This window comes from Halovivax ruber XH-70 (assembly GCF_000328525.1).
Taxonomy (GTDB): Archaea; Halobacteriota; Halobacteria; order Halobacteriales; family Natrialbaceae; genus Halovivax; species Halovivax ruber.
The window spans coordinates 2,657,446-2,713,476 of sequence record NC_019964.1; the positions used below are offsets into that span (position 1 = coordinate 2,657,446).

Annotated in this window: 52 protein-coding genes, 2 tRNA genes and 1 pseudogene (2 of these 55 cut by a window edge); 22 read left to right on the forward strand and 33 right to left on the reverse strand. The window is 63.4% G+C overall.

Features of this window, described 5'->3' with window-relative positions:
- Positions 1–611, forward strand: the 3' portion of a protein-coding gene (locus HALRU_RS12770; protein ID WP_015301803.1) for an acyltransferase. 502 nt of this gene lie to the left of the window's left edge; the window shows 611 of its 1,113 coding nt (coding positions 503–1,113); its start codon lies beyond the left edge, outside the window; its stop codon occupies positions 609–611.
- 49 nt (positions 612–660) lie between these two features.
- Here the strand turns inward: HALRU_RS12770 and HALRU_RS12775 are convergent, their stop codons facing one another.
- Together HALRU_RS12775 and HALRU_RS12780 are read right to left on the reverse strand one after the other, a co-directional pair.
- Complete coding sequence (locus tag HALRU_RS12775; protein ID WP_015301804.1) at positions 661–1,716, reverse strand: Glu/Leu/Phe/Val dehydrogenase family protein; 1,056 nt, start codon at positions 1,714–1,716, stop codon at positions 661–663.
- Positions 1,717–1,852: 136 nt separating this feature from the next.
- Positions 1,853–2,785, reverse strand: coding sequence for a hypothetical protein (locus HALRU_RS12780; protein ID WP_015301805.1), 933 nt, complete (start codon positions 2,783–2,785; stop codon positions 1,853–1,855).
- 98 nt (positions 2,786–2,883) lie between these two features.
- On the opposite strand from HALRU_RS12780, the gene HALRU_RS12785 reads away from it, so the two are divergent.
- A complete protein-coding gene (locus HALRU_RS12785; RefSeq protein ID WP_015301806.1) occupies positions 2,884–3,162 on the forward strand; it encodes a hypothetical protein in 279 nt (92 codons plus the stop codon).
- Positions 3,159–3,590, forward strand: a complete 432-nt coding sequence (locus tag HALRU_RS12790) for a type II toxin-antitoxin system VapC family toxin (RefSeq protein WP_015301807.1) — start codon at positions 3,159–3,161, stop codon at positions 3,588–3,590. Before HALRU_RS12785 ends, HALRU_RS12790 begins: the two co-directional genes overlap by 4 nt.
- Before the next feature lie 5 nt (positions 3,591–3,595).
- On the opposite strand, the gene HALRU_RS12795 is transcribed toward HALRU_RS12790, so the two are convergent.
- Positions 3,596–5,812, reverse strand: coding sequence for a (Fe-S)-binding protein (locus HALRU_RS12795; protein ID WP_015301808.1), 2,217 nt, complete (start codon positions 5,810–5,812; stop codon positions 3,596–3,598).
- A 268-nt stretch (positions 5,813–6,080) separates the two neighbouring features.
- Here HALRU_RS12795 and HALRU_RS12800 point away from each other — a divergent pair, with 268 nt between their 5' ends.
- Together HALRU_RS12800 and HALRU_RS12805 are read left to right on the forward strand one after the other, a co-directional pair.
- Positions 6,081–8,042, forward strand: a complete 1,962-nt coding sequence (locus HALRU_RS12800) for a rhomboid family intramembrane serine protease (RefSeq protein WP_015301809.1) — start codon at positions 6,081–6,083, stop codon at positions 8,040–8,042.
- 135 nt (positions 8,043–8,177) lie between these two features.
- The gene (locus HALRU_RS12805; protein WP_015301810.1) at positions 8,178–8,459 is read left to right on the forward strand and encodes a HalOD1 output domain-containing protein; all 282 of its coding nucleotides are present in this window, start codon (positions 8,178–8,180) and stop codon (positions 8,457–8,459) included.
- A 469-nt stretch (positions 8,460–8,928) separates the two neighbouring features.
- Here the strand turns inward: HALRU_RS12805 and HALRU_RS12810 are convergent.
- The 3 genes from HALRU_RS12810 to HALRU_RS12820 all read right to left on the reverse strand — a co-directional run bounded on the left by HALRU_RS12810 (position 8,929) and on the right by HALRU_RS12820 (position 12,030).
- Positions 8,929–9,001, reverse strand: a tRNA-Pro gene (locus HALRU_RS12810).
- Positions 9,002–9,054: 53 nt separating this feature from the next.
- Positions 9,055–9,753: a DUF7504 family protein gene (locus tag HALRU_RS12815; RefSeq protein WP_015301811.1), complete on the reverse strand. Its 699-nt coding sequence runs from the start codon at positions 9,751–9,753 to the stop codon at positions 9,055–9,057.
- Between the two features lie 162 nt (positions 9,754–9,915).
- Positions 9,916–12,030 (reverse strand): DEAD/DEAH box helicase, encoded by a 2,115-nt coding sequence (locus tag HALRU_RS12820; RefSeq protein ID WP_148680694.1) that lies wholly within the window; start codon positions 12,028–12,030, stop codon positions 9,916–9,918.
- A 207-nt stretch (positions 12,031–12,237) separates the two neighbouring features.
- Here HALRU_RS12820 and HALRU_RS12825 point away from each other — a divergent pair, with 207 nt between their 5' ends.
- Complete coding sequence (locus tag HALRU_RS12825) at positions 12,238–13,239, forward strand: FAD-dependent oxidoreductase (RefSeq protein WP_015301814.1); 1,002 nt, start codon at positions 12,238–12,240, stop codon at positions 13,237–13,239.
- 37 nt (positions 13,240–13,276) lie between these two features.
- On the opposite strand, the gene HALRU_RS12830 is transcribed toward HALRU_RS12825, so the two are convergent.
- Entirely contained in the window at positions 13,277–15,367 is a 2,091-nt protein-coding gene (locus HALRU_RS12830) for a prolyl oligopeptidase family serine peptidase (protein ID WP_015301815.1), read from the reverse strand.
- Between the two features lie 299 nt (positions 15,368–15,666).
- Between HALRU_RS12830 and HALRU_RS12835 the strand changes: the two genes are divergently transcribed.
- Positions 15,667–16,380 carry a helix-turn-helix domain-containing protein gene (locus tag HALRU_RS12835; protein ID WP_015301816.1) on the forward strand — a complete coding sequence of 238 codons (714 nt, stop codon included), beginning with the start codon at positions 15,667–15,669 and terminating at the stop codon, positions 16,378–16,380.
- Here the strand turns inward: HALRU_RS12835 and HALRU_RS12840 are convergent.
- Positions 16,374–16,715, reverse strand: a complete 342-nt coding sequence (locus HALRU_RS12840) for a HalOD1 output domain-containing protein (protein WP_015301817.1) — start codon at positions 16,713–16,715, stop codon at positions 16,374–16,376. The genes HALRU_RS12835 and HALRU_RS12840 overlap by 7 nt on opposite strands.
- Before the next feature lie 218 nt (positions 16,716–16,933).
- Between HALRU_RS12840 and HALRU_RS12845 the strand changes: the two genes are divergently transcribed.
- Positions 16,934–17,911 (forward strand): aldo/keto reductase, encoded by a 978-nt coding sequence (locus HALRU_RS12845; protein WP_015301818.1) that lies wholly within the window; start codon positions 16,934–16,936, stop codon positions 17,909–17,911.
- Between the two features lie 180 nt (positions 17,912–18,091).
- Here the strand turns inward: HALRU_RS12845 and HALRU_RS12850 are convergent, their stop codons facing one another.
- The 4 genes from HALRU_RS12850 to HALRU_RS12865 all read right to left on the reverse strand — a co-directional run bounded on the left by HALRU_RS12850 (position 18,092) and on the right by HALRU_RS12865 (position 20,009).
- Positions 18,092–18,457 carry a cupin domain-containing protein gene (locus HALRU_RS12850; RefSeq protein WP_015301819.1) on the reverse strand — a complete coding sequence of 122 codons (366 nt, stop codon included), beginning with the start codon at positions 18,455–18,457 and terminating at the stop codon, positions 18,092–18,094.
- 199 nt (positions 18,458–18,656) lie between these two features.
- Positions 18,657–18,851, reverse strand: a complete 195-nt coding sequence (locus tag HALRU_RS12855) for a cold-shock protein (protein ID WP_004267330.1) — start codon at positions 18,849–18,851, stop codon at positions 18,657–18,659.
- 115 nt (positions 18,852–18,966) lie between these two features.
- Positions 18,967–19,191: a hypothetical protein gene (locus tag HALRU_RS12860; protein ID WP_015301820.1), complete on the reverse strand. Its 225-nt coding sequence runs from the start codon at positions 19,189–19,191 to the stop codon at positions 18,967–18,969.
- 104 nt (positions 19,192–19,295) lie between these two features.
- Positions 19,296–20,009, reverse strand: a complete 714-nt coding sequence (locus HALRU_RS12865; RefSeq protein WP_015301821.1) for a carbonic anhydrase — start codon at positions 20,007–20,009, stop codon at positions 19,296–19,298.
- Between the two features lie 182 nt (positions 20,010–20,191).
- On the opposite strand from HALRU_RS12865, the gene serS reads away from it, so the two are divergent.
- On the forward strand, positions 20,192–21,568 hold the full coding sequence (serS, locus tag HALRU_RS12870; protein WP_015301822.1) for a serine--tRNA ligase: 1,377 nt from the start codon (positions 20,192–20,194) through the stop codon (positions 21,566–21,568).
- A 471-nt stretch (positions 21,569–22,039) separates the two neighbouring features.
- Here the strand turns inward: serS and HALRU_RS12875 are convergent, their stop codons facing one another.
- The 3 genes from HALRU_RS12875 to HALRU_RS12885 all read right to left on the reverse strand — a co-directional run bounded on the left by HALRU_RS12875 (position 22,040) and on the right by HALRU_RS12885 (position 23,298).
- A complete protein-coding gene (locus tag HALRU_RS12875; RefSeq protein ID WP_015301823.1) occupies positions 22,040–22,222 on the reverse strand; it encodes a hypothetical protein in 183 nt (60 codons plus the stop codon).
- On the reverse strand, positions 22,215–22,571 hold the full coding sequence (locus tag HALRU_RS12880; protein WP_015301824.1) for a HalOD1 output domain-containing protein: 357 nt from the start codon (positions 22,569–22,571) through the stop codon (positions 22,215–22,217). Before HALRU_RS12880 ends, HALRU_RS12875 begins: the two co-directional genes overlap by 8 nt.
- A gap of 82 nt (positions 22,572–22,653) precedes the next feature.
- Positions 22,654–23,298, reverse strand: coding sequence for a helix-turn-helix domain-containing protein (locus tag HALRU_RS12885; protein ID WP_015301825.1), 645 nt, complete (start codon positions 23,296–23,298; stop codon positions 22,654–22,656).
- A 191-nt stretch (positions 23,299–23,489) separates the two neighbouring features.
- Between HALRU_RS12885 and HALRU_RS12890 the strand changes: the two genes are divergently transcribed.
- The 3 genes from HALRU_RS12890 to HALRU_RS12900 all read left to right on the forward strand — a co-directional run bounded on the left by HALRU_RS12890 (position 23,490) and on the right by HALRU_RS12900 (position 25,336).
- Positions 23,490–24,146, forward strand: coding sequence for a helix-turn-helix domain-containing protein (locus HALRU_RS12890; RefSeq protein ID WP_015301826.1), 657 nt, complete (start codon positions 23,490–23,492; stop codon positions 24,144–24,146).
- 67 nt (positions 24,147–24,213) lie between these two features.
- Complete coding sequence (locus HALRU_RS16010; RefSeq protein WP_015301827.1) at positions 24,214–24,621, forward strand: DUF7344 domain-containing protein; 408 nt, start codon at positions 24,214–24,216, stop codon at positions 24,619–24,621.
- Between the two features lie 280 nt (positions 24,622–24,901).
- Positions 24,902–25,336, forward strand: coding sequence for a cytidine deaminase (locus HALRU_RS12900; RefSeq protein ID WP_015301828.1), 435 nt, complete (start codon positions 24,902–24,904; stop codon positions 25,334–25,336).
- A 144-nt stretch (positions 25,337–25,480) separates the two neighbouring features.
- On the opposite strand, the gene HALRU_RS12905 is transcribed toward HALRU_RS12900, so the two are convergent.
- On the reverse strand, positions 25,481–26,380 hold the full coding sequence (locus tag HALRU_RS12905; protein WP_015301829.1) for a CPBP family intramembrane glutamic endopeptidase: 900 nt from the start codon (positions 26,378–26,380) through the stop codon (positions 25,481–25,483).
- Positions 26,381–26,642: 262 nt separating this feature from the next.
- Between HALRU_RS12905 and HALRU_RS12910 the strand changes: the two genes are divergently transcribed.
- Entirely contained in the window at positions 26,643–27,785 is a 1,143-nt protein-coding gene (locus tag HALRU_RS12910) for an MBL fold metallo-hydrolase (RefSeq protein ID WP_015301830.1), read from the forward strand.
- A 15-nt stretch (positions 27,786–27,800) separates the two neighbouring features.
- Here HALRU_RS12910 and HALRU_RS12915 read toward each other — a convergent pair whose 3' ends face one another.
- The 3 genes from HALRU_RS12915 to HALRU_RS12925 form a co-directional block, all read right to left on the reverse strand.
- Positions 27,801–28,133: a nuclear transport factor 2 family protein gene (locus HALRU_RS12915; RefSeq protein ID WP_015301831.1), complete on the reverse strand. Its 333-nt coding sequence runs from the start codon at positions 28,131–28,133 to the stop codon at positions 27,801–27,803.
- Positions 28,134–28,181: 48 nt separating this feature from the next.
- Positions 28,182–30,095, reverse strand: coding sequence for an ABC transporter ATP-binding protein (locus HALRU_RS12920; protein ID WP_015301832.1), 1,914 nt, complete (start codon positions 30,093–30,095; stop codon positions 28,182–28,184).
- Between the two features lie 685 nt (positions 30,096–30,780).
- Positions 30,781–31,008: a hypothetical protein gene (locus tag HALRU_RS12925; protein ID WP_148680534.1), complete on the reverse strand. Its 228-nt coding sequence runs from the start codon at positions 31,006–31,008 to the stop codon at positions 30,781–30,783.
- A gap of 373 nt (positions 31,009–31,381) precedes the next feature.
- Between HALRU_RS12925 and HALRU_RS12930 the strand changes: the two genes are divergently transcribed.
- Positions 31,382–32,311: a hypothetical protein gene (locus HALRU_RS12930; RefSeq protein ID WP_148680535.1), complete on the forward strand. Its 930-nt coding sequence runs from the start codon at positions 31,382–31,384 to the stop codon at positions 32,309–32,311.
- 1,569 nt (positions 32,312–33,880) lie between these two features.
- Here the strand turns inward: HALRU_RS12930 and HALRU_RS12935 are convergent.
- The 3 genes from HALRU_RS12935 to thsB form a co-directional block, all read right to left on the reverse strand.
- The gene (locus tag HALRU_RS12935) at positions 33,881–34,639 is read right to left on the reverse strand and encodes a hypothetical protein (RefSeq protein WP_015301835.1); all 759 of its coding nucleotides are present in this window, start codon (positions 34,637–34,639) and stop codon (positions 33,881–33,883) included.
- Positions 34,640–34,842: 203 nt separating this feature from the next.
- Complete coding sequence (locus tag HALRU_RS12940) at positions 34,843–35,205, reverse strand: hypothetical protein (RefSeq protein ID WP_015301836.1); 363 nt, start codon at positions 35,203–35,205, stop codon at positions 34,843–34,845.
- 443 nt (positions 35,206–35,648) lie between these two features.
- The gene (thsB, locus tag HALRU_RS12945) at positions 35,649–37,301 is read right to left on the reverse strand and encodes a thermosome subunit beta (protein WP_171815013.1); all 1,653 of its coding nucleotides are present in this window, start codon (positions 37,299–37,301) and stop codon (positions 35,649–35,651) included.
- 286 nt (positions 37,302–37,587) lie between these two features.
- On the opposite strand from thsB, the gene HALRU_RS12950 reads away from it, so the two are divergent.
- The 5 genes from HALRU_RS12950 to HALRU_RS12970 all read left to right on the forward strand — a co-directional run bounded on the left by HALRU_RS12950 (position 37,588) and on the right by HALRU_RS12970 (position 44,408).
- On the forward strand, positions 37,588–38,517 hold the full coding sequence (locus HALRU_RS12950) for an NAD-dependent epimerase/dehydratase family protein (RefSeq protein WP_015301838.1): 930 nt from the start codon (positions 37,588–37,590) through the stop codon (positions 38,515–38,517).
- Positions 38,518–38,649: 132 nt separating this feature from the next.
- Positions 38,650–39,786 carry a lysylphosphatidylglycerol synthase transmembrane domain-containing protein gene (locus tag HALRU_RS12955; protein ID WP_015301839.1) on the forward strand — a complete coding sequence of 379 codons (1,137 nt, stop codon included), beginning with the start codon at positions 38,650–38,652 and terminating at the stop codon, positions 39,784–39,786.
- A gap of 23 nt (positions 39,787–39,809) precedes the next feature.
- Positions 39,810–40,976 (forward strand): Reversibly glycosylated polypeptide, encoded by a 1,167-nt coding sequence (locus HALRU_RS12960; protein WP_015301840.1) that lies wholly within the window; start codon positions 39,810–39,812, stop codon positions 40,974–40,976.
- Between the two features lie 24 nt (positions 40,977–41,000).
- Positions 41,001–42,128, forward strand: coding sequence for an extracellular solute-binding protein (locus HALRU_RS12965; RefSeq protein ID WP_015301841.1), 1,128 nt, complete (start codon positions 41,001–41,003; stop codon positions 42,126–42,128).
- Between the two features lie 24 nt (positions 42,129–42,152).
- The gene (locus tag HALRU_RS12970; RefSeq protein ID WP_015301842.1) at positions 42,153–44,408 is read left to right on the forward strand and encodes a DUF7846 domain-containing protein; all 2,256 of its coding nucleotides are present in this window, start codon (positions 42,153–42,155) and stop codon (positions 44,406–44,408) included.
- 98 nt (positions 44,409–44,506) lie between these two features.
- Here HALRU_RS12970 and HALRU_RS12975 read toward each other — a convergent pair whose 3' ends face one another.
- The 3 genes from HALRU_RS12975 to HALRU_RS12985 all read right to left on the reverse strand — a co-directional run bounded on the left by HALRU_RS12975 (position 44,507) and on the right by HALRU_RS12985 (position 47,614).
- Positions 44,507–45,184: a dolichyl-phosphate hexose transferase gene (locus HALRU_RS12975; protein ID WP_148680697.1), complete on the reverse strand. Its 678-nt coding sequence runs from the start codon at positions 45,182–45,184 to the stop codon at positions 44,507–44,509.
- Positions 45,185–45,464: 280 nt separating this feature from the next.
- Entirely contained in the window at positions 45,465–47,096 is a 1,632-nt protein-coding gene (locus tag HALRU_RS12980) for a GMC family oxidoreductase (RefSeq protein ID WP_015301844.1), read from the reverse strand.
- A complete protein-coding gene (locus HALRU_RS12985) occupies positions 47,093–47,614 on the reverse strand; it encodes a gluconate 2-dehydrogenase subunit 3 family protein (RefSeq protein ID WP_015301845.1) in 522 nt (173 codons plus the stop codon). Before HALRU_RS12985 ends, HALRU_RS12980 begins: the two co-directional genes overlap by 4 nt.
- A 208-nt stretch (positions 47,615–47,822) precedes the next feature.
- Between HALRU_RS12985 and HALRU_RS12990 the strand changes: the two genes are divergently transcribed.
- Positions 47,823–49,463, forward strand: a complete 1,641-nt coding sequence (locus HALRU_RS12990; protein WP_015301846.1) for an ABC transporter permease — start codon at positions 47,823–47,825, stop codon at positions 49,461–49,463.
- Here the strand turns inward: HALRU_RS12990 and HALRU_RS12995 are convergent.
- Positions 49,460–50,239 carry an SOS response-associated peptidase gene (locus tag HALRU_RS12995; protein WP_015301847.1) on the reverse strand — a complete coding sequence of 260 codons (780 nt, stop codon included), beginning with the start codon at positions 50,237–50,239 and terminating at the stop codon, positions 49,460–49,462. The genes HALRU_RS12990 and HALRU_RS12995 overlap by 4 nt on opposite strands.
- 188 nt (positions 50,240–50,427) lie before the next feature.
- Between HALRU_RS12995 and HALRU_RS16140 the strand changes: the two genes are divergently transcribed.
- Complete coding sequence (locus tag HALRU_RS16140; RefSeq protein ID WP_015301848.1) at positions 50,428–50,562, forward strand: hypothetical protein; 135 nt, start codon at positions 50,428–50,430, stop codon at positions 50,560–50,562.
- A gap of 50 nt (positions 50,563–50,612) precedes the next feature.
- Here the strand turns inward: HALRU_RS16140 and HALRU_RS13000 are convergent, their stop codons facing one another.
- The 5 genes from HALRU_RS13000 to lrp all read right to left on the reverse strand — a co-directional run bounded on the left by HALRU_RS13000 (position 50,613) and on the right by lrp (position 53,050).
- On the reverse strand, positions 50,613–51,071 hold the full coding sequence (locus HALRU_RS13000; protein ID WP_015301849.1) for a DUF302 domain-containing protein: 459 nt from the start codon (positions 51,069–51,071) through the stop codon (positions 50,613–50,615).
- A 588-nt stretch (positions 51,072–51,659) separates the two neighbouring features.
- Positions 51,660–51,741: transfer RNA gene (locus HALRU_RS13005), tRNA-Ser, on the reverse strand.
- Between the two features lie 96 nt (positions 51,742–51,837).
- The gene (locus HALRU_RS13010) at positions 51,838–52,050 is read right to left on the reverse strand and encodes a hypothetical protein (RefSeq protein WP_015301850.1); all 213 of its coding nucleotides are present in this window, start codon (positions 52,048–52,050) and stop codon (positions 51,838–51,840) included.
- Between the two features lie 2 nt (positions 52,051–52,052).
- Entirely contained in the window at positions 52,053–52,433 is a 381-nt protein-coding gene (locus HALRU_RS13015) for a Rid family detoxifying hydrolase (RefSeq protein WP_015301851.1), read from the reverse strand.
- A 152-nt stretch (positions 52,434–52,585) separates the two neighbouring features.
- Positions 52,586–53,050: an HTH-type transcriptional regulator Lrp gene (gene lrp / locus HALRU_RS13020; RefSeq protein ID WP_015301852.1), complete on the reverse strand. Its 465-nt coding sequence runs from the start codon at positions 53,048–53,050 to the stop codon at positions 52,586–52,588.
- 125 nt (positions 53,051–53,175) lie between these two features.
- Here lrp and glnA point away from each other — a divergent pair, with 125 nt between their 5' ends.
- The gene (glnA, locus tag HALRU_RS13025; RefSeq protein ID WP_015301853.1) at positions 53,176–54,531 is read left to right on the forward strand and encodes a type I glutamate--ammonia ligase; all 1,356 of its coding nucleotides are present in this window, start codon (positions 53,176–53,178) and stop codon (positions 54,529–54,531) included.
- Positions 54,532–54,630: 99 nt separating this feature from the next.
- On the opposite strand, the pseudogene HALRU_RS13030 reads toward glnA, so the two are convergent.
- Both HALRU_RS13030 and HALRU_RS13035 read right to left on the reverse strand, forming a co-directional pair.
- Positions 54,631–55,137, reverse strand: a pseudogene (locus tag HALRU_RS13030) (hypothetical protein); the annotation flags it as partial.
- A gap of 250 nt (positions 55,138–55,387) precedes the next feature.
- On the reverse strand, positions 55,388–56,031 hold the 3' portion of the coding sequence (locus HALRU_RS13035; RefSeq protein ID WP_015301855.1) for a tRNA (guanine(26)-N(2))-dimethyltransferase. The gene runs 502 nt beyond the window's last position; 644 of the gene's 1,146 nt are visible here — the last part of the coding sequence; its start codon lies off the right edge, out of view — the gene reads right to left on this strand; the stop codon is at positions 55,388–55,390.

The window sequence follows — 56,031 nt, forward strand, 5'->3', positions numbered from 1 at the left end:
CGTGTCTGCACGTGATCGGCCTGCTCGCCGAGAGCTACACGATGGGACCGACACTTTCGATCCAGGCCAGGGACGCCCTGTTCTTCGGGGCGTTCTACACGACGCTCGGCTACAGCATGCACACGTGGTCGTGGCAACCGGATCCGGACCGCCGCAACCGATATCTGGGACTGGCAGCGCTCGGGGCGGTCGGACACTTCGCCGAACACTACGTCCTCGGATACGTTCTCACCGACGAAACGCTGCGAACGACGGCCTACACGCCGGAATTCAGTCTTCTCACAATATTTTATTCGACGGCGCTGTTCTGCTACGTCCTCGCCACGCCGTCACTCGGTCGCGAGACGCCCGTGCCGACGATCGGCCGATACGCCGTCGGGGTCTACGTCTATCACCCGATCGTGCTCTTTGCCCTCGACGGGATCGCCGCGTTCTTCGGCGTGGCGAACGCCGGAATACTCCCCGTAATCGGCTGGGAGTTACTGGTCCCGGTCGTCGCGTACGCCGTCTCGCTCGCGGGGTATCGACGCATGAAAGAACGAGATGCAAGTGATCGTCTCCGCCGAGCCATCGTCGCAGCGATATCAACAAGAACGACCAGCGAGCGGTAAGGCAGCCAATTTTCGGTCCGGGAACGCAATCGGTGCCGCCGACCGTCGATCAGTCGAACCGGGCGGGCGTCGTCCGGTCGGCGTTCTCGATTCGCTCACGGGCGAACGCGTCCGCCGCGTCCAGAACCGTCGTTCCTTCGTCCTCCGCTCGTTCCATCATCCGGGAGAGTCGGTCACCGATGGCGGTAGCCTTCTCGAATGCGGCGTCGCGCGTCCCGCCGCGGTACTCCTCGGCGACCGTGATGAGGCCGCCGGCGTTGATGACGTAGTCGGGCGCGTACCAGATGCCGCGATCCGCCAGCTCGTCGGCGTGTCGGCGTTCGGCGAGCGGATTGTTCGCTCCGCCCGCGACGATGTCGCAGTCGAGGCGCGGAACCGTCTCGTCGTTGATGACGCCGCCGATCGCACACGGCGCGAAGACGTCACAGGGTTCGTCGTAAATGTCGTCGGGGGCGACCAGTTCGGCGTCGTGGTCCGCGAGGAACCGTTCGATGTTGTCCTCGCTCACGTCCGAGACGGTGACGGACGCGCCGCGCTCGATGAGGCCGCTCGCGAGGGCCGAGCCGACCTTGCCGAGCCCCTGGACGACGACGTCGATCCCCTCGAACGAGTCGGTGCCGTACTCGTACTCGACGGCCGCTTCGAGGCCGGAGAGCACGCCCGTCGCGGTGATCGGCGACGGATCGCCGAGGCCGTCCTCGCGACCGACGACGTGGTCGGTCTCGGTCGCGATGACCTCCATGTCCGCGACCGAGGAGTTGACGTCGACGGACGTGATGTAGCGCCCGCCCATGCAGTCGACGGCGCGGCCGTAGGCTTCCAGCAACTCCGTCGTCTTCAGCGATTCGTGGTCGCCGACGATAACCGCCTTCGCCCCGCCGAGATCGAGATCCGCCGCGGCGGCCTTCTTCGTCATCGCCTTCGAGAGCCTGAGCACGTCGTCTAACGCGTCGGCTTCGGTCTCGTAATCGAGCATCCGGGTGCCACCGAGACCCGGCCCGAGTGTCGTGTCGTGGACCGCGATGATCGCCTCCAGCCCCGTCTCCGGGTCGGAGAAGTACGATACCTGCTCGTGTTCCCCTTCGGCGAGCGAGTCGAATACCATACCGAACGGTTCGGGTTCTACGTGAAAACACTACTGACATGCGCCTCGCTCAAGCACGACTCACGCCCGTTATGTGCCGTTGGCAATTGTTGCGTGTCGGATCGAACGAGGTCCGACCAGTCTAGATCGACCTGACTCACCGATCACCGTCGTCGATGGAAACGAGTTCCTCGACGCTGGGAACGTCCGCAGCGGCATCGGCGATCTGGGTGAGGCGCTGTCCGTGCTTTTCCATCGCGTATGTGGCGAGTTCGCCCGGCTTGAGCCCGACGGGTTCCTCGTCGGGGGCAAAGCGGTCGTCTTCGGTGATTCCCTGGACCAGTGGAAGGAGTTCGGCGACGGTGTCTTCGATCAGCGACGGCGCGATCTCGCCCGCTTCGACGAGGGCTTCGAGCTGATTCATCCCGAAGCCGACGTGGCGGCCCTCGTCGCTTCGGATCCGGTCGAACCCTTCCACGAGGCCGGGGAGGTGGGGCAGGTCGTCGAACTCGCCGCCGAACGACCGACTCATGCCGTAGTAACCGGTCTGGGCGAGGATGCCCTCGACCGTGAGATGGTAGTGACAGTACGCGAGCGCCCGGTTCTCGGGCGTGTCGTCCTCGAGAAGCCGGTGCATGGCCCGTCGATTCCGCTCGAACAGTTCGAGGTAGGCGTCGTCGAACCACCGATCGGCCCGCGGACTCGTCCGCTCCCAGCCCAGATAGTCCTCGACGCCCCAGACCACCGTCCGCCAGTAACGGTCGAAGAAGTCGGCGTGCTTGGCCTCCTCGTAGAGCTGCGTGGTGAGGAACAACTGGTCGTCGATATCGTCGAGGACGACGGCGAGCGGCGCCAGATCCTCGGTCACGGCGTCCTCGCCGGCGCCGAACTTGGCGATGCCGGTGACGATCGCGTCCAGTTCCGCCCGATCGAAGTCGTCAGCGTCGTCGGCGTAGGCACGGAGGTTCTCGAGATCCGTCTCCAGCTCGATCTCGGCGGGATCCCAGTGGCGCTCGACTGCGTTTCGGTAGTAGCGGTTCGGCCGCGAGCCTCGATCCATCAACTCGGTGGGACTGTACTCGCTTTCCATGAGCGAGCTTCGCCGGGCACACCATTAATCGTGGTGACGAATATGCCGACCCCAGCCTGAGGAGAAAAGTTTTCTCAGTAGAAAGCCCAACTAGAGATATGAGCACCTCGGTCAAGGTAACGGACGAGACGAAGTCCCGACTCGAAGAACTTCAGGCTGAAATACGTCTGGAGACGGGTCGTACGGTCACACAACAGGAGTTGCTCGAACGGATAGTGACGAGCACGCACACCTCCAAGAGTGAACTTGTCGAGGCGTTTCGTGACGAATTCGAGGGACTCTCCGAACAACAGATCGAACGGTGGCTGTCCGGTACGATCAATTCCGGCGTTGAAACGCGAGAAGACGACATTGACGACATCGTATACGGCGGATGAGTGTCTTTATCGACACGGGTGTCTTTTTCGCCCAGCATGACGAAGCAGCCCCGCGACACCCAAAAGCGACCGAAGCGATGAGTAGCGTTCTCGGCGGTACATTCGGACAGCCCTACACGAGCGACTACGTAATCGACGAGACCATTACGCTGACGCGGAAACGGAGTGGAAGCTACGAGGCTGCGTTGACCGCCGGCCAACGAATTCTCGGACTCGAGGGCTACCCGGATCACATCCAGACGATTCAGATAACCACGGAACTCTTCGAACACTCACTGAAGACGTTCCGGCAGTACAGCGATCATGAACTGAGTTTCACCGACGCTTGTACCATCGCGGTGGTCGAGAAGTACGATATCGATTCCGTTCTTAGTTTCGACGACGACTTCGACGGAATCGTCGAGCGAATCGACCCGAGTACAGTATAGCTGTCTCAGTCCGCGGCCGCAATCTCGACGTTGGCCTCGTCGGCTTTTCCGATCGCCTCGACCAGCAGTTCCGCGACGTCGACGATCTCGATGTCGTCCTCGAAGCCACCGGTCTTGCGGCCGTCCTCGTACATCGTCATGCACATCGGGCAGGCGACGACGAACTTCTCGACGGCGGCACCGGCGTCGGTATCCTCCAGGGCCTCCCGCAGGCGCTCTTCGCTCGGTTTCGGCTCTTCCTCGAAGTCCATCCAGAGACCGCCGCCACCGCCGCCACAGCAGAACGAGTCGGCGCGGTTGCGCGGCATCTCGTACAGGTCGGCGCCGGTCGCGCGAATGAGTTCGCGCGGGGCCTCGTACTCGTCGTTGTACCGGCCGAGGTGACACGGATCGTGGTAGGTGACGGTGTAGTCGAGTTCGGTTCCGGTGAGGTCGAGTTTGCCCTCGGTGACGAGTTCCTCGATGGCCTGCGTCCAGTGGTAGACGTCGATCTCGCCGTCGGCGTTCCACTCGTCGGTGTACTCGAACGGCATCATCGGGTCGTCGGCGAACTCCTCGAAGTCGAGTTCCGGATACTCGTTCTCGAACGTGTTGTAGGAGTGTGGGTCGGTGCAGACGATCTTGTCGAAGTCGCAGTCCTCCCAGGTCTCGACGTGGTGACCTGCGAGTTCGACGTAGAGGAACTCCTCGCCGACACGGCGGATGTCGTTGCCGTCGTACTTCTCGTCCTCGAAGAGGATGCCGAAGCTGACGTCGGCTTCCTGCAGGATCGTCGCGAGCGAGCGGGCGACCTGCTTGTTTCGCTCGTCGTAGCTCGGGTAGTCGCCGACGTACCAGAGGTAGTCGACCGACTCTTCGCGGGCGTCGGTCAGGTCGAACTCGAGTTCCTCGGCCCAGGCGGCCCGGTCGCGCGGGCTGTCGCCGAAGGTGTTGCCGTCTTGCATGACGTTCTGGAAGACGTCTTGCATCGACGAGCGGACGTCGCCCTGGTCGGTCAGCTGGCGGTTGAGCTTGGTGAAGCTCTTCAAGTGCTCGATCTCGACCGGGCAGGCATCCATACAGGCCATGCAGGCCATGCACGACTCCATCGTCTCGCTATCGATGACTGACGTGCCGCCGTCGGCGATGATCGGTTGCTCCTCCGTCTCGCCGGCGTCGAGTGACTCCCGGTACTTCTTCAGGTCCAAAATGACGTTTCGGGGGTCGAGTGGGCGATCGGACGCCTTCGCCGGGCAGGCGGCCGAACACCGGCCGCACTTCGTACAGGCGTCTTGATCGAGCATCTCCTTCCAGGTGAAGTCCTCGATGGTCTCGGCGTTCGTCGCGTCGAGGTCGGCGGGGACGTTCGGCAGTCGCTTGCCAGCCTGCTCGTCGCGCGTGATGACGTTCGCGAACGACGAAAGCATGTGGAACGGCTTGGCGTAGGGAATCCACGCGATGAAGAAGAACGCGTTCAGCGAGTGGAGCCACCAGATTGCCCAGTGGAGGTTCTCGACGTTGAAGCCGCTCGTGTTGAAGCCAGCCGCCTCAGGTCCGAGTGACGCCAGGCCCATTCCGTCGAACGCGAGCGCGAGTGCATAGCCGACGAAACTGACGCGCTCGAACTCGGGAATACCCATCGAGTAGATACGCAGCCCTTCGAGCAGAAAGCCGCCGACCCCGAGAGCGAACAGCGACCAGATGAAGAGGTCGTCCTCGAACGACGTGTGGCGGTCGAGCAAGCGATGGTTGCCGACCCAGTAGCGGCGGTAGAGCGCCATGCCGATGCCGACGACGAACAGCAGCCCCATCGCGTCCACGACGAACTGGTAGGAGAGATAGAAGTCGCCGATCCAGACCGACGGCTGGTGCAAGATCTTCTGGACGGCGTACTCGTCCACCGCGATGATCGTCGTCGCGATGAGCAGCGTCAGAAAGCCCCACATGATAAAGGAGTGCATCAACCCGCCGTAGAGGTCGCGGTTGAACTGCTTCTCGTTCGAGAGCACGGTCTTCGTCCCACTGACGACCCGACTTGCGAGTTCGTCCACGCGCGGGAACGGGTCATCCGAGGCTCGCGCGTAGCGGGCGACCCGGCTGAAAGCGCCGTAGGCGAAGACGAGAATGGCGATCGTCGCGAAGAGGTAGAAGGTTGCGTACTCGGTACTCGTGAGACCCCAGTACGTCTCGCGTGTCGCCTCGCTCGTCGCGAGGGGAACGGCACCGTCGAGAGGCCTGAACATGCCCTAGTGCCCGGAGTAAACCACCTTAACTCTTGTCACACTCGATCGACCCACCCGACTCACGTCCCGCACGAATTCACACCTGGTTTAGAATTGTCGAGCAGTATCGCGTGGCTACTCTGGGGGCGTTCGCAGGACGGCGCGGGTGTGTGGTGGCATCCAATGAGAGCGGCGATCGATCGCCACCGGCATCCAGCAACTCTCGTCCGTCATGTCGTCGGCGTCAGCGAACCGAACAATTAGGGTCGCTGGCTCGGAAGGGACGACAATGGCCGTCTCGAAAACGCTCGTCGGCATCGGTCTCGCCGTCGCGCTCGGACTCGGGTATCTGCTACGCAGTGTCGATCTCGGGCGCTGGAGACGGCGACTGTCCAGCCGCCTGATCTTCGGCGTTCCGTGGGGGACGGCAGTCACGGTGAGCGTCCTCGTCGCCTTCTACCTCTTCGCCCAGCACGGATTCGCACACTGGGAGCGACCGGTTACCTACCCCTACATCTCGTGGTCGTACTTCTACCCGACCGGCTGGCTCACCGCCGGGATCGCACACGGATCGCCGGCACACCTCGTCTCGAACACGACGGCGACGGTCGTCTTCGGCGTCATCGCGGAGTACACCTGGGGGCACTACCCGCCGTCGGAGCGCGAGCGGACCGACGAGCCCGATCGGGCACCCGACCACCAGGACGGTGGATCAGCCGGACCAGGGAGACGGGTCGGACCAGCCGACGCAGAGAGACGAGCTGGACCAGCCGAACGGGTCGGACCATCGCCCCGATCGGGCGGATGGCTGTCGAATCCGTGGGTTCGCGCACTGGTGGCCTTCCCCGGTACGCTCTTCGCCATCGCCCTGCTCACGTCCGCCTTCTCGCTCGGCCCGGGACTCGGCTTCTCCGGTGCCGTCTACGCCATCGTCGCGTTCACGCTCCTCGTCGCACCCCGCCTCGCCGTCGGCGGCGTCGTCGCGAGTGCAGCACTCGGCGTCCTCTACGACGCCCTCGCGAATCCGATCGTCACCGCGGGGATCGAATCGGGTGCCCCCTCGCCGCCGGGCTGGGCCGGCGTCGGTTTCCAGGCGCACTTGCTCGGGTTCCTCGTTGGCGCCATCGTCGCGATCGCCGTCCTCCGCACACGCGAACGGACACCCGCCACTGGTGCGATATTCGGGGCGCTCGTCCTCGTCGGACTCGCCCAGTCTGTCTGGTTGCTCGTCTGGCCCGGCGGAAGCGATACCTACACCCTCTATCGTGGAGTCGGCGTCACGTTCCTGCTCGTCCTCGCCGTCGTCGTCTCCGTCGCCGCGACCGGACCGACCCGGCGACTGCCACGTCCGTTCGCCACGGTCCCGCGAATGCCGAGTCGGAAACGCCTCGCCATCGTCTGGGTCGGCCTCCTCACCGTCGTGCTCGGCCTCTTCGTGGCCGCGCCCCTCGCGATGGGGGAGGCCTCCGGATTCGTCGTCGGGATCTTCCTCGTCGCGTACGCCTTGCTCGTCATCCCGGCCATCCCGCCGCTGCTTCCCGACCGACTCACCGACGGCCCCATCGACTATCGGCAGGCCGCGCTCGTCACGCTCTGTGTCCTGGCCGCCGTCGTCGCCGTCGTCGGCGTTCCGTACGGCTTCACCCTGATCGACGGAGAGCCGACCGGAAGCGGCGCCGTCGATGTCGGTGAGTACACCGTCACGTACGAGGAGAACGCGAGTATCGATCGGACGATGCTCGGATTCCCCGAGGAGGCCCAGTCGAACGCCACCTACGACGGGTTGCTCGTCGCCAGTGACGACCACGAGGTGTTTACGATCGGCGAACGAGCGGACGTCATCGCCTACGACGGCGAAGCGACCGTCGCCGTCGGCGGCCCGGGCGAGTACGAAACGGTTCACGCGGAGCGCACCGGCTGGGAGGTGCTCGGAAACGAGACCGTCTACGCGGTCGATCTCGTCGTCGACAGCGAGCGGACCCGCTCGTACGTCACCGAGCCGGTCGAGACCGGTGTGCAGTTCGACGAGACGCAGGTTCTCCTCGCGCCGACGGCCGACGGATTCGAGGTCCGCTTCGAACAGGACGGTGAGACGACGGCGGTACCCGTCCCCGAGGTGAATCAGACGCAGTCTGTCGGCCCCTTCGTCGTGCGGAAAGAATCCGGCGAGGACACCGATCGGATTACCGTCTCCCGCGACGGTGTGACGACACCAATCGCCGAACGGGAGACGTATCCGGGATCGAAGTAGTCCGATATTACCCGTCATCTGCCACCGATTGAGCGAGTCAACGAGGGATTTCGGAAATGACTATCGGTACCAGTTATGCTGTTACTCACCGACGAACCGGAGCCGTTTTAGGACCGCTTCCAGTGCGTGAGTGCAATGACGGGGGACCTTGGGGTCGAGATTGTCAGCGAAATCGCCGACCGCGAAGACGTCGACGCGACAGCGCTCACACCGCCACTACACGACGTCATCGACACTGATGCACTGGAATCGTTGTTCGAGCCGACCGCGACGACCGACAGAGTGGGGCCCGGAACGGTCTCCTTTCTGTACCACGGCTACGACGTGACTGTCACCGCCACCGGCGACGTCCGTGTTCGGGCAACCGACACGACGCCGTCGAACACCAATGCGACTCGCGAAATGACCCTCGACTAGGCGATGTCCGCCGACTGGACGCTGGCCGAGGCACACTACTGACGCCCTGCGCGTCCACGAACGTCGGTAGCGGCCGCTCTGGTACGAGTACCGGAGACCATGATCGAACGCGACTGCAGATAACCTACGCCCGAGAACCTGCTTGCGTCGCTCCCAGACCCTCGGTCTGATTCAAACCGCTTGTTTCCACGCTCCGCTCCTCACATCCGTTCGTCGCGGAGAAATGCGAGCGCGCGGATTGTGAACCACGCCGAGACGGTCGCTCGCCACGCGCACGGGTACACCGTTCGCATCGCGGTTCTCACTTCGTTCACGGGTCGTTTCACTCCCCGTTCACACAAACGAGGCCTCGCGTACGCTCGGCCTCGCACTCGTTCCGAACCGCGCTACGCTCGCGCTGCGACTCGTCTCCTTCAAATCGCGCTCGTCACGTGCTCGCCGCTCGCGAGTTTGCTCGCGGCGAGAGAAGTGGGACCGCGCGGATTTGAACCGCGGTCACGGGCACCCAAGGCCCGAAGTATACCAGACTAACCCACGGTCCCGTACACCTCCTTTTTCGGGCAGGGCGTAAAGGGTTTCGTTCTGTCGCGGGCGGTTACCCACCCAGCACCTGTTCGACGTCCTCGTCCGTCGCCTCGGAGATTTGACCGGTTTCCCAGGGGTACGTGGGCGAGTCAGGTTCGGCCTCGATGTCTGCCAGCAACGATGCGACGTCGTCGTCGGTGGCCTCTGGAATCGATCCGGTCGCACTGTCGTCGATCACGATCTCGTCGAAGATTTCGCCAAACGCGGCGACGATGCGGTCTTCGTGTCGAGACGTGTCCAGATGGAAGTGCGCCATCGCGTCGACGGTCTCGAGTCGGCGGTTGAGATAGTAGATGAACTCGAAGATCGGTTCCGGGTCGCGCTGGCGAAGTAACGCATCGAGCGAACTGAAACAGACGCCCACCTGTTCGTCAGCCCAGTGTTCACAAAAGCGGCTGATCGACACCCCGATCGCCGACAGGTCCGTCGGATCCGCCACGGTGTCGACGGCGACGGGGCCGGAAAAGTCCGGCTCGTCGCTCGACTCGCCAGCCCTGATGACGTCGCCGACGGAGAGTACCCCGACGCGGGCGTCCGTCGCACCGAGCGGCGGTTCCTCACACGACTCGCCACCGAACGAGACTCGCAGGATTGCCGTTCGGTCCGCTCCACAGCAGAGCGACTCACAATCGGGTAGCTGTGCCTGCGAATCGTGCAGGAGGAGGACGTTTGCCGGCGGGGAGATAGCATCGAGCGGCGTAGATTCCATCGTTGGTCACTCGGACTGGGGGTCCGCGTTGAATTGCTATTCGGACAACACGACCTTTACCTTTCCGGCCGGTCAAATCGTGCACTCCCGTCTTGGGCCTTGCACATCCGGCACACGGACGGGTCACGACACACGGACAGGTTCGAGACACCAAAAAGTGCGTTAGAGGTCCTGATCCCGTAACTCGATATCCGCGATCAGGTCGAACGGCGTCGCATCCTTGCGGATGCCGTCGAGCAGGGCGAACGCTTCGTCCGGGTCGAGGAAGTGTTCGGTGACCACCCGACCCAGTGGCGTCGGCTCGAAGCCGTCGATGAAGTCGTATTCGAGGAGCTTCCCGATCGCGTGTTTCGTCGGGACGTCGCCCAGCATACGGTCGTTGAGTCGCTTCGCGTCACGACCACCCACCGTGACGTTCGCCAGCGTCTCCTCGATCGCCGCCCCCTCGTCGTAGGGGGTCGTCACAGGTTCCATCTCGCCCTTGAGGAGTTTGAACGCGATCTCGTCCTCGGTGCCCTCCATCGAGTTGTGGTACGTGGTGTCGGGTTCGACGAGGACGTACACCTTCCCCTCGTCGTGGTAGTCCGGTCGACCCGCCCGACCGAGCATCTGGTGGAACTCCTGGACAGAGAGCCACTCGATCCCCATCGCCAGCGTATCGAAGACGACCTGTGAGGCGGGGAAGTCGACCCCCGCCGCGAGCGCCGCCGTCGTGACGACGGCAGCCAGCTCCTGGTCGCCGAACTTCTGCTCGACGGTCTTGCGTCGCCTGTAGTCGAGCCCGGCGTGATATGGCGCGGCGTCGTACTCGAGCTTCCGGGAGATCTCGTGACAGCGCCGTCGCGAGTTCGTGAAGATGATCGTCTGGCCGCGATAGCCTTTCGACGATTTCGTGTCGAACTCGCGCTTGACGAGCTTGTTCGCCACGCGCACCTTCTCCTGGCCGTCGGCGAACGTGACGTGGCGCTCGATCGGCACCGGCCGCTCCTCGAACTCGATCACGGTGGCCTCCAGTGCCTTCCCGAGATGCTCGGGGTTGCCGACGGTCGCCGAGAGGTACACCCACTGTGCACCGTCGTATCCGCTTCGCTCCGAAGCGCGCTGTTCCGTCGCGTACTTCAGCCGGGAGATGAGTCCGTCCAGGCGGTGGCCCCGATCGGCTTCCTTGAGCGTGTGGACCTCGTCGATGACGACGGTTCCGATGTCGCCCATGTCTTTGCCCGTCCGCAGGGCGTGGTCGATCCCCTCGTAGGTGCCGACGATGACGTCCGCGTGGGGGTCGAAGCGGTTGCCCGAGTCCGCGATTCGACTCGCCCCGACGCGGATCGAGACGTCGACGAGGTGGCCGTACTCGTCCTCGAAGTCCTCGTGCTTCTGGTTGGCCAGCGCGACGAGGGGGACCAGAAAGAGCAGCTTCCCCTTGCCCTTTAGCGCGCGGTCGATCCCAGCGAGTTCGCCGACCAGCGTCTTCCCGGTCGCCGTTGCACTCACGACAAGCTGGTCCTGCCAGCCCGCTCGCGGGTCCGACCCGCTCGCGTCGTCCGCGGCCCGGTGGGCCGCGCTCTCCAGCAATCCGTTCTCGACCGCCAGACTCTGGACCGGGAGCAAGGTGTCGAACCGGTCCTCGAGCAGCCCCTGCAGGTCGTCGTGCAGATCGAGCGAGTCGACCGGTGCGAGGTCGACCTCGTCGGTCGTCGCGCTGATCGTATCGAACTTCGTCAGGTCCGGGTCGAGCTGGCCCTTCAGGAGGTTGACGATGCGCTGGAGGTCCTGAACCTCCATCATGAGCTCTTCGAGGCGCTCTTTGGCTGCACCTGTCACGCCGCCGCTGAAGGACAGCTGGCGCTCGAGTTCCTGTCGTGCACAGTCCCGACAGATCCAGTCGCGATCGTCTTTGACGGCAGTCTCCGTCGTCACCGGCGAGTAGCGACCCTCTGACGCGCAGTACCGGCAGGTCCGAACCGCCTTCGCCTTGTCGTCGAGCTGGTAGCCCGCGAGCATCTCCAGCAGTTCCGCTCGTTTCGCGGCGGACGTCTGCTCGGAGATCCGAATGCGGTCGGCCCGGCGAGCGATCTCGACGAACTCGTCGGGCTGTCTCGGCTCCTCGCTCGATCCTTGCTTCAGGCGGAACTTCGTCGGGCGCGGCCCGGCCGAGGTCTCCGACAGGCTCAGCTTGGCACGGAACAACCGGTCGTCGTCCCGGATGGGAACCACGAGGTAGTCGTCACCGATCTGGTGGGCGAAGAGGGTATCCACCGCCTGAAGCTGCTGCGACACGAACATCGATACGCGGCCGGATTTTAAGAGTTGTTCGTCTCGGCTCGGTGCCGCCATTGCGCTACGACGTCTTGTCAAAGACCGAAACCACTAACTTGGTTTTAGGATAGCCTAAATCAATGGTCGACGAACTGGCGACACCCGGATGCGCGGTGACCGAACGGCAACACGGCTGGGTCGACCGGCGGTTCGTCGTGGGGAGCACCGATGAGTGACCCGGACACCGTAACGTCCGACACCGCTTGCGGGGAAGCCGCCGACGGATCGGCCGACGACAAGCCCCGCCCAACCGACTACGACGTGGTCATCGTGGGCGGCGGCCCGGCCGGTTGCGCGGCCGGCGTCTTCACCGCACGGTACGGCCTCGACACCGTCATCTTCGACCGGGGAAACTCCTCGCTCCAGCGGTGTGCATTCCTCGAAAACTACCTCGGCTTTCCCGCGGGGATCGACGTCGGGACGTTCACCGACCTGATCCACGACCACGCGAGGGAAGCGGGGTGCGAACTCGTCGACGACATGGTTGCGAGTGTTAGGCGAACAGCCGACGCCGAGGGTGACAGTGATACCGCAGGCCGCAAACCGATCGAGAACGTACACTCCCCACGCTTCGTCGTCGAGACGCAGGACGGTCGCCAGGCCACGCCAGCGCACGTCCTCACAGCGACACGCTACGGCGGCGAGTATCTTCGGCCGCTCGACGACGGCGGTGCGATGTTTCGGACGTTCGAGCGAGACGGCGAGTCGACCGAGTACTTCGATCCGGCGTACGCGGACGCAGACGGGCGGACGCCGATCGATGGCCTGTACGTCGCCTCGCCGAGCGGCGATCGCGACACGCAGGTCGTCACCGCTGCTGGCCAGGGTGGCCACGTAGCCAGATCGCTCATTAGGGATCGTCGCCGTGAGCAGGGCTATCCCGAACCTGTCGCCGACTACTGGGACTGGTTCCGGCGTGCTGCGGAACTCCCTGCGGACGAACGTGAGGAGCACTGGCGCTCGTACTTCGACGAACGGGTGCCCGACGATCACGGACTCGGGGAAGCGGAACTCGCGGCCCTCCGCGCGACCGACGTCGACCGGCTCTCGCAGGCGTACTGCGACCCGGCAGCCGTCGACGAGCGAACCCAGCGAGGCTACGACCGGCTCCTGGATCACGTCGGCGAGGAACGGATTCGAGCCTATCTGAACGAATCGGACGCACAGTAACGCGCTCGACAACCGGTCGATCGTCGGCGTCGACGAGCTACTCTTCGCCGCCAACGCCGAGCAGCTCGAAGACGAACGTCCACCTGTCCAGTTGCTGTTCGATCTGGATGGAGGTCGCGGTCCCGGCACCGTGCCCCGTCCCTTCGTCGCCGCGGAAGCAAATCGGGGCGTCGCCAGTCGTGGCGTGCTGAACGCGGGCGGTCATCTTCCGGGCGTGTGATGGGTGGACCCGCGTATCACCGGCGGCCGTCTGGAAGAGCGTCGCCGGGTACGCCGTCTCAGAGACGTTGTGGTACGGCGAGTACTCGCGGAGCCACGCGAACTCCTCGGGGTCGTCCGGCGAGCCGTACTCCGGCGTCCAGGTCGCCCCGAGCAGGAACTCGTGGAAGCGGAGCATGTCGAGCAGCGGGACGGCACAGATGGCAGCGCCGAAGAGTTCGGGTCGGCGCGTGATCGCTGCACCGACGAGCAGGCCCCCGTTGGAGCCACCCCAGGCGGCCAGCCGATCCGAGTTCGTGTACCCCTCCTCGATCAGCGCCTCGCCCGCGGCTTCGAAGTCGTCGAAGGTGTGCGTCTTCTGCGCGCGATGGCCGGCCTCGTGCCACTCCTCGCCGAACTCGAGGCCGCCGCGCAGGCAGGCCACGGCGAAGACGCCACCAGCTGCCAGGAACGGCAGCCGGTACGCGTCGAAGCCGGGCAGGAGCGGGATCCGGAAGCCGCCGTAACCGTACAGGATCGTCGGCGCGTCACCGTCGGGTTCGAGATCAGCACGATGGACCACGTACACCGGGACCGTCGCCCCGTCCGTGGAGTCGACCCAGAGACGCTCGACAGTGAGATCGAGTTCCGCCCGCGGGTCGAGTTCCGTCGGGAGGTCGGGTTCCTGAACGACGGTCCAGTCGTCGGGCCCCGCCCCGGATCCAGCGTCGGCGTGGACGATGCTCGACGGCCGGTCGAACGTCTGGAGCGCGAGGAACGCCTCGTCCGTATCCGAGCTGCCGCCGAGGGCGCCGCGACCGACGCCGGTGTACTCGGGCAGGGCCAGTTCGTGGCGTTCGGTGCCATCCGCATCGTGAAGCGAGACGACCGATCGGGCGTCACGGATGCGGTGGACGGCCAGTCCGTCGCCGGCCGGCGCGACGTCGAACAGGACGTCGTCACTCTCGGGAACGACGGGCTCGAACGCGTCGAGGGCGGCCGCATCGGACGAGAGTTCGGCGGCATCCCCGTCGGCGAGAGTCGCGGCGTCGATACCGAGCAGTCGGAATCGCGGCGCGTCGTGGTTCGTCAGGAGGAAGACTCGCCCCTCGTGTGCCAGCAGCTCGAGCGACGCGTCGACATCGGTGACCAGCGGGACCAGTTCGCCGTCCTCGAGAACGTACAACTCCGTGTCCGAAGCCAGTTCGCCAAGCGAGACCAGAACCAGCCCGGTCTCGCGGTCGACCTGGACCTGCGGCCAGCGACGTTCCGGAATGGCCTCGGTGACGAGGCGATCCGCACCGTCGTCGCCGATCTCGTGGTACCGAATGGCCTTCTCGAGCAGTTCGTCGTCCGCCGCGCTCCCGGTCTGCTGGTAGTAGAAGCCGTTCCCCTGCCACGCGACCGAGAACTCGCCGCAGCGCCCGACGTCGTCGACCCGGTCGATCACCTCGCCGCGTTCGACGTCGAGCACGCGCAAGTCGAACTCTTCGGTTCCGCCGTCCATCAGCCCGTAGACGACGCGTTCGCCGTCCGGGTCCGGGACGAACCAGCCCAGCGAGACCGTCTCGCCGAACTCGGTCGGGTCGACCAGCGTCCGCGGCTCGGCGTCCCGTTCGGTGCGCACGGTGAGCCGGGGCTGATCGGCGTCCGCTGCCTCGATCAGCTGGAAGTACCGCCCGCCGCGGGCGACCGGCAACTGGTAGGTCGCGTGCTCGGCGACGCGCTCGAACTGCGGCCGGAGGCCCTCGCGGCGCTCGGTCTCGACAAACTGGTCGGTGTAGGCGTTCTGGGCATCTTCCCACTCGTCGACGGCTTCGCCGTCGCCTTCGAGCCAGCGGTAGGGATCGGCGATCTCCTCGCCGTGCAGTTCTTCGATAACGGGGTCCCGCTCGGTCGCCGGCGGATCGGAACCTGTCGGGTTGCTCATGTTCCTGGGTGGGAGAGACGACTCAAGAAGGCTCGGAATGCGGCCGTTGTTCGTGGGTTCCTGACCAGTGACCCGCATTTCACCTCAGTTCGATCCGTTGTCGCAGTCATTAGCACCGGCCCGTGCGGTCCTAATTTGGGAGCACCGACTCGGACGGCGCCGTTCGGGAGCATCGGGTCGTGCAGCCCCAATTCGAAAGCACCATCTCGGTCGAGCGAGGCTCGTCCGGCAGAAATAGTCACAAACCGATAGGTATGCGACCGAAAGTTCATAGGGAATTACGGCATCTCTCCCATAGAATGCTAGATTCGACACCCAGTGAGTCCCCCGACCGGGTCGTCGAGATCGAACTTGGTCTCCGGGACCAGTCGTACCCCTTCGTCGGCATCTCCGACGCGGCCTCGTGCGGCGTCGTTCTGACCAAGATGCTCCCACGTCCCGACGGACGGTACGCCGAGTATTTCACCGTCAGCGACGATGCCGGTGACAGGATCGAGACGGCGGTCACCCAGCGCGAGACGGTGTCGGCGACGCGATTACGGGCGAAGGATGGGCGCTGCCTCTACGAATTTCTCGTTTCCGGCGACTGTCCTGCCGTCTACCTGGCCGAGCGCGGTGCACTGCCCCGTCGGGTGCGCGGCGAGGAGGGACGAGGTCGGATCGTCGCGGAGGTACCCGCGCGCTACGACGCCAGCGCGATCGTCGCGGACTTTCTTGACGCCCATCCCGACGCGACACCCATTTCGAAGCGAGAGAAGGCGTCGATCGACCCGCTCTTCGCGCGGACGGCGTTTCATCGACTCTTGCGGACCAACCTGACGAATCGCCAGCGCGAGGTCCTCCAGACGGCCTTCGAGATGGGATACTACGACTGGCCGCGCCGGCACACTGGAAGCGAAATCGCCGACCGACTCGAGATCAGTTCCGCGACGTTCTCCGAGCATATCAGCGCTGCCGAGCGAAAGCTCCTCACCGCTATCTTCCAGGGAGCCGGCTCGGAACCCGCTCACTGACGGGGATCGACGAACGAATCGGTCGCGTCACGTTCGGCGACCGGTTCGACGACCACCCGACCATCGGCGTACAGGGTGACTTCACACGACTCGTATCGAAACGACAGTTCGAACTGCTCGCCGTCGGTGCGTTGGCCACCGTCCATCAGTCGAGCGAGCGCATCGGGATCGACAGCCTCGTACAGCGGTGACAGCCGGAGGGGGTCGACGTTTAGTGCACACGCGACACCCCTGATGACGCTCATATCGGCTCGCTCGCCGGGCGACCGATCGTAGGTAACGGTGACCCGGTCACCATCATCGCGACAGGGGTCTCGAGAGGTGTCCGTTTTCATGAGGGGGATCAGTCCGTTCACTGAAGACGCACGTGCGTCCGCGACTTAGGAACCCACCCTTGACTTCGAGGGTTCTAGGGGCCGGTGCTGGCCCCGTCACGCCAGGGGACGGTCGTGTCGCACCCCCTCCGACCCCGCAGTCGATTCGCCCAGGGTCCGAACCCGCTCGTGCTCGCCGACACCCGGAGTATTTTGAGGGTAGAAGCGATAGCTCGTGCATGGAGTACACTACCCTCGGCTCGACGGGCGTGGAGGTTAGCCGACTGTGCCTGGGCTGTATGAGCTTCGGGACGAGCGACTGGCGGGAGTGGGTCCTCGGTGAGGAGGAGTCCCGCGAGATCATTGAGCGAGCGATCGACCTGGGAATCACCTTCTTCGACACCGCGAACATGTACTCCGATGGGGAGTCCGAGCGTGTACTCGGGGACGTCCTCGCGGAGTACGACCGCGACCAGCAGGTCGTCGCGTCGAAGTGCTACTTCCAGATGGACGAGTCGAATCCGAACTCCGGCGGGCTCTCCCGGAAGGCGATCGAGCAGGAACTCGAGCGCTCGCTGGAACGCCTGGGGATGGACACGATCGACCTCTACCAGATCCACCGCTGGGACGACGACACCCCCATCGAGGAGACGCTCCGGGCACTCGACGACGCCGTCCGACGCGGGCAGATCCGCTACGCCGGTGCGTCCTCGATGTGGACCTACCAGTTCGCCGACGCACTCCACGCGAGCGACCGGCTGGGGCTGGAGCACTTCCAGACGATGCAGAACCACTACAACCTCGTCTACCGCGAGGAAGAACGGGAGATGCTGCCCCTCTGCGAGCGAGAAGACGTCGGCGTCATGCCCTGGAGCCCCCTTGCCCGGGGCTATCTCACCCGACCACACGAGGAGATTGACGCAACCACACGCGGCGAGACGGAAGAGCACATGTACGAACACCCCTATCGCGAGGGCGGCGGGACGGAGATCAACGAGCGCGTCGCGGAGTTGGCCGCCGAGAAGGGTGTGACGATGGCCCAGATCGCGCTGGCGTGGCTGCTCCACCAGGACGCCGTCGACGCGCCGATCGTCGGGACGACGAGCGTCGAGCACCTAGAGCAGGCCGTCGAAGCGCTCGAGATCGACCTCTCGGCGAGCGACCAGGCGTACCTGGAAGAACCCTACGAACCCGTACCGGTCTCCGGGCACGACTGATCGACAAAAGTCACGAAGTGGTCGCTGACGACGTGACCCGACGGATCCCGGCCACCCATCCGCGCAGCTCGGCGACAGCGCCTCGGGATCGAGACGGGAAATCAGTAGCAGGCCGAGGGTACCCAGCGATACCACGATGCGTTGTCGGCGTGGACGATCCACGTCTCGCGTCGCTCCTGCTCACTCGATCAGTTCGATCGCGTCGTCACCGTTTGGAACCGCACAGAGGAACGCGCCGTCGTGGTCACCCTCGTTCCGGTACCAGTGCGGGACGCCAGCCGGAATCAGCAACGAATCACCGGCCGAGACGGTGTGTTCCTCGTCCCCGATACCGACGACGTACTCGCCAGCGAGGACGTACTGCTCGTGCTCGACGTCGTTCGTGTGTTTTGGCACCTCGGCGCCCGCGTCGAGGGTGAATCGGCGGATCGCGAAATTCGGCGCACCGTGGTCCTCGGCGATCAGGACGCCCTTCGCAAGGCCGTCAGCAGCGTCGACCGATTCGTACTCGATGTCGTCCGCACCGCGGATGACCGGCTCGCTCATATGTGGGCGTCGGTGGCCACCGTCAAAAGATCGATCGATTTCGCGGGCTGTCCGATGGGATCACAGGGCCGTGGCAGTGGGTGGTGGGCAGCACAGGGGGACGGCCGTGGCTCGGTGGGTGGTTCGTCGCCACAGAGGACAGCCGTTGCTCGGAAGGGTAAGTGCTGCAGTCAAGAGTCGATACCTCAGCGAATTCGCCTTACAGGCGCTCGACGTTCGTTGCGCGCGGGCCCTTGGGGGCCTGCTCGATCTCGAACTCGAGTTCCTGTCCTTCCTCAAGGTCCGGGCCGCCGATGTCTTCCATGTGGAAGAACACGTCGTCGTCCGCGTCCTCAGTCTCGATGAATCCGTAGCCGCCAGTGTCGTTGAAGAAATCAACGGTTCCTTTCGCCATTGCTTCTGAATAGACGGGGGCGCCACTGATAACTGTTCCGACTTCCAGTATCGTAGGTGATCGGACTCCAGAGGCCCTCATCTTTCGATTTTCTACGAAACGACGCTGCCACCGATCACGACGCGTCGATGTCGTCGGGGACCATTCGGTAGATGACCATCGCGGTCACGTACGAGACCATGAACAGGCCGAAGCCGACGACGAAGCCACCCAGTTCTCTCGTCCCGATGCCGCCGGGGTTGATGGCCGCCAGGATAGCCAGCCCGACGAGGAAGAGTGCGGTGGTGAACGCACCGACCGCGGCGTAAAACACCAGATCCGAGTCGAAGAGACGGCGCATTTGACATGGGATGATAGGCGAGACGGCGTGATAACCGTGGCGACCGAGCGGCACGGTGTGGCGATTTTCTGACAGCGTTCGACCCACCGAGCGATCCGTGCCGGTTACAGGAGCGTCGCGACGGCGTCGTGATACGAGGCTGAAAGCGAGTCGCGAATCGAGGCCGGATCGGTCGCGCCGTCGACGTTGACGAGGCGCGTCCGGCCGAGTTCCGGCCCGTACGTGCCGTGGAAATCGTAGACGAACCCGTAGACGGAGACGTCGTCCAGAATCTCCGGTGCATCGAGCAGGAAGTCGATCTGGGTGTGGACGTTGTACTCGACCAGTTGATCGCGAACGGTCGACTCGTCGACCCCATCGGCCGGCGTCCCGTCGGTGGCCGCATCGACTCGCTCGTCCGTCAGCCCGGCCTCGACGACGGGAACGAGTAGTTCGACGAGCTTCGAGACACCGAGCGGGCGCGGCGCCGGTTCACCGCGGACGACGTCGTACGCCGCAGTCACCGCACCGCAGCCGGTGTGGCCCACGACCGCCACCGCCTCCGTCCCGCAGTGGTGAATCGGGTACAGGACGCTCCCGTTGACGATCCGTTCGCCGACGTCGGCGTCCCAGACCTGGTTGCCGATGTTGCTCGCCGTGAAGTGTTCCCCAGGCCTGTCGACGTTCCACATGCCCTCCTGGGAGACCCGCGAATCCGAACAACAGACGGAGACGACGTCGGGTTCCTGCCCGTCCTGCACCGCCTCGAACGTTCCATCGGGGACCTGTTCGACGTGCTCGTCGTTGCCGTCGAGCAACGCGGCGAGATGTTCGTCCATAGCGGAGGGATGGACGGGGGAGCCCAATAACGATTCGGCTCGGCACGATCGGTCCCACGAGACTCCGTGGGCTCAACATTCGTCCGAGCGGTGACAGCCGGGGCGACATCGATCGCGGCTCGCGCACGCGTCACGCGTTCCGATACGATTTAGGCGAGGCGTCCGGAACCACCACACAACGAATGCTCGATCGGACCTACGTGCGCGAACACCCCGAAGAAGTACGGACAGCGCTGGCGAACAAGGGGGTCGATCTCGATCTCGATCGCCTGCTCGCAGTCGACGAGGAGTGGCGCGAGCTCAAAGCCCGCGGCGACGACCTCCGCCACGATCGCAACCAGGTGAGCCAGCGGATCGGCGAACTCAAACGCGACGGCAAAGACGAAGAAGCGCAAGACGCCATCGAGCGCTCGAACGAACTCAAAGCCGAACTCGAGGAGGTAGAGCAGCGAGCGGACGTCCTCGAAGCCGAGCTCGAAGAAGGGCTCCTCCGGCTCCCCCAGATCCCCGCCGACGAGGTTCCCGTCGGCGCGGACGAAAGCGAGAACGTCGAACGTCGGCGCGAAGGCTTCGACGACCTGCGCGACCTGCCAGACGAGATCACGCCCCACTACGACATCGGCGAAGACCTGGAACTGATCGACTTCGAGCGCGGCGCAAAGGTCTCGGGCGGCGGCTTCCAGTTCCTCAGAGGGGACGGCGCCCGACTGGAGCACGCGCTGATCCAGTTCTTCCTCGATGTCCACCGCGAGAACGGCTACGTCGACGTGCTCCCACCGATTCCGGTCAACTCGGCCTCGATGCGTGGGACCGGCCAGTTCCCGAAGTTCACCGAGGACGCCTACCGCCTCGGCGCTGACAACGACGAGCCGTACGACGACGATGACCTCTGGTTGCTCCCGACCGCGGAGGTACCGGTCACCAACATGCACCGCGACGAGATCTTCGTCGACGAGGACCTCCCGCTGAAGTACGCCGCCTACTCGCCGAACTTCCGACGCGAGGCCGGCGAACACGGCACCGAGACTCGCGGCTACGTCCGCGTCCACCAGTTCAACAAGGTCGAACTCGTCAATTTCGTCCGCCCGGAGGAGAGTGACGACCGCTTCGAGGGGCTCGTTGCGGAAGCCGAGGAGGTCCTCCGCCGGCTCGAACTACCCTATCGCATCCTCGAGATGTGCACCGGCGACCTCGGCTTCACCCAGGCGAAAAAGTACGACATCGAGGTCTGGGCGCCGGGCGACGACATGGACGACGGTCCCGCGGAGGGCGGGCGCTGGCTCGAGGTCTCGTCGGTCTCGAACTTCGAAGACTTCCAGGCCCGCCGCGCGGGCATCCAGTACCGCCCCGAACGCCACGAGTCGGCCGAGTACGTCCACACCCTGAACGGCTCCGGCGTCGCCGTCCCGCGCGTGATGGTCGCCATCATGGAGTACTACCAGAACGACGACGGCACGATCACCGTTCCCGAGGCCCTGCGCCCCTACATGGGCGGACAGGAGGTCATCGAGGGGCACGACTCGGTTGGCGAGAGTGCGTTAGGCGAGAGCGACGACTGAGCGCAGCGAAGGAGTCGGTCTCGGAATGGCGAGCGGGGAACGAAGTGACCCGTGAGCGGCGAGGATTGAGCGAGTGCGAGGTTCTCACGTCCGTTCGAACCTCGGCGGTGCGAACGGGGAGGTACGACCCGTGAGCGAAGCGAAATCCTCGAGGCGGAGCGGCGACCGCCGGGAGCCGCGGAGTGGGCGAGAGCGGCGACTGAGTGGAACGAAGGAGTCGGTCTCGGAACGGCGAACGGGGAACGAAGTGACCCGTGAGCGGCGAGGCCGAGTGAGTGCGAGATTCGGAACGAAGGCGAGCCGGAGCGGCGACCACCGGGACCCGCGGAGCGGGCGAGAGCGGCGACTGAGCATAGCGAGAGGGTCGATTGTACGGATACCGACATCGGGTTAGGTACTGATCAGAACCCAACGTCTCGGTGGTATCGAAACGCTATACCCTACTACCGATCCGGTCTCCCTCGCAGCATCTCACTCCGACTGGTCGTTCTTTGCGACTTCGGTGACGATCACGTCCCAGTCAGGGTGTTCGACTCCGTTCCGGCACTCGAATCCGCCTTTCACGTCGATTCCATTCTTATAGGCCCCGATAAGGAGCGTTTGTAGCGCCGCGTTCAATTCCGCTTTCGACGTGGGCGGCGTTTCCTCAGACATCGTCTTCCCACTTCCTCTCGTGTTCCGCCGCTACTAGTTCGGGCGTTGGTGTGACGGTAACCACGCCGTAGCTATGTACAGTTATTTCGTGATCCTCGTGGGAGAATGTAACGTGGACATCTCCGTCCGTCCCGTTTCGAACGCAGACGAGTGTATCCAACGCCTCTGGGTCAACAGTAGCGTGTAGCGGGTCTAGTTCAACCGGGTCAACGCCCATCACGTCCGCCAGCGTTGCGATAACAGCCACGCTTGCGGGTGTTTTCGCCTGGTCAAACTGCGTACGGACGGTCACAGGTTCCTGATGATACTCGACCGCTTCTACTCCAACCCCAGCCACCATCGTGTCCATATTGACCTATTTTAGTGGTCTGAATCGGTTTAAGATCCCCACTGATTATACAGTGGGTTTAAGTGAAGAGCCACCAGGAAGCTCACGACGAACTGACGAGAGTCGCTCCAATGAGGCGTCGATGGCCGCGGCGGAGCCGTGACGAAAGCGATTGCTGGGTAATGCCAAGTTCTGCTGCGATCTCTTCGAGTGAGGCCTCGCGTGGGGTGTCGAAGTAGCCACGCTCGTATGCCAATACCAGTGCCTCACGCTGGGTTTCGGTCAGTTCGTACCCCTCCCCCTGGATTGGAAGCATGGCGTGGACAGCGGTGATCTCTATCGGAATATCATTGTTCTGACAGTCATCTCGAAACGCAGCGATCGCTTCCTGACCTTCGCCGCGGACCTCGAAGCGCCACTCGTCTTTCGTTCCGATCCCAGTGAGCAAGACGACGTTAGCCTTAGCAAGCGCACTCAGCACGCCGAAGTACTCTTGCTCCCACTCTGCACGCATGAGATACTCGGCCTCGACGCTATCAACAAGGCGAATGTTGCTCACGCCAGCGTGTGCTTCGAACGCGGCCTCGATGTCTTCCGCTTTGGCACCACGCACCCAAAAGTACGGTATGATTAGCGTCTCGTGTGGAATCAATCGCTCCAGTTCGACTGTCACCCCCGGCAAGTTCTCGAACACCGTTCCCAGTGGAAACTCCGCTGTCGGACTCGTAAACTCCATGACGGTCGCCATGCGGGAGCGTTCATCAGGCAGGCAGATAATCGATGAGGGTGGTGGACCATGGCACGGACCCAGGCAAACAGGGCGAGTGGCCAGCATAGTGCGTTCTCCCGGCGAGTAGAACGGTTGGAAATCCGGATAGCATGGTGTACCATGTCATTTCCTTTTGTACCACCCGGGGCAATCTAGTCGTACCACCGAGCATGAGTGTGATAGCGGAGGTTCGAATACCACCCGATGACTTCGAGCTCGGGCAGATTCTCGATCTCGATGAAACGTCGGCCATCGAACTCGAAACGCTCGTCCCGAGTGGGGACGTTACTGTGCCACTCTTCTGGGTCTACGAACCGGTCGAAAACGGCTTTCTCGAAGCCGTCGAGCGCTATCCGACTGTCAATAGCGTCACGGAGGTGGACGTGTTCGAAGACAGAACCCTATTCAGGCTCGATTGGGATGCGAGCCAGGACCATCTCTTTAAATGCATCTTGGGCAACGATGGACAGATACTGGGCGCCACCGGAACGTCCAAAAAGTGGGATTTCGAGATTCGATTCCCCCACCGAGAAGTGTTGAGCCAGTGTCAAACCTGCTGTGAGGACGCGCACATCTCACTGGAGTTCGTTCGCGTATACAACCCTGCGGGCCCAGAGTCTGGTCCGTGGTACGGATTGAGCGATCCACAACGCGAAGCGCTTTCGCTCGCCGTTCGACTGGGATACTACGACATTCCACGAGGCTGTACGACCGAAGAGCTCGCGGACGAACTCGGGATTTCAGATCAAGCAGTGACGGAGCGTCTGCGTCGTGCCATCGGGGCGTTCGTTCGGCATTCACTCCTCACCCCCGAATCCGAGGAGTAAGTGGATCGGCTTGTTCCTTTGTGCACCATGGAATAGACCCAGGCAGCAGTGGCTCCGTTATGTGGGTATGGACGAGAATGCAGAGCGAGACGGACATGGTCTCCAGCAGATCGACGGGCTCGCCAGTTCGGCGAATCGAGCGAGAGCGGTCTCCCCCGATCGGCTTGTGTCGGTAGTAGCGAACGGACATCGACGAGCGATCCTCAACTCACTGACTAGCGCATCCGATCAGACACTGGAATACGATGCGCTTGTAGACCGTGTTGCAGACAGGGTTCGGGACGAAGACACTGAGCGAGCAGCCGACGAACAGCACCAACGCGTCCGGATCGCGCTGACCCATACCCACCTCCCAAAACTGGAGGAGGTCCGACTAATCGACTACGAGACAGAAACGGGGCTCGTCCAGTTCGTTGGCGGTGAACTCGAACAAGAACTCCTGACGCTGCTTGCGTCGTACGGCGTCGACGAGTGACAGCATATCGGAGCGGTATTCCTCTCGTTCGAGCGAATTGACCTACCTCTCAAACAGCGGCTTCGGTGGTCGTTCCGGTGACTACGTGTCCTGCACCGAGCGGCCACCATCGTCGCAAAAAAGGCACATCTCGTCCGACAGTCGCGTCGTGTATCTCGCCCGAACTGACAGATATAACAAACATACAACATAATTTCCGGTGTTCGATACGGCCGGAACACGCCTATCCATCGGAACGACAGTACAGAAAGCCTATTGCGTCGTTATGGATCGAACCGATATGGAGACTGAACCACTCTCGGCGAAAGACGAAGCCCTCATCGACCGGATCACGGAGACGAACGAACGCACGTTCGATCCGGACTTCTTCGATGGCGCACACATCGTCGCTGCCTGCGTGCGGACGACGGACGGCTCGGTGTACGAGGGCGTGAGTTTACCGGCGAGCATCGGCCGCGCGTCGATGTGTGGCGAACCGGTCGCCGTCGGCGCCGCGATCGCCGATGGGTACAGTCACGACGAGATCGAAACCAGCGTCGCCGTCGCGTACCCGATGCCCGCTCACGATGCGGACGACGCACGGGTGATCCCGCCCTGTGGGTCCTGTCGGGAACTGCTGGCAGATTACAACGAGGAAATGCGCGTCATCGTCCCCGTCGACGGTGAGAATCGGGTCGTGCCTGCGATCGATCTCCTCCCGACACGGACGTGGTGATCGAGTCGACTGCACGGTTCGCACGACCGGGAACCGTCCGAGGGGAAAACTGATACAGAAATCGAGGGACGGACGACGAGAGTCACACGAGCGGACCGAGCGTTATCCACCGATCGTGAAAAGCGAGGCGCTCGTTCGGTCGGGTCAGCGACGATTCTGTACCGATCGAGAGGGTGATGGACGGCTCGGACCCGAGCGACCAGACGGCTCCGACAGTGGCTCGAGCGTGGATCCGGGTATCATCGAACGCCCGTAGCGCGCCACCAGAACGGTGGCGAGCAGCCACCACGCGCCCGAGCCGACGAGGAACGCGAGCGGTACCACCCCCTCTAAGACGCCGCCCGATCCAACCAGGACGGCTCCGACGTTGATCGCGGCGTGCATCCCCACCGCCGGGAGCACGCCGCCGTCGGTGGCGTTGACGAGTGCACCGAGTACGGTCGACGCGCCGACGACGAACGTCGTATACTGGAGGAGGACGGCCGGGTCGGCGGTGAAGTTCGGGTGGCCGAGGAACAGCGGGAGGTGCCACGCCCACCACAGGACGCCGACGGCGAGTCCCGCCGAAAGCACCGACAATCGGCCCTGAAACTGCCGCTGAAGGAATCCCCGCCAGCCGAACTCCTCGACGCCGCCGAAGAGGATCACGTTGAGCAGGAAGAATCCCAGTAGCAGGGACAGCGGGGCAGGTGGCGAGTAGCGTAGTGTGCCGCCGCCGAACGCGGCGAGCGCCGGTTGAACGTTGGTTACGAATACGGGAAGGACGAGCGCGCCAAGGTACAGACCAGGGTGGAATCGCCACTGGAGCACGCGGCCGAGCCACGCCCGTAGCGGGACGTCGCTCGCCCAGACGATCACCACGGCGCCGATCGGAAGCCCCCACTGTCGTGGGAACGTGTTGATGTAGACCGGCAGCGTCTCCCACCAGCCGAACGCGAGATAGACCGCGTCCCACCCCCAGGACCAGCCGTAGACGACGAGTAAGAAGGTACGAACGCGGTGGTGTTCGATTCGCGATCGGATCCCGGAGAGGTCGCGGACCATCGTCTCCTCTCGAGATACTCCCTCCCCGGGCCAAGTACCTTCTGAGTCGGTTCGCCAGGCGATAACCGCCTCAATCGGCCGAAGAGCCTCCTGCTCCAGTGCGGTCGAAATCGAAGTCGAGGCGCCGACGGAGCGACGCTCGGAATCTGACCGAGGTGCAGGCCAACCGACGAACGGAACCGATGCTCGATCCGCATGCCCGGCGACCGATCCACGATAGACGGACAACGACTTACGTCGCTCGGCGTGGTCCGCAGACCACATGGTCACCACGATCGCTCCCGACCGGTTGAAGCAGTTGCTGGACGACGGGGAGGAGTACACATTGCTCGATACGCGTCCCGAGGACAGCTACGAGGCCTGGCACGTTCGTGGGGCACAGAACTACCCTTTCGGGCCCGACGAAGCGGTCGATGGCCACCTCGAGGAAATCGAGGAGTTGGTCGGCGACCACGACCGCGTCGTCACGATCTGTGCGAAGGGGCTCTCCTCGGGCAACCTGGCCACCCAGCTCGCCGAGGAACTGGACGACCGGGAAGTGAACGCTGTCGACGGCGGGATGAAGGCCTGGAGCGGCGTCTACGACCACGTCGAGGTAGATATCGGCGAGTCCGCCCGCGCGGTCCAGCTCCAGCGCCGAGCCAAGGGCTGTCTCTCCTCCGTCGTCGGTTGCGCGGAGACGGGCGAGGCCGTGGCCGTCGACCCGACGGAGGACATAGACGAGGTGAAAGCCGCGGCCGCCGGGAGCGACCTGACGATCTCGGCCGTGATCGACACGCACGTCCACGCCGATCACGTCTCTGGCGGCCGCCGGCTGGCCGACGAACTCGACGTGCCGTACTACCTGGGCGAGCGGGCCACAGCACGCGACGTCGAGGTCGACTTCGATGGACTCGGGCGGAACGAGACGATCGAAGTCGGCGAACTCACGATGAAGGCGCTGTACACGCCGGGCCACACGAGCGAGATGATCTCTATCCTGGTCGGCGACGAAGCGGTTCTAACAGCGGACACGCTACACGTGAATTCCGTGGGCCGGACCGAACTGGAGTTTTCAGATGGCGACGGCGACGAAGGCGCCCGGATGCTCTACGAGTCGATCCACCGGACGCTGCTTTCCGAACCCGAATCCGTAACCGTACTCCCCGGCCACGTCACGGTCACCGGAGATGGGGAGTTCGAAGTCGGATCCCCCGGCGAGCCGATCACGACCAGCGTCGGCGACGCCCGGACCGGGATCGACGTCCTCCAGCTCGACGAGGAGGATTTCGTCGAGCGGCTGGCCGATCCGGGCGAGAAACCGGCCAACTACGAGGACATCATCGAGATCAATCGTGGCGTCCGTGATCCGGACCCCGAAGAACGGACGGAACTCGAGCTGGGCCCGAACAATTGTTCGGCGTGACCGACGATGCGTTCCTCAGCGGGTATAGGTGTCGAGACGGACGATTCGATCGGCTTCGAGTTGAAAGACGTCTGCGAATTCGAAAACGGGATCGTCGTCACCGTCGAGTAGACGGCCACGGACAGTTACGCGATCGTTGGCGCCGAACACCTCGATCAGGTCGTGACGCGTCTCGGTCATCGGCCTGTCCTCGCGCATGAACCGAACGAACGCGTCGCGACCCTCGAACGTCCGATCCGGGCGGTGCTGGACGAACGATTGGGCGAGAAGGTTCTCGAACGCGTCGTAGTCGTGGGTGTCGAGTGCGGCGTAGTAACCGCGAACGAGCGCAATCGGGTCTTCGGGCACGGAATGGTGTTTCGCGCGACGGAGCAAAAAGGCCCGTTTCGACGACCGTCAGTCGCCCGAGAGCTCCGCGGGTTCGTCGATCTGGCCGGCCTGGACGTTCCAGAGGGCAGCGTACCGGCCGCCCTCGTCGAGCAGTTCCTCGTGGTCGCCGCGCTCGACGACCGATCCGTCCTCGAGGACGAGAATCGTGTCCGCGTCGCGGATCGTCGACAGGCGGTGGGCGATGGCGAGCGTCGTCCGGTCCTCGGTCAGGCGCTCGATCGAGCGCTGGATGGCGAGTTCGGTCTCGGTGTCCACGGCGCTGGTCGCCTCGTCTAAGACCAGGATCGGCGGGTCCTGCAAGACGGTGCGTGCGATGGCGATTCGCTGGCGCTGCCCGCCGGAGAGCTTCACGCCCCGCTCACCCACGCGCGTATCGTATCCCTCGTCGAGTTCCTGGATGAACACGTGGGCTTCGGCGGCTTTCGCTGCCTCGCGCACCTCGTTCATCGGGGCGTCCTGGCTGCCGTAGCGGATGTTGTCAGCGATCGTCCCGTCGAAGAGGAAAGTCTCCTGGCCGACGTAGCCGGTGGCCTCACGGAGATCCTCGAGTGCGACGTCCCGGAGGTCGTGGCCGTCGACGCGGATCTCGCCCTCGTCGACGTCGTAGAGTCGCATGAGGAGTTTGAGCATCGTCGACTTGCCGGCACCCGTCGGGCCGACGAGCGCGACCATCTCGCCTGGGTCCGCGGCGAAGGAGACGTCGTCGATCACGGTCTCGGCCTCGTGGTCCTCGTCGGCCATGATGTCGTCGTAGGCGAAGGAGACGCCGTCGTACTCGACGCGTCCGTCGGGGTTCGTGAGGGCCACGGGCGCTTCGTCGTCCTGAATCGCGACCGGGATGTCCATCAGCCCGAAGATGCGCTCGCTGGAGGCCTTGGCGTTCTCGTACTGGTCGACGATGTTCGAGACCTCTGCCAGCGGCGCGACGATGCGCTGGGTCAGCATCAAGAAGACGACGAAGTCACCGACCGAGAGGCTCCCGGAGAGCGGACCGGGTGCCGTCCCGGTCGTGAGCCAGAGGCCGCCGACGAGGAAGGTGACGGCGAAGGAGACGCCGGCCAGCAGCTCCATCCCCGGCCGGTAGAGGTAGGTGAGTTTGAGGACGTCGATCGTCCGATCGAAGAGGTTCTTCGAGGCCTTTCGCACGCGTTCGACCTCGAAGGACTCGTTCGCCGTCGTCTTCGTCAGCTCCATCCCGGCGATGGAGTTCTCGAGACGGGTGTTGAGCCGGGCGACGGCCGACCGCTGGCGGACGTACCGCGGTTCGGCGACGCGCATGAACCAGAGAGTGAAGCCGACCATCAGCGGCACGGCGACCAGCGTGATGAGCGCGAGTTGCCAGTTGAGGTAGAAGAGGACGCCCGCGATGCCGGCGACCATCACGAGCAGGCGCAGCGAGTTCATCAGGGCGTTGTCCAGAAACATCTCAAGATTCTGGGTGTCGTTGTTGAGTACCGCCATGACCTCGCCGGTCTGCTTGTCGTCGAAGAACGTCTGGTCCAGCCGCTGCATCTTCTCGAAGCTATCGACCCGCACGGTGTGCATCACGCCGTGGGCGAAGAGGTTGGCCGTCACGCCGTAGATCCAGGTGAAGATCGCGGTCACCACGAACGCCAGCGCGATGGCCGTCACCGAGAACCAGAACTGCGGCAGCTGACCGACCGGCAACCACGCGTCGGGCACGATCGGGAGCGAAAACTCGCCAGCCTGCTCCGGGGCCGGAAAGACCGCGTCGATCGCCGTCCCGAGCACTAACGGCGCGACCAGACTGGCCATCCGCGCGACGAAGTTCGCGACCATCCCCGCCGAGAACCAGCCGAGACGGTCGGTCCCGTACTCCATGAACAACCGCGTCAACGGCCGATCGACGCGCTCGCGATAGGCGTCGAACGGCGTCTCCTCCTCGTCGTAAGCGCTCACTGACCCTCCAGTTCAGTTTCGAACCGTAAACGATCCACGGTATCGGCCGACAGTGCCGGAAATCGAGACTACCACAGATTTACGGCCAACAGCGCCACCGACCGATCCCCTTCCTCTGTGGCCGCGAGCGTGCCCGCAGGGCACGCGAGCACGGGGAAAGGCTGGTCTGTGTTAGGATCGAATGCCGCGAGCGAGGCCGGGCCGAGTGAGTGGGCCGACGACTGATGTGGATTGAGCGAAGCGAGTAGGTCCGAAGGAGAAGAGCTTTTAATCGATCTTTTACCGAGCATCGGCGCGCCGTGCGCCGAAGCCGCCGGCGCGAAACGAGCGCAGCGTAAAAGGTCGGTTTACTTCGCGGGAGCGAACGAGGGAACCTAGATCTTCGGCTCCGGATGCGAGGCACTTCCGGGACCTGGCGAACCCTGCCGGTTCATCTCGCCAGCCTGTGCGGAGGCCGAGGGTCCGCTCTGGTAGGTCAACACGCTCGACGAGACGCCAGGTGAAGTGGACTAATACACGATCCGCGGCAGCCTCGACATCTTTTTCCTCCAGAACCGCGAGAGTCCGGCGCTGGAGGGCGCTGAAAACGTCGAACTCGAAAGGCGAAACCACGACGCGACCAGCGAGAGCGGGGCGTCGCTCAGGCTGACCTACGAGTGGTTGCGGAGCTAATCCGCCGGCCCGCTCAGCCCGCGGTCGCCAACGTTGATACCATCGCCGCAATCGGCTCATTGAACGCGTGCTCGAGCGCGATCGAGGTGTTCTCGTCCGGGTCGAGCGCGACCAACTCTATTGGGTTCACCGCGTGAGACGCAACGACGACCGCCTCGTCGGTCGACGTTTCGAACGCCGCGTCGTTCTCCAAGAGCGCGGTGCAACCCCTAAGAGCAGCGCGATCCTCGTCGCCACCCACATCCAGGCCGAAATCAGCAAATGCCGTCACAAGGTCTTGGACACTGACGGCTACATTGCGTCGAATCAGATCAACACAGCTGTCGCCAACTTATTGCTGGGATGATGGAATTTTCCGACTGAATCACCGGGCCTCAGTCTGGTCGAGGGCTACTGGTAACGATTCAAGTTGGGCTGGAAAATCGTTATTCCGGTCGATCGACCAACTGCACGCTGATGCGTTCGTTGCGCTTGACACGACCTCACCGCACGAATCGAGCCGTGGTTTTCGCGGTGTGGTACAAAAACACACTTATTTATCCTAATATATTAACTATATATACATATTAAATTGACTATTTCGGTATTGGATAAACTTATATTTGGTAAACAGAATGGATGAAACGGAACATGGTGGTTCATTGATGGAGGTTGATTTGCCTAAATTGCGGAAACTAGCCAAATTGGAGGAGCTACTGATCTCGCACGACATATTTTATTTACAAAATACCTTCTCAAAGCAATTGAAACACCATTGTGAATATGCGCTCCGATCAGATGGCGAGCGTATCGACATAATCACATCTGATTTGATATCGGAGGACCGTGGGAGATCTAACGAGAGTTTAGGAATTATCGATTCGTATATAAATATCCTACTTCGTCGAGGGGTTGGAGTTGAAGATGTTGAGGCCACTTGTGAATTGGCCAAGTTAGCTCACGATAGAGTTTTAGTTAAACTACCCGTCGCAGGGAATGTCGAGTCTGGAGAATTATATGTTCAGGACTTGCGTGTGGCAGATGTAATAGAGTTCCATTCAGACCATGGAACGAGTTTTACCATAAAGTCACAATTAGAAGATATTGCAACGGGTTTAGAGTTGAGTAAATTGACAGGGTTGTCAGTCAAGCCAGGTACTGAACCCAACTACTCATGTATTTTCCAGATTAGAGATGACGATAAAATACGACCACAAGAGATAATGGATGTGCTTGGATATTCTTCCAAAGAAGTATCGATCGCTTCTGACCTCTATGATGCGTTCTATTCACATGATAAAGAAGGATATTACGCTTCAATCGGATTACACGGTAGTGAGAAGGACCCGGTTGTGAAATTCGATTATCCGAATATAGACATTCAAATTGCTACGGAAAAAATTAGCCAATTCATTAAAGATGATTCGTGTGAGCAGATACGTAATCAAGGATCCATACTTGGATACCGAATAATTGATTATTTTGGAACGGTTTTCTTCAAATCCGGGAGCATAGAAAGTCGCTCATATTATGATATGCGACATCACGTAGAGACGCGGCAATAGCACTGACCGCAATAGGAAAAATATAAACTCTATTATGACCCAACCACTTCCAATGGACTAATGGTTCCTACGCTTATGCAAATGCCGCTATCAACAACAGTATTATACACCATATTTATTATTATTGGGGGCATAATTGTTAGCGATTTTATAATATATATTCGAACAGACTCCAGAGAAAATTTACCCGTTCATTTACTGATAGGGACGGGAGGTATTTCGATGGTACTGTTAGGAGGTGTCGGAATTCAAAAATTGGTAGTTGTGGGGAATAGAATCCAATATGATGTTCCAATTGTGTTATTAATTTTTATTGGTTTTGTAATGGTTCCGAGAATGTATATTGGAGTGAACCGAGGCCCAACTCTAAACCGGTGTGTGAAGGCAATTTATTTATTAGCTCAAAAGCTCCATAGATAAATCGATCTCAAACTCTTACAGGGTTCAGGAATCGGCTAACATACTCCCGTCATGATGAATTAGATACATCACAATGAACAAAGAGCGGTTGTTATGGTTAAAAGAAATTCAAGTATTTTCAACCCCCAGATTGGATAAAGCGTACCAATACAGGGCCTGGGAGGTGAGAGGTCCGTCAGAATTCAGCTACTTAGCTGAGTGCACGTCGTCGTTGACTGGTCGCGGTTGAGGAAGACCGGAGGAATACGGACGCGATTGACGAGCGCAATCCGAGTTGGTTACCTTCAAGGATTGGGATTATGTTCCGGAAGGGTACCCAATCCAACGACATTCTCTTACCCATGTGATCGGTACGCGATGCGGATCTGGGAGGCGCTGCTACGCGTCTCAGCCCGGCGAGACCAGAATCGGACGGCGCGTATTCGAGCGTGGGAACACTTCAAACGACGACCGGGCCGATCGATTCGAACGCTCAAATTGCGCTGCTGGCGAACACGAACTCCCTGGCCATCCGGGGCGAAGATTGCTCGATTACGCTGTGGTATAACGCTATTTCCGTTATGATCACATTCACAGGAATTCGAAGGAAATAGCGCCCAGACATCTGATCCGTTGTTCCTAAATTGGACGATACGATACGGGTGCCGGCCCGAGAGCAACGACCCGATCCCCTCGCGAAGCGGCTCAGCGCTTGACAAGCCCTTCACATCGTGCTGATCTGCTCAAACGGGTGCGACCAACGGGGACGACGAATCGCCTTTCACCCCGACAAACCGCCACTTTTCGCCGACGTACGCTCGCCCGAATGCTGTCATTTCGCGGGATGGTACTCGAATTTGCCGTCCGAAACATCTATCAAGGCAGGAAAACGTCATGGCTCCAACACCGTATTACCTCTTACAGAGTAGTTGCAGGCCCGATCAAGGAGAGGAATTCGCCTTTGGAACGACGCTCAACGTCAGCACTGTGTAACTTGGATTGAAATTTAAGTATTTAATAATATAATAATTCTGGAGTTTCCGCTGAATCCCGGTTGGTTGCCCTCAACTGATAGCGGGAAACGTAATGCATCGCGTGCTACAGAATCTTCCACTACCTCGCGAGAGAGTATATGCTCAGGTATATCCTGAAATTAAATATATTTACAAATTATTGTGAACCATAGTCACTGTCATAGAATACGACAGGGCCATCGAATGGGCCCCAAGAGATGTCATCGCAAGTGCCACCAGGAATTATTGCTCCACAGGTACTGTTGGTGGGGACTTCCGCCCACCGGAACCTGAAGTCTACGCCGTGACCGTTGTTGTAATGGTCAAAACGGCGAGATCTATTGTGGAGATAGAGAGCGCAGGCGGCTGCAAATGCAGCGACTTTTTGCGCATAGGCAATACCAGATACACCGACAACTATGGCCAAGATGGTCGCATAATCACCCATTTCTCCGAGAGCATACGAAATTTCTTCACTGAGGTCGCTATCAAATTTGACTCTGTGAGTCTGATAAGGGGTGCCCCAGGTGCTACGATCTCCCGAAAACGAGTTCTCCCCGTGGTGCATGGCGCCCACCCCATCATCCTCTGCAATTTGTTCCAAGCCAGACAAATGAGAGATGTCGAACTCGCCCTCATAAGTTCCCTCAATCATTATCGTGTCGTCTGAAAAGAGATCATTGATCCTTTCTGCAGATCGTTCAAGAGGGGAACCGACGTGGTCTGGTTTCACCCGAACTTCACCGTCGGAAATTTCAAATAGTGTTGATTCTGCGTGCTCCTGAGTATACTCATCAGAACGGTCCGATTCGTCAGTACTTCCCGCAGTCACTCCTGAAGCGCTTACTGATGCACCTCCGGCAATCGCCGTGTTTCTGAGTAACTTTCGCCTGTTTAACTGTTTGTTATTCACCATTGCAATCTGGACTTTATTTCAATTATATATAAATCTTTTTAATTTATATTATATAAAGAATTGTGAGTGTGGCACAGATATATTTCATGAAGTGTCCTACCAGCACCATATTATTAAACATTATGCATTCGTGAATTATTTAACCAAATCTTACATCATATAATGGTAGAAGGTGGTGCGGGAAGCACGAGCGAGGATACAATTCAGGCCGAGGAAATTGTCGACCACAACAAACAGCCACACCAACATTTTTCATTTAAAACAACGGTTTCCAACCTCGTCGAAGCGACATCGCCGACGCTGTTGATCCCGCGAAGGTCCTTATCGACTTCTTCGCCGTTTTTCAGGATGGGGGTTAACGACTCTCGGGGTCCGACGTCACTTCCCCTGATGAAGTTGTTCGGATCAAGGTCGTCCGCTATCCCATTCCGTTTCGTTCCGATCACGACCGCCCAATAGCCGCTATTTCCGATAGCGATACTGCCGCCCTCGAACTTTCCGAGCGACTCGACGAACTTGTCCTTAGTTTTAAGTCCATTGTCGAGTCGGTCATTGACATTTTTCATCTCCAGGTACCCTATTCGACCCGAGTCCCACTCTGAGAGAGCAACTTGTCAGCGTCGTCACCGAATCCACTGGCATCGAGCTGCTCGTATTTGCTACGAACGTCTTGGAGATTCGCTTCCGACAGTTCCCCGCCGTTCCAGAGGGCTTCGAGGGGTACCAGGGCACGCGAGCACGGGAACGGCTGGTCGACACTAGAATATCGAACCGCGAACGAACGCAGTGAGTGAGCGGGCCGACGACTGATGTGGAGGGCGCGGCGCGAAGCGCCGCGCCGGAACGGAAGGAGGAGTACTTTTGATCGACCTTTTACCGAGTGTCGTCGCGGCGTGGTGCGCCACTGGCGCACCCGCCGCGACACGAACGTGGTTCGAGAGGCGCGTTGCGCCTCTCGTCATCACGGAAGACGCAACGCGTCTTCCGAACGACAGTGTAAAAGGTCGGTTTACATCATGCCGCCCATGCCGCCGCCCATCCCGCCCATGCCGCCGCCGGGCGCGCCGCCCTGCTCGTCGTCACCTTTGTCGGTGGAGAGGTCGCCGGCGGAGATGATGTCGTCGATCTTGAGGACGAGGTTCGCGGCCTCGGAAGCGGAGGTCACAGCCTGCTCCTTGGCGTGGGCCGGTTCGACGATGCCGGCGTCGGCGGTGTTCTCGACGTCGCCGGTCCAGGCGTTGAGGCCGGCCTGGACGTCGCCCTCGTCGTGCGCGGAGCGCAGGTCGACGAGCGTGTCGATGGAGTCGAGGCCGGCGTTCTCGGCGAGGACGCGCGGGACGAGTTCGAGCGAGTCGGCGAAGGCCTCGACGGCGAGTTGTTCGCGTCCGGAGACGGAGTCGGCGTAGTCGCGCAGGCGCGAGGCGAGTTCGACCTCGATGGCGCCGCCGCCGGCGAGGACGCGGCCGTCGGAGACGGTCTGAGCGACGACGTCCAGCGCGTCGTTGATGCCGCGCTCGAGTTCGTCGACGACGTGGTCGGTGGAGCCGCGCAGGAGGAGGGTGACGCCGTGGGCGTCGTCACCCTCGACGTAGAACAGCTCGTCCGCCGCGTCACGGGTGACGTCACCGAAGCCGAGGTCGTCTTCGGTCGCGCTCTCCAGATCGGAGACGACGGCGGCGTCGACGACCTCCTGCAGGAACTCGAGGTCGGACTTCTTGGCGCGGCGCACGGCCAGGATGCCCTCCTTCGCGAGGTAGTGCTGGGCGAGGTCGTCGATACCCTTCTGGCAGAAGACGACGTCGGCGTCGAGGTCGACGATGTGCTCGACCTTCTCGCGAAGCTGTTTCTCCTCGCGGTCCAGGAACTGCTGGAGCTGGTCGGGGTCGGTGACCGAGACCTCGGTGTCGACGTCGGCCTCCTCGATCTCGATCGGATCGTTGAGCAGGAGGATGTCGGCGTCGATGGCCTCGGTCGGCATGTCGTCGTGGACGGGGTCCTTGTCGACGATGCCGCCCTCGAGGAGGTCGGATTCACCGGCGGAGCGGCCAGTCTGCGTCTCGATGTTGAGGAACTCGAGGTCGACGACGTTCTCGCCCTCGTCGGTCTCGACGGTGACCGCGCGGACGGCGTCGACGATCAGCTGGGAGAGGTGCTCTTTGTTGAGTTCGGCGCCCTTGCCGGTCATCGACGTTTCGGCGACCGAGCGCAGAAGGTCCTCGTCCTCGGTGTCGACGACCGTGGCGATATCGTCGACTTCCTCGCGAGCCTGTTCGGCGGCCATGTGGAAGCCCTTGATGATGGCCGTCGGGTGGATGTCCTGCTCGATGAGGTCCTCGGCGTTTTTGAGGAGTTCGCCCGCGATGGCGACGGCAGTCGTGGTGCCGTCACCGGCCTCGTCCTCCTGGGTTTCGGCGACCTCGATGATCATCTCGGCCGTCGGGTTGTCGATGTCCATCTCCTGCAGGATGGTGACGCCGTCGTTCGTGATGGTGACCGATCCCATCGAGTCGACGAGCATCTTGTCCATGCCCTTCGGGCCGAGTGTGGACTTGACCGACTCGGCGACCGCTCGCGCGGCACTGATGTTGTACTCCTGCGCGTTCTCGTCCTTGACGCGCTGGGAGTCCTCGCTCATGACGATCATCGGCTGTCCCTGTTGCATTCGCTGACTCATACTCAAAGATTCGTTGTTTGTCCTTCTACAAAAGTCTAACGCTCCTCGTGAGTCCCGATTCCGAATGGCGGCTGCCGTATCAATCGAAGAATCCCCAGACAGAGCGGCGACGGACAGCAATATTGTGAAGAGGTCGCATTCTACAGGCTGTGAGTCAGTCCCACCGGTCCGGGGGTTTAAGTTGGAACTGACTTGCTGAGTTCGTTCGCCAGCCGAAGCACACCGGAATCCAGAGAACAGCAGGATTATTTTCGGGACCCCCGACTGGTCGCGTATGCGTCTCTCCAGTGGACGGGTTCTCGTGACCGGCGGCGCAGGATTCATCGGCTCGCATCTGGTCGAACGACTGGTCGACGACGGTGCAGACGTCACCGTCGTCGACGACTGCTCGAACGGTGACGCGGACCGACTCCCCGACGCGGTCACGTTCGTCGAGGCCGATCTCCGCGAGCGCGATGCGCTCGATGGGCACCTCGACGGGATCGACCGGGTCGTCCACCTGGCGGCGTCGAAGCACGTCGACACCGACCAGCCGTACGCGCAGTTCGAGGACAACACTCGCATGACGCGAACGGTCCTCGAGGCGATGGCCGACGCCGGCGTGACCGAACTGCTCTACACCTCGTCGTCGACGGTCTACGGCGAGGCGCCCCGCCCGACACCCGAAGACTACGCACCGCTGGAACCGATCAGCGCGTACGGGGCGAGCAAACTCGCGGACGAAGGACTGCTCTCCGTGCGCGCTCACAGCCACGACCTCACCGTCTGGAACGTCCGGTTCGCCAACGTTGTCGGGCCACGCCTGCGCGGCGCAGTGATTCCCGACTTCGTCGAGAAGTTACGCGCCGATCCGGAGACGCTCACGATCCTCGGTGACGGCCGCCAGGAGAAGTCCTACCTCCACGTCGAGGACTGCCTCGACGCCATGTACCACGTGGTTGCTCACGCCGACGAGGAAATGAACACGTTCAATCTCGGTACGCGGACGACCACGTCGGTCGACCGGATCGCGTCGATCGTCGCCGACGAGATGGACCTCGATCCGGCCTTCGAGCACACCGGTGGTGACCGCGGCTGGACCGGCGACGTCCCCAAAATGGCCCTCTCGATCGAGAAGCTCGTCGCCCTCGGGTGGGAGCCAGCGCGATCGAGCGACGAGGCTGTCAGAGCGGCCACCCAGGAACTCCTCGCAGAAAACTGGTAACGGCCTGGACGGGCAGCCAGTGACGCGGGGGAGGTGACGCATGCAGGTGGCCGAACCGCACTGAGACGGGATCGGAAACCGGCACGGTAGCGTTTTAGGTGAGCTTAAATATTTGGACGCACCAGCGTCGGTATGGACGACGGTCCGCCCGAATCGAACGGAGAGACCGCTCGGTCGGACGCCGAGTGGTCGCTTTCGACAGCGGCACGTCGCTACGGACCGCTTTTCGGCACGTTACTCGTCGGTATCGGACTGGTGCTCGCCGCGCGGAACGTCGACGGCGGCGAGCTCCTCGCCACGATCTCGCTCGCCGATCCGGCAATTCTGGCGACCGCCGGCGCCCTGTACGCCGCCTCCTGGCCGCTCCGTGGACGCCGATACGGCGACGTGCTGTCGCCGATGGGCCACCGGGCGGGGACGACAGTGCTCACGGCCGCCGTCTTCGTCAGTCAATCGGCGAACCTCGTGTTCCCGGCACGGGCGGGCGACGCCGTTCGTGCGTACGTCGTGAACAGAAAGGAAGACGTTCCCTACAGCACGGGCGTCGCCTCGCTGGCCGTCGAACGGCTCTTCGACCTGGCGACGATCACGGTCCTCGCCGGGGTCGCGGTCGGATGGCTGCTCCTCGGCGGCACGGTCGAACCGGCGAGCACGTTCGCCGGCACCGGGGGATCGCAACCGGTCCTGCTCGCCGCCGCGACCGTGAGCACTGCGACGGTCGGAGCCTGTCTCGTCGTGATAACGGCGGCATGGACGCCGGCCGGTCGACGGATTTCGGCACGACTGCGGACGGCTGCTGAACACTCCGCGCGCCTGGCACCTGTTCTCGCGTGGGTGCGCAAGGTTGGCCTCGACGTGGGACGCGTCGCGGGGAACCCGCGGTCGCTCCTGATCGTGGGATCGACGAGTCTGCTGATCTGGCTGGTCGACGTGGCCACCGCGATCATGGTGCTCGTCGCCCTCGACAGTGGCCTCGGGGGCGGTTCGTTGCTAGTCGTCGGAACACTGGCAGTCAGTGTCGGAAACCTGGCGAAGGTCTTACCGCTCACCCAGGGCGGCGTCGGCCTCTACGAGGCCGCGTTCACCGCACTCGTCGTCGGGCTCACACCAATCGGTGCAGGGACGGCGCTGGCCGCGGCCGTCCTCGACCACGCGCTGAAAAACGGAATCACGGTGGTCGGTGGTGGGGCCGCAGCGGCCGTCCTCGGCCTCTCGATCGGAGACGTTCGGGCAACTGCGGCAGCACCCGAGGACCGGCACACTTTTTAGGCTCGCCTAAAACAATGTGAGTGATGGAGACGGATACCTGCGTCATCGTCCCGACGATCCGAGAGTACGACTGTTTGCGATCCTACGTCGAGAACGCACGCACCTACGGGTTCGATCTCTCGCGGCTCCACTTCCTCCTCGTCACGGAGGACTTCTGCGACGCCGACGAGATGGAGGCGATGCTCGACGATCTCGAGGTCTCCGGCGAGGTCTTCGACGGCACCCGTCGCGAGGAGTGGTACGCCGACCACGACGTCGCGGAGTTCAGTCACGTCGTCCCCGCGGCGAGTCACGCGGAAACGAGCTTCGGCCTCCTGTACATGTGGGCAAACGAAGAGTTCGAGTACGGCTTTTTCATCGACGACGACACGCTCCCCCACGACGACGTGGATTTCTTCGGTACCCACATGGACAACCTCGCGTTCGCGGGCGAGATCGAGGAGGTCGCCTCCGACGAACAGTGGGTCAACGTCCTCTATCAGAACGCCGACGAACACGGTCTGTATCCCCGCGGCTACCCCTACGCCGCGATGGACGAGACGATCGAGACCGGAACGACGGAGATCGGTTCGGGCGAGGTCGTCGCCTCCCAGGGACTGTGGACCAACGTCCCGGACCTGGACGCCGTCAGGATCCTGATGGACGGCGATCTGGAGGGTCAGGCCGAGACGCGGACGAGCCGCGACGACTTCGGTGAGGACTTCGTCGCCGCGCGCGAAAACTACCTCACGGTCTGCTCGATGAACCTCGCGTTCCGCCGCGAGGTGATTCCCGCCTTCTACCAGCTGCCGATGGACGACAACGCGTGGGACGTGGGTCGGTTCGACGATATCTGGTCCGGCGTCTTCCTCAAACGGGCGTGCGACGTTCTCGGAACGCAAATCTACAACGGAGCGCCGCTGTGTGAGCACAACAAGGCTCCACGCAGCACGTTCGACGACCTGAACAACGAAGTCCCCGGCCTCGAACTCAACGAACACCTCTGGGAGCTAATCGACGAAGTCGGTGACGACGCCGACTCCTACGCCGAGGCGTTCGAGGCGATGGGGCGCGAACTCGCCCGCGGCGACTGGGACGAGTTCACGAACGGCGACTTCCTGACCCACGTCGGCGAGTACATGCTCGACTGGCTCGACTGCCTCGACGCGCTCGAAGCACGCCGGACCGCGACGGTCGATCGACGGGTATAAGTTTATTTAGGCAAACCTAAAACCATGACGAAACAACGGAAATTTGGCGGACGGCGCACCTTTCTCGCCAGTTCGGCAGTCCTCGGATCGGTCGGGCTGGCCGGCTGTACGGGACTGATCGGCGGGAACGATGACGAGGACGGCGACGACGACTTCTTCGGACAGATCGGCTCCGGGCGCGGCTTTCCCGAACCCGGCGGCACGCCGATGGACGACCTGCCGGAGCTTGCGGGGGAACTCGTCCTCTACAACGCCCGCGGACAGGCGCTCGTCGGCGAGTTACTCTCCCACCTCGAATCCCGGTACGACGACTTCACGGTCCAGGAGAATCCCGGCGGCTCGGCCGACCTCGTCAACCTGATCCTCGAGGAAGGGTCGGCGACGCCGGCCGACGTCTTCTTCACCGTCAACTCCGGGGCGCTCGGGACGCTCGCGGACGAGGGACGCACCCGATCGCTCTCGAGTGACGTGACCGAGATGGTCGCCAACGAGACGTTTGCCACCGACGAGTGGGTCGGGACCTCCGGACGGGCCCGAACGATCCCCTACAACACCGACGCCTACGACGAAAGCGAGATCCCGGACTCGATCGACGCCTTCGCGGGCGACTTCGACGGCCAGCTGGGCTGGGCACCCTCCTACGGCTCGTTCCAGGGCTTCGTCACGTCGATGCGGATCATCGAGGGCGACGAGGCGACGAAGGCGTGGCTCGAAGGCGTCCTCGATTCGGGCGTCCAGGAGTACAGCTACGAGTCCGAGGTCACCAGGGCGGTCGCCAGCGGCGAGATCGACGCCGGGTTTGCCAATCACTACTACATCCAGCGCCATCTGGCCGGGAACCCCGACGCGCCAGTGTCGACGGCGTTCACCGACGGCGACGCGGGCGCGACCTTCGACGTCGCCGGCGCCACGGTCATCGACCAGTCCAGCGACCCCGAACTCGCCGAGAATTTCGTCCGCCACCTCCTCTCGGGGGAGGCCCAGGCGTACTTCGCCGGCCGGACGTACGAGTATCCCGTCATCGAGGGGGTCGACCCCATCGGCGAACTCCCGAGCGCCGACGAACTGAACACTCCCGACGTCGACCCGACGCAACTCTCTGACGTCGAGGGGACGATCGAACTCATGCGCGACGCCGGCGTCCCGGTCTGAGCGAGCGCCACCCCCACACAATTCGTGTCCCCGCCCCGTTCCCCATCCCGGCCACTCCTCGACCGCGGCCGCCGGTCCGTCCGTCGGGGCCGCCGGTTCGGCCGCCGTCTCGTTGCGGGCGAACTGACGCCGACGGACCGCTACCGCCTGCTCGCGCTCGCCGTCTCCCTCCTCGCGGGACTGGCGGTGTTCGTCCTCGCCACGCGACTCTTTCCGTACCACTCGACCAACGACGACGAGGCCGTCTACCTGCTGCAGGCGGCGATGCTCCTGGAGGGGCAGGTGGAGCTCCAGGCGGGCCCACTCGCCGACGCCGTCCGCCCCTGGTTCTTCGTTCAGGACGGCGGCCGCCTCTACCCGAAGTACAATCCGGTTCCGTCGGGGATGTTCGCCGTCTCGATGGCGCTCTTCGGGGAGCCGCGAGTGACGCTCGCGGTCGTGGCGGCGGGAAACGCGGCGCTGGTCTACGTCCTTGGATCGGCGATCTTCGACCGCTCGGTCGGCGTCGTCGCCGCAGCCGTCTTCGCCGCTTCGCCGCTCGCGCTGCTCACCTCCTCGGTCTTCCTCCCCTACGCGCCGACGACGTTCCTGAACCTGCTGTTCGCCGTCGCCTACCTCCGCGGCGTCCGCAACGGCCACCTCCCGAGTGCCGCGGCGGCGGGCGTCGCCGTCGGGCTGGCGTTCTTCGCCCGGCCGTACACGGCGGTGCTGTTCGCCACACCGTTCGTCGCCCACGCGCTGTGGCAGGTCGTGGGGACCGTCAGTCGCGAGGGCATCGGCGCCGTCCGCCGTCCGGTCCCCGACCCGATTCGGCGTAACGCGCTCACGGGCGCGCTCGGGCTTTCGTTCGTCGCACTGACGCTCGCGTACAACGCCCGCGTCACCGGGTCGCCGCTCGTGTTCCCCTACCAGGCGTTCGCCCCCATGGACGGCCCCGGCTTCGGTCGTCGGGTGTTGCTGGACCACAGCATCGACTACACGCCGGCGCTCGCACTCGAATCGAACGGGTACGTCCTCCGGTACTACGCGGCCCGCTGGATGACCGCGGGCCCGCTCGGTACACTCCTGGCCGTCTGCGGGCTCGGGCTCGCCATTCGGCAGTGGGTTCCGGGCAGCCCCCTCACGACGGATAGCGCCGACGACGCCGACCACCGCCGGACCGCTGGCGTTCTCCTCGCCGGTGTCCTGCCGGCGGTCGTTCTCGGGAATCTGGCGTTCTGGGGCAACCGCAACGCGCTCGCGACGATGACCGACCCGACCGACGGCCTCCTCTCACAGTTCGGGCCGTACTACTACTTCGACACGCTCCCCGTCCTCGCGGTGTTCGCGGGGGTCGCGCTCGTCGCGGCCTGGCGGACCCTCCGTCGCGGACGCGTCCACGCGTGGCTGACCGCTCGCACCTCCACGAATGGTGCGCGGCGGGTGGCCATCGCCGTCGCACTCGTGAGCGCGCTCGCGATCGGCGGCGCCAACGCCGCGGTCGTCTCGACGCCGGTCGAGCGCCACGCCGAACACACCGAGACGTTCGAGACGGCCTACGAGCCGTTCGAGGAGGCGGACCTCGAGAACGCGCTCGTGTTCCTTCCTCCGGAGTACGGGGAGTGGCTCGGTCACCCGTTCCAGGCGCTGCGCAACGACCCCGGGCTCGACGGCGAGGTGGTGTACGCCCTGGACGGCGGCGTCGAACGAGACTTCGCGGTGCTCGACGCCTATCCCGAGCGCACCTACTACCGCTACGCCGCCCACGGCGAGTGGTCGCCCGACCCCGACGACGAATACGTGCCGACGCTCCAGGAGGTAACGCTCCGGGAGGGCACGAGCTTCGACGGTGAAACCCGCGTCGGCACCCTCACCACCGTCGAGAGCGCGATCGTGCGCCTCGAAACGTCCGACGGCGAGACGGCCACCTACCGGATTCACGAACCCGGCGACGCGGTCACCGTCGAGTGGCGAGTCACGGACGGTCGCGCCGAACTGGTAACCGTCGACGACGGGACTGGCTCCAACGAGACGGTCGAGAACGGGTCCGTCCCGCTCGACGACGTCGACGACCTGGCCCTCTCGGTGACGATGCACGAGACGGTCGGGTCGTCGCTCACCTACCGCCAGGAGGTCCCCGTCCGGAGTACCGACGAGGGCGTCGAGGTACTCTGGCCGGCGGAGCGAACCGTGTGCACGCTCGTCACGCGGTGTGAGGACGAGGGCACCTACGTTCCCGGGGAATCCGACCTGTACCTCGACGGCGTCTCCTTCGAGGCCGAGCTGGACGTTCGGGAGTGAACGGGCGAACGCGGTTTGGCAGCCTCGGCCGAGTCGTCGCAGTCGTCACTGTGGGACACTGAGACGAGGAACGGCGAGAACGGAGGCGGCGCGACCGGTTACCGGAACCGCTCTTCGAGGGCGACTTTTACGATGGATTTCGCGATGGCGGCGCCACCCTGGAGCGGATCGAGTTTGGTCTCGCCAGCGCGCTCGCCGTACGCGATCGGATGTTCGCGGATGGCGTACCCGCGCATCAGGGGACGGATCAGCAGTTCCGCGGAGAGGCCAGTGTTCTCGGTCCACTCGATGTCCTCGACGACCTCGCGGCGGTAGGCGCGCATCCCCGTCGTGGTATCGTGGACGCGGGCACCCATCAGGACGCTCGCGACGGCGGCGAAGGCGTGGTTGCCGAAGCGGTTGAACGCGGGCATCGCCTCGGCGCCGTGGTAGAGGCGGTCACCGCTGACGACGTCGTAGCCCTCGTTGATCAGCGCGAGGAACTCGGGCAGTTGCTCCATCGGATAAGTGTCGTCACAGTCGGTCGTGACGACGATCGGTCGATCGGGCGTCAGGATCGCCTCCCGGACGGCGACGCCGTAGCCCTGGGGCTCCTGTTCGATCACCGTAGCGCCGCGCTCGCGGGCGATCTCGGGGGTCCGGTCACTGGAACCGTCGACGCAGACGACCTCGGCCTCGCCGTCGGTCACCTCTGCGATGTCGTCGAGGACGGTGCCGATGGCCGCCTCCTCGTTGTAGGTGCCCATCACGACGCTTACGTCCGCGAAGGTGAACACGTCCTCCGTCGTGGCCGTCTCGACTCCAGTCCCTGTATCGTCCGTCGCGGCTCCAGTCCCTGTATCGTCCGTCGCGGCTCCAGACCCGGCATCGGCCGTCTCGGTGCTCGCCCCCTCCTCGGCCGTGCCGGAATCGGTGTCTACCGCCGGCGATCCGTCAGCGTCGGTCGGTTCTTCGTCGGCGCCTCCGTCCGTCGAGTCCGCGTCGAGGGTACTCATTGCCGGTACTCTCGTCCGACCGGTCTTATATTTTTAGGTTTGCCTAAAATACCGATGTGCGTCAGAGCGACGCTTCGACGTGGTCGGCGCATTTGATGGCGAGTGCGGCGATGGTCAGGGTGGGGTTCAGCGCGCCGCCAGTGGGGAAGACGCTGCTGGAGGCGATCCAGCAGTTGTCGAGATCGTGGGTTCGCAGGTCGGGGCCGACGACGCTCTCGGCGGGGTCGGTCCCCATCCGGGTCGTCCCCATGTGGTGGTTCGCGGGGATGGTGCGGTCGGGGCCCTCCTGATAGGTGATCTCCGCACCGAGTTCTTCGAGGATGGCCTCCTGCACCTCGTTCGCACGGGCAAGCGTGTTGCGAGCGCGCTCGCCGACGGACCAGTGGACGTGCGGGGCCGGATTGCCGTGGTCGTCGGTCCGTTCGGGGTCGAGCGCGACGTAACTGTCCGCCCGCGGGAGCGTCTCGACGAGCGCGCCGACGGCGACGTGGCGGCCGTACTCCCCGCGAATGTGCTCCAGCAGGTCGTCACCCCAGTCGTCACCGGTGAATGCGAGCCCGACCGGCGTAGGACCGGCGTAGTTGAAGAACTCGAGTTTGAAGGGTCCCACCTCGTCGTCCGCGTCGTCGTAGAACTGGTGAGACTCACTCGTGAGAAAGCCGACGTGGTGCTGGCGCGTCGGTTCGTCGAGGACGCCCCAGGTGCCGGCGAACAGGTGGTCCATGAAGAACTGACCGACGCGACCGCTGGAGTTGGCGAGACCGTCGGGATAGTGCGGCGAATCCGAAAGCAAGAGGAGTCGGGGTGTCTCGACGCCGCCCGCGGCGAGGACGAACGCGTCGGCCTCCTGCCGGTGAGTCCCCCCGTCGGGCGTCGCGTAGACGGCTGCCGAGATTCGGTCGGCGTCGTGGTCGAGTCGCTGGACGGGCGCCCGATCGATCACGGTCGCACCACGTTCCTCGGCGCGCTCGATGTGGACGGTCGCGTCGTACTTCGCCCCGGAGGGACAGACCGGCTGACAGGTGCCGTAGCCGACACAGGCGCTCCGATCGTCGTATCGCTCGGAGTTGCGAGCGTTGGGCACCGAATGGGTATCGACCTCCAGCGCCTCGCAGGCCTCCGCGAACAGCGAGTCGCTGTAGGAGGGCGGGAAGGCGGGCATCGGGTGGGGTTCCTCGCGCGGCGGGGCGTGAGGGTTGTCGCTGGCGCCGGCCACGCCGAGTTCGCGCTCGGCGGCGGCGTAGTACGGCTGGAGGGCCTCGTAGTCGAGGGGCCAATCGACGCCGACGCCGCGGGTGCTCCGCGAGGCGAAGTCGTCCTCGTGGAGGCGCATCACCATCCCCTGCCAGTGGAGGGTCGTGCCGCCGACCCCCTTGACGCGGGCTCGATTCAGCGGGTAGTGGGCCTCCCCGGAGGCGCCGTAGGCGTCGCGTTCGGGGTCCCCATCCCAGACGGCCTGGCGGCCGGCCGACGGCCGGAGAAATCGCTCCTGGCGCGCACGGCGATCCGCCGGGTCGAACCGGGGACCGGCCTCCAGGACGACCACCTCCTTCCCGGCCGCTGCCAGTCGGTCGGCGACCAGCGCGCCGGCGGGGCCAGCGCCGACGACGCAGACGTCGGCGTCCGTGACCGGGGTGCGATCGCTCGTCCCGGGCGTCGGTTCGGCCGTTTCGGCGGGCGGCCAGTCGCTCACGGCGTCGGCCCCCGCTGGTAACTCCCGGTACCGCCGGGGTGGCCCGGCGGGTTCTCGATACCGATCAGTTCGCCGCCCGCCGGCGAGGCGTACAGCGCGAGCAGCAACTCGTTGATCACGTAGTACCGAATTCGCTCGACCTCGGTGCCGTCGGGATTCTCCGCCGCGGTCGCCACGCCTGCCGCCCGAAGCAGATCGTCGCGCTGATCGACCGACAGGTCGGCGAACGACGCGTCGTGACGCGTCGCCGCGTACCCGTCGAGGGTCTCGGCGGCCTCTCGAACGCCGGCGGCGTGAGACTCGTCGTCGAGACGACCGGCGAGGAACGTCTCGACGAACTTAGCGACGCCACTCACTTCGCCAGGATAGACCACTTCACCGGCGGCGACCATCGTTCGTCGAAGCTCGTTGTCTTCCTCGGGATCAGTCTCGCGGAGATGTGTGCCTACGGCCACGGCGCCGGCACCGGCCCCGACCGCAGCCAGCGCGGCCACCGCGTCCCGCCGTGACAGCTCCATGCCGGAGATTAGGTAAACCTAAACCTTATATTCGTTGGAACGCCTCCGATCGAGTAACTGTAGTCGGCGAGTCTGGTGGGTGTTATCGGCCGCGAACCGACGGCGGGAAGTGGACGCAGCCGAATCGGTTCACACGAACTGCCGACGGAAACCGTCGAGCGATCGGCGGCCGAGTCACGCCGACGAGGACGCACTGAACACTCGATCTATGAACATTCCACACGTACGTACGGATCGCAGCGAGGGTGAGGGGCTGCCGATCGGGTTGACACTGCTGTCGGGGGCGATCGCCGCGAGCATGCTGGTGCCGATCAGCTGGTTACTCTTCGAGGTACTCACGGTCGATCCCGAACAGGTCTGGTCGGACCTCACCCGGCCGCTCACGGTCGAGGTCCTCACCAACAGCATCCTGCTGACGATCGGCGTAACGACGCTATCGATCCTGCTGGGCGTTCCGCTGGCGTGGCTGACCGTCCAGACGGACCTGCCGTTCCGGCGATTCTGGACGGTCGTCGTCGCCCTGCCGCTCGTGATCCCGAGTTATATCGGCGCGTTCTCGTTCGTCTCGGCGTTCGGCCCGCGCGGGGAGTTCCAGTCGATCCTCTCGCCGCTGGGCGTCGATCGGATCCCGGAGATCTACGGCCTGCCGGGGTCGATCGTCGTCATCACGCTCTACACCTATCCGTACGTCTACCTGACGACGCGAGCGGGCCTGCTCTCGTTCGACCGGACGCTGCTAGACGCCGCGCGCACCTTAGATCACGGCCGCTGGGAGGCCTTTCGCCGGGTGACGTTCCCCCAGATCCGACCCGCCATCACTGCAGGCGCGCTGCTGGCAGCGCTGTACGCCGTCTCCGACTTCGGAACGCCGGCGATCATGCGTCTACGGGTGTTCACCCGTCAGATCTACGTCGAGTTCACCAGCTTCCAGTCGGAGTACGCCGCCGTCCTCTCGCTGCAGTTGCTCGCCATCGTCCTCGTGGTCCTGGCTCTGGAGTCTCGCGTCCGTTCTGGAGGGCGGACGGGGAGCGACGGCGCAGGTCGCGGTGACGCCGCGGATCCGGCCGTGTCGCTGGGCACGTGGCGCTGGCCAGCCACCCTGTTGCCAGCGGCGGTGTCGGGCCTGGCACTGCTGGTCCCGATGTGGATTCTCGGTCTCTGGCTGGTGAACGCCGACCCGAACGCCAGCGACGCGCTCGCGCTCCAGGGATACCACGTCATCAACTCGGTGAAGGTCGCCGCCGCGGCGGCCATCGTCGCCGTGCTGGCGGCCCTGCCCGTCGCCTACTTCGCAGCCCGCCACGACTCGCGGCTCTCGGACCTCTTCGATCGAGCAACCTACGTCGGCTTCGCCGTCCCGGGAATCGTGCTCGCGCTCGCACTGGTCTCGGCGGCCACCGCCTACGACGGCGCCCTCGGGACGCGATTCGACCTCGTTCCGACGATCTACCAGACGATCCCGCTGCTCGTGTTCGCCTACGTCGTCCGCTTCATGCCCCAGGCGGTCGGCACCATCCGGACGAACACGCTCCAGGTCGACCCGAAACTCACCGAGGCCGCCCAGACGCTCGGCTCCTCGCCGCTTTCCGCCTTTCGCAGGATCACCCTGCCACTCGTCAGGCCTGGCATCGTCGCCGGGGCCGCGCTGGTGTTCCTGACGGCGATGAAAGAGCTCCCGGTAACCCTGCTGCTTCAGCCACTCGGGTTCGAGAACCTCGTCACGCTCATCTGGGAGGCCCAGGAGCAGGCCTTCTACCAGTACGCCGTGATCCCCTCGATCATCCTGCTGGTCGTCTCCGGCCTCTCGATGGTCGTCCTCCTCTCCCAGGGCGGTCGCGAAGGACTCTAGCCCGGGCTCGCCTCGCCGTCTATCGGCTCGACCACCGACGGATCGTCGAACGACGGGTCGTTCACTGCCGTCGAGACGGGGTACGCCGTCATCGAATCTGCCGGGTGCGGCCGCAGGTCGGCGACCGGATCCGGCTCGCGCAACCACCGCCGTTCGGCGGCCGGTTCGAGAATCGCCGGCATCCGATCGTGTAGCTCCCCCACCAGTTCGTTCGGTTCCATCGTCACGATCGTCACCGTCTCCGACAGCCCATCGTCGTCGACGTCGCGTTCGATGCCGCCGCCGAACGCGTCGAGGCCGGCCTGCGAGTCGCCAGCCGGCGGCTCACGTCGCTCCCACAGCCCCGCCATCGCGAACGGCCGGTCGTCCTCGAAGGCGATCCGGTAGGGCTGTTTGCCGTTTTCGGTCGGGACCCACTCGTAGAAACCGTCGGCCAGGACGAGACAGCGTCCCGCTGCAGGCGTCTCGCGATCGGACGGCGCCCCCTCGTCGAACCCACCGTCGCTGTTCCGTTTCACGTACGCCGACCGAAAGCTCCGCGTCTCCGCGAGCGTCTCGGCACGCGCGTTGATCAGTCGGTCGCGATCGGCGTCGGCCCACGGCGGCGTGAATCCCCACTCGAGCTGGCGAACCGTCTCCGGTGCTTCGTCCGTGACAACCGGGACGGACTGGCCCGGCGCGGCGTTGTACGTCGGGGTGAACGAGCGCTCGAACCGCGCGTCGAATCGGTCTTCGACGTCCGGCGGCGGGACGAACAGCGAGTACCGGCCACACATACGCCCCGCTCGGGCCGCCAGCACCGAAATCGCTTCGGCCGTCGACGGCCGGGAGTGGGCGAGTGGCAGAGATAACGCGTCGTTGCCACTGCGACACCCGTCAGTTTGGCCAGTAAATCGGCCCCTTCGACAGGCGAGCGGTCAGTAAGGCGTCCGTACCCTTGTGCGTCCGCCGGAAGGGATCGTCCATGGACGCAACGCGAGACGGTGAGCGCGAACCCGTCGAATTCGTCGTCAGCGCGGACGGACGACTCGAACTGCGCGACCCCGATCGACAGGGGCAGTGGCTCTCGACGGACCGACCGGTCGAAATCGTCCGGTAAGAACACCACGTCCACCACGGGCGTAACCCAGTGGCGACAGCGCGAAGAAATTACGACGAGTCGGCGTTTTCGGCGTGTGCCTCGATGTTCGCCCAGACCTCACCCATCACGTCACCCGTCTGTTCGACGAGCGCCTCGACCGCCGGCCCGCAGTCGCCCGGTGCACAGCCGAGATCGCGGATTGCCTTCGTCGTCGAGGCGTGATAGGCGTGGACGACGCCATCGTCCTCGTAGACAACCGTCGTACAGGGCAACAGGCCCGCGAGTTGCGGATCGATCTCGAGGGCATCCCTCGCGATTTCGGCGTGACAGACGACGATCAGCGCCGTCTTTCGGATCTCCTCGTCGAGGACGCCCGCGACGTACTCGTCCAGCCGTGTGAGCGCGACGGTCTCGAACCCCTGGTACTCGTGTTCGAGCTGGACGTGCGCGACGGCGTCCTCGAATTCCAGATCGAGCGTGGTGTGTAACGCCTCTTCGACGGTGGGTGCGGGCTTCGGCGTGGCCATACGTTGCCGCTTCGGGCGCACCAATATTAAACGCTGGATTCGAGACACATGTTGGGAGAATGCGCTCCGGGTCGCTTCGTTCCCCGTTCAGATTCTCGCGGTTCTCACTCACTACGTTCGTTCCGAACCGCGCAGTTCACGAAATCGAGGATCTCGCTCACACTCGATCCTCGCTCCGCCAGGACAGGGATTTGAACCACGCGAAGACGGTCGGCTCGCTCAGCTCACGGTTACACCGTTCGCATCGCGGTTCTCACTTCGTTCACGGGTCGTTTCACTCCCCGGTCACACAAACGAGGCCTCGCGTGCGCTCGGCATCGCACTCGTTCCGAACCGCGCTCCGCTCGCCGCTGCGACTTCTCTACTTCAAATCCCTTTGTCGGGTATCTGCCGCTCACGGTATTGTTCGCGGCAGAATACGCCAGGACAGGGATTTGAACAGATGCGAGACGTTCCGGGCGTTCGGCCTCGTTTCACTCGGCCGTTCCGGGGCTGCGACTCGCGTGTTCAAATCCCCTCTTCCAGCGTTTTCGCGTCACGGGTTGTTCGCGACGCTACGCGTCGCTCACGGGTCTGTGACGCGAAAAACGCCAGGACAGGGATTTGAACCCTGAATCCCGAAAGGGAACACGCTTTCCAGGCGTGCGCCTTACCGTTCGGCCATCCTGGCTCGGTCGAAGATTGCCGAGGGGTTCGAATAAGTCTTGCGAGGTTGGTCGACGGAACCCCGTTCGGGGACACGCACGAGGTCACACGCCGCGGTCGATCAGCGACCGTGCTCGCGCGCCCACACGAGGAGTCGGCGTTCGTATCGGTACGTCACCGCCGCGGTGACGACGGCGACGGCGAGTCCGATCGTGACGACGGCACCCAGCGGGACCGCCAGCGCGTCGAGTGCAACCGCGCCCTGGGCGAGCACCAGGAAGGTCAGTCCGCCAACGAGCCCCCACAGTGAGGCGGATTTCGCGCGCGGGTCCACGACTACTCGAGGTTCGCGATGGCCTCGATCTCGACGCCGACACCTTTCGGCAGGTTCGCCACCTCGACGGCGCTACGGGCCGGCGGCTCGTCGTCGAAGTAAGTCGCGTAGGTCTCGTTCATCGCCTCGAAGTCGTCGATGTCGCCGAGGAAGACCGTCGTCTTGAGCACGTCCGCGGGCGTCGCTCCCTTCTCTTCTAAGATCGCGACGAGGTTGTCGAGCGCCTGCTCGGTCTGGACGGCGATCGGTTCGTCGTCGAGGAGGTCGCCCTCGGGCGTCATCGGAATCTGGCCGGCCGTAAAGAGAATCGAGCCGTTCGTCGTCGCCTGACTGTACGCCCCGACCGCTGCCGGTGCGTCGTCCGTACTGATGATTCGCTTCATACTGATCGATGGACCGGGCTAGGACATAAATGGCGGCGAAACCGACGCGGGCTCTAGTCGCCCGGCGATTTTCACCGACACGACTTGACCCTGACGGGCGACTCCGTCGTTCCTCCTGACAGGGCGTTGGGAACCGCGCGACCGGCGGTCGCTCACTCCTCCGCTTCCAGTTCGAGTTCGAATTGTTCGTTCTCGGTGACGGCGTTGAGCACGACGCTCGTATTCGACTCCTTGATGTCGGGATCGGTCAACAGCGCCTTGATCTGCTCGTTCATCCCGTCGGTGTCTTTGAACTTCCCGACGGCGGTCACGTCGTAGTCGCCGGTCACTTCGTAGACCGAGGTCATCTGGCGGTGGCCACGGAGCCGGTCGGTGATCTCGGGGAGGGCGTCGCCCTCGACCTTGAGTTGAATAATCGCCGTGACGTCGTAACCGAGCGCGCCGTAATCGACGCGCGGTGTGTAGCCGTCGATCACGCCGCCATCCTCGAGGTCGGCCAGGTGGTTCGAGATCGTCGTCACCGAGACGTCGAGTTCCTCCGCGAGGCTTCGCAAACTCGCCCGTCCATCGCCCAGAAGTGAGTTCACCAACTTCGAGTCGAGATTTTCGTACGTCATCGAATCGACCTACTCATCGGACCCACTATAACTTTACGAATGTACGATTACACGGAGAACATCGGAGGTTTGCGCGGAACAGTAGGGTTTTAGTGGTTGAGATAGACGTGATAGACGAGCTTCGGATGACAACCGGCAATCTCACAAGCGCGGAGGAAACAGTGCTCGAAACGATCGAAGATGAAGATATCGACTTTCTCCGGTTACAGTTTACTGATATCCTTGGCGTGGTGAAAAACGTCTCGGTTCCGGCCCGCCAGGCGGAGAAAGCGTTCCGCGAAGGGATCTACTTCGACGGCTCGTCGATCGAGGGATTCGTCCGGATCCAGGAGTCGGACATGCGCCTCATCCCGGATCCAAACACGTTCGCCATCCTGCCGTGGCGTACGAACGAACACGGCGCCGCCGCCCGGATGATCTGTGACGTCGTCGATACGACGAGCGGCGAGCCGTTCGCGGGCGATCCCCGGACAGTGCTCAAGCAAGCGATCGACCGGGCGAACGAGATGGGTTACACCGTCAACGCCGCACCCGAACCCGAGTTCTTCCTCTTCGAGGAGGACGAGGAGGGACGTGCGACGACGCAGACCAACGACGCTGGCGGCTACTTCGACGTCGCGCCGAAGGACTTGGCGAGCGACGTTCGCCGGGACATCATCTACGGGCTGGAGAGCATGGGCTTCGAGATCGAAGCCAGCCACCACGAGGTGGCTCGCGGCCAGCACGAGATCAACTTCGAGTACGACGACGCCATCTCGACGGCCGACAACGTCGCGACCTTCCGCACCGTCGTCCGCGCCATCGCCGCTCAGCACGACCTCCACGCGACCTTCATGCCAAAGCCCATCGCGAAGGTCAACGGCTCCGGCATGCACATGCACGTCTCGCTGTTCACCGAAGACGGCGAGAACGCCTTCCACGACGGCGACGACGAGTTCGACCTCTCCGAGACGGCCCACGCCTTCCTGGAGGGAGTGCTCGAACACGCACCCGCGATCACGGCCGTCGCCAACCCGACGGTCAACAGCTACAAGCGACTCGTTCCGGGCTACGAGGCCCCAGTGTACGTCGCCTGGTCCGACCGCAACCGCTCTGCGCTCATCCGGAAACCCGCCGCCCGGGTCCCGGCCGCCTCACGCATCGAGCTTCGGTCGCCGGACCCATCGTGCAACCCGTACCTCGCACTGGCGGCGATCATCCAGGCCGGTCTCGACGGCATCGAACGCAACCTCGAGGCTCGTGACCCGGTCAGAGAGAACATCTACGAGTTCGACGAGGCGAAACGAGCCGAGTACGGAATCGACACGCTGCCCTCGAACCTCGGCGAGGCGATCGACGCCTTCGAAGCCGACGAAGTCGTCCAGTCCGCACTCGGCGAACACGTCAGCGAGAAGTTCGCCGAGGCCAAGCGTCAGGAGTTCGAAGACTACCTGGTCGATGTCTCGCAGTGGGAACTCGATCGGTACCTCGAGACGTTCTAACGGCTGCCAGCACCCGTTCGATCACATCTTCGGCCAGAACGAGCGACCCCGTCCCACAAAATCGACGTCGTGACTGTCCGGATGATTTTTCCCGACCAATCAGGAACGCCACTCTCCCACGCGGTTGCGAAGGCGACCGGGGAGACCGAGCGCCGTGATCGTCAGCCCGAACACGACCATCAGGAAGTACACCCCCAGCGTCGAGGTCCAGACGACGAACATGGCCAGGATGGCCCAGCCCGACGACAGGAAGTAGTACGCGGCGATCGTCATCGCCGTCCCGTACAGCAACACGAGGTAGGGACCCCAGCCGTGGGCGTGACCGCGTCGAACGCGACGACGGACGTACCGCTTCAGGTCGGCCTCCAGCGTCTCGCGCTCGACCGTTCGATCGTCGACGCCGGCTTCGAGCGCCTCGAGATCTCCGCGCAGACGCTCGATCTCCTCTCTCAGGGCCGCCGGATCGTCCGATCGATCGCGGGTACGACCGCCGTCGGCACGCCGGGTGCCGTCACGGCTCTCGTCGTCGCGGTCGGTGGCGTCGTCTGTCATCGCTGCCTGGCGGAACTGTCGAGAGCCGGGACTTTGTAGCTGCCGGTCCGGTTCGACGACCGATAGGGGCGGACCCCGTCTCCCGGAGCGGAATCGTCGGCGATTGGACGCGCCGTCGAGGCCACTCGGCGTGCCGAGACCGCCCAGGGAGACGCGGACGAGTCGCCGACGAGCCGACGAAAAACAGACAGCAGGCGAGGACCGTCCCGCGACCGACACACGGTCCGTTCGTGTCCCCCCCTTTTTCATAGACAAACACGGCGGCCACATCGGCGGTTTCGGCCGATCTATGGCCAGCGGGAGGTTACGATTCCAGCACAGGTTCCGTCGCGGCTCGGATCTCGTCGACGTCGGCGTCGGTCTTGAACGCGGTCCCGCTGTAGTGCGCCGGCGAGGCCTCGTACCCGGCGTCCCGAAGCGCCGCGAGGAAATCGTCCATCGCGTTCGCCGGGAGCGTCCACTCCTTGCACAGGCGGTGCTGATCGTAGTGTGTTGGCTCGTCGAGTTCGGCCTCGAGCGTCGAACAGAGGTCCCTTGCTCGCTCGGCCGTCCCGAACGACGACGGAATCCGTTCGCGAACGGCTGCGACGAACGCCCGATCGTGGGACGCGTCCAGCCAGACCGGGCCCGCCGTCAGGACGCGACTGGCGCCACACGCCGGACAGGTCTCGAGCGGGTCGGCGAAGTGACCGCGTGTGTGCTCCCGGTAGAGACAGTCCTCACAGTGAGAGACGAACCCGAGCGCGTCCAGGGTGGCGTCCGCCGCAGTCGCCCGGTGGTCGAGTTCGAGAAACGTCCGTACGTAGTGACTCTTGGCGTACGTGAAAAGGGGCGTGACGCCGATATCGTACCGCGCCGCCGTTCGGGCGAGCGCCGAGAGCAGGACGCGAACGCCCATCTCGGCGTGGTAGTCCGTGTTCCGGGGGACAGCCGAATACGAGCGGATGC

What these genes read in the sequence shown, in the direction of transcription:
- HALRU_RS12775 (WP_015301804.1), bottom strand. Translation starts at nt 1,716, where the DNA reads ATGGTATTCGACTCGCTCGCCGAAGGGGAACACGAGCAGGTATCGTAC.
- HALRU_RS12780 (WP_015301805.1), bottom strand. Translation starts at nt 2,785, where the DNA reads ATGGAAAGCGAGTACAGTCCCACCGAGTTGATGGATCGAGGCTCGCGG.
- HALRU_RS12785 (WP_015301806.1), top strand. Translation starts at nt 2,884, where the DNA reads ATGAGCACCTCGGTCAAGGTAACGGACGAGACGAAGTCCCGACTCGAA.
- HALRU_RS12790 (WP_015301807.1), top strand. Translation starts at nt 3,159, where the DNA reads ATGAGTGTCTTTATCGACACGGGTGTCTTTTTCGCCCAGCATGACGAA.
- HALRU_RS12795 (WP_015301808.1), bottom strand. Translation starts at nt 5,812, where the DNA reads ATGTTCAGGCCTCTCGACGGTGCCGTTCCCCTCGCGACGAGCGAGGCG.
- HALRU_RS12800 (WP_015301809.1), top strand. Translation starts at nt 6,081, where the DNA reads ATGGCCGTCTCGAAAACGCTCGTCGGCATCGGTCTCGCCGTCGCGCTC.
- HALRU_RS12805 (WP_015301810.1), top strand. Translation starts at nt 8,178, where the DNA reads ATGACGGGGGACCTTGGGGTCGAGATTGTCAGCGAAATCGCCGACCGC.
- HALRU_RS12815 (WP_015301811.1), bottom strand. Translation starts at nt 9,753, where the DNA reads ATGGAATCTACGCCGCTCGATGCTATCTCCCCGCCGGCAAACGTCCTC.
- HALRU_RS12825 (WP_015301814.1), top strand. Translation starts at nt 12,238, where the DNA reads ATGAGTGACCCGGACACCGTAACGTCCGACACCGCTTGCGGGGAAGCC.
- HALRU_RS12830 (WP_015301815.1), bottom strand. Translation starts at nt 15,367, where the DNA reads ATGAGCAACCCGACAGGTTCCGATCCGCCGGCGACCGAGCGGGACCCC.
- HALRU_RS12835 (WP_015301816.1), top strand. Translation starts at nt 15,667, where the DNA reads ATGCTAGATTCGACACCCAGTGAGTCCCCCGACCGGGTCGTCGAGATC.
- HALRU_RS12840 (WP_015301817.1), bottom strand. Translation starts at nt 16,715, where the DNA reads ATGAAAACGGACACCTCTCGAGACCCCTGTCGCGATGATGGTGACCGG.
- HALRU_RS12845 (WP_015301818.1), top strand. Translation starts at nt 16,934, where the DNA reads ATGGAGTACACTACCCTCGGCTCGACGGGCGTGGAGGTTAGCCGACTG.
- HALRU_RS12850 (WP_015301819.1), bottom strand. Translation starts at nt 18,457, where the DNA reads ATGAGCGAGCCGGTCATCCGCGGTGCGGACGACATCGAGTACGAATCG.
- HALRU_RS12855 (WP_004267330.1), bottom strand. Translation starts at nt 18,851, where the DNA reads ATGGCGAAAGGAACCGTTGATTTCTTCAACGACACTGGCGGCTACGGA.
- HALRU_RS12860 (WP_015301820.1), bottom strand. Translation starts at nt 19,191, where the DNA reads ATGCGCCGTCTCTTCGACTCGGATCTGGTGTTTTACGCCGCGGTCGGT.
- HALRU_RS12865 (WP_015301821.1), bottom strand. Translation starts at nt 20,009, where the DNA reads ATGGACGAACATCTCGCCGCGTTGCTCGACGGCAACGACGAGCACGTC.
- serS (WP_015301822.1), top strand. Translation starts at nt 20,192, where the DNA reads ATGCTCGATCGGACCTACGTGCGCGAACACCCCGAAGAAGTACGGACA.
- HALRU_RS12875 (WP_015301823.1), bottom strand. Translation starts at nt 22,222, where the DNA reads ATGTCTGAGGAAACGCCGCCCACGTCGAAAGCGGAATTGAACGCGGCG.
- HALRU_RS12880 (WP_015301824.1), bottom strand. Translation starts at nt 22,571, where the DNA reads ATGGACACGATGGTGGCTGGGGTTGGAGTAGAAGCGGTCGAGTATCAT.
- HALRU_RS12885 (WP_015301825.1), bottom strand. Translation starts at nt 23,298, where the DNA reads ATGGCGACCGTCATGGAGTTTACGAGTCCGACAGCGGAGTTTCCACTG.
- HALRU_RS12890 (WP_015301826.1), top strand. Translation starts at nt 23,490, where the DNA reads ATGAGTGTGATAGCGGAGGTTCGAATACCACCCGATGACTTCGAGCTC.
- HALRU_RS16010 (WP_015301827.1), top strand. Translation starts at nt 24,214, where the DNA reads ATGGACGAGAATGCAGAGCGAGACGGACATGGTCTCCAGCAGATCGAC.
- HALRU_RS12900 (WP_015301828.1), top strand. Translation starts at nt 24,902, where the DNA reads ATGGAGACTGAACCACTCTCGGCGAAAGACGAAGCCCTCATCGACCGG.
- HALRU_RS12905 (WP_015301829.1), bottom strand. Translation starts at nt 26,380, where the DNA reads ATGGTCCGCGACCTCTCCGGGATCCGATCGCGAATCGAACACCACCGC.
- HALRU_RS12910 (WP_015301830.1), top strand. Translation starts at nt 26,643, where the DNA reads ATGGTCACCACGATCGCTCCCGACCGGTTGAAGCAGTTGCTGGACGAC.
- HALRU_RS12930 (WP_148680535.1), top strand. Translation starts at nt 31,382, where the DNA reads ATGGATGAAACGGAACATGGTGGTTCATTGATGGAGGTTGATTTGCCT.
- HALRU_RS12935 (WP_015301835.1), bottom strand. Translation starts at nt 34,639, where the DNA reads ATGGTGAATAACAAACAGTTAAACAGGCGAAAGTTACTCAGAAACACG.
- HALRU_RS12940 (WP_015301836.1), bottom strand. Translation starts at nt 35,205, where the DNA reads ATGAAAAATGTCAATGACCGACTCGACAATGGACTTAAAACTAAGGAC.
- thsB (WP_171815013.1), bottom strand. Translation starts at nt 37,301, where the DNA reads ATGCAACAGGGACAGCCGATGATCGTCATGAGCGAGGACTCCCAGCGC.
- HALRU_RS12950 (WP_015301838.1), top strand. Translation starts at nt 37,588, where the DNA reads ATGCGTCTCTCCAGTGGACGGGTTCTCGTGACCGGCGGCGCAGGATTC.
- HALRU_RS12955 (WP_015301839.1), top strand. Translation starts at nt 38,650, where the DNA reads ATGGACGACGGTCCGCCCGAATCGAACGGAGAGACCGCTCGGTCGGAC.
- HALRU_RS12960 (WP_015301840.1), top strand. Translation starts at nt 39,810, where the DNA reads ATGGAGACGGATACCTGCGTCATCGTCCCGACGATCCGAGAGTACGAC.
- HALRU_RS12965 (WP_015301841.1), top strand. Translation starts at nt 41,001, where the DNA reads ATGACGAAACAACGGAAATTTGGCGGACGGCGCACCTTTCTCGCCAGT.
- HALRU_RS12985 (WP_015301845.1), bottom strand. Translation starts at nt 47,614, where the DNA reads ATGGAGCTGTCACGGCGGGACGCGGTGGCCGCGCTGGCTGCGGTCGGG.
- HALRU_RS12990 (WP_015301846.1), top strand. Translation starts at nt 47,823, where the DNA reads ATGAACATTCCACACGTACGTACGGATCGCAGCGAGGGTGAGGGGCTG.
- HALRU_RS12995 (WP_015301847.1), bottom strand. Translation starts at nt 50,239, where the DNA reads ATGTGTGGCCGGTACTCGCTGTTCGTCCCGCCGCCGGACGTCGAAGAC.
- HALRU_RS16140 (WP_015301848.1), top strand. Translation starts at nt 50,428, where the DNA reads ATGGACGCAACGCGAGACGGTGAGCGCGAACCCGTCGAATTCGTCGTC.
- HALRU_RS13000 (WP_015301849.1), bottom strand. Translation starts at nt 51,071, where the DNA reads ATGGCCACGCCGAAGCCCGCACCCACCGTCGAAGAGGCGTTACACACC.
- HALRU_RS13015 (WP_015301851.1), bottom strand. Translation starts at nt 52,433, where the DNA reads ATGAAGCGAATCATCAGTACGGACGACGCACCGGCAGCGGTCGGGGCG.
- lrp (WP_015301852.1), bottom strand. Translation starts at nt 53,050, where the DNA reads ATGACGTACGAAAATCTCGACTCGAAGTTGGTGAACTCACTTCTGGGC.
- glnA (WP_015301853.1), top strand. Translation starts at nt 53,176, where the DNA reads ATGACAACCGGCAATCTCACAAGCGCGGAGGAAACAGTGCTCGAAACG.